Consider the following 57,671-nt stretch of genomic DNA (forward strand, 5'->3'; position numbering starts at 1 on the left):
AAAAAATAGAGAATATGAATCTAAAAAATTAACAAATTCAATAGCATGGAGATCCATTTCTATTATCATTATTGTTGCAATTACATCATTTTATGGGATGCAGATTTATAAAAGTGCAATAAATTACAATGGCAAATTGGCATGGTTTATAGAAAAGTTAAAACATGAAAGGTCAGTTAAACTTAAACATAATAATATATATAAATCTGGAGTAGAAGGTATTTTTGAAGATATCAATAAAAAATATCCTTTGCCAAAGAAATTGTATATGGCAACTGATTTTGATCTTACATTTCATTCAGATGGAACAATCACAGCGTTTGATACATTTGTTTATGGGAAAAATGTTGATGGGAAAGAAGAAACTTATTTAATCTCTTATAATAAGAAGAAATCAGAAGATATTACTATAATACGAGATGGATATGCAAAGCCTGATTATAATGATGATAAATTAGTAGAACCTTTAATTAAAACGGTTAAGGCGATCCCAGTTAAGCAAACGGTCAAAAAATGGAATGAAAGTAAGTATGGGTTGATTTATTATGGAAAAAGAAATTGGGGATCCAATACAGAGGGAATTATTAATATTACTGAGGATGGTAAGAGGCAGAGTGTTAAAGAAGCAGCTTCTGATATCATTGGATATACTGTATCTATATTTGTCCCTGGAAAAGAGAAAGAGCTAGTCCCTGCTAGATATAATTTAATAAGTGACGCAAGTTGGAGTAAATCAAAGACGCCTCCAAAAGAAGATAGGCTTAAAGAGAAGGAACAACAAGATTTAAAGAATGAAAAAGAACAGTTTTTCCTATCGAAAGAAGTTGGTTATAAACTAAATATGACAGATAAAGCATTAGGGAGCGCCTTTTATTCATTAAGCAAGACTAGTGATGAAGGGAAAACATGGGAGGTTATCAATCCAGACCCATTTAATGGGGGGATTGGTAGTGTATCAGGAATCATTTTTATAAATGATAAACTTGGGTTTTTAGGAGCAATTAGGCCTTCTGGTAATGAAGGAGAGTTATATCGCACAGATGATGGGGGAGTATCTTTCAAAAAGGTAGAATATCCGCCGCATGAAGTGAAATTAGATCATACACAGTCCACAATAAGTCCTTTTGATTCTCCTAGTATGCCATATGAGAAAGATGGGGTTTTTAATATGTTAGTTGGACAAGGGGCAGATGGAGACTACAATGGCGATAGTAGTGCACTTTATCAATCAAAAGATAACGGAGAGACATGGGAATTTGTAGAAGAAGTGAAAAAGAAATAATCAGAATGTTTTTTTAAAAATAAGGTAACTACTCAGCTATACATTTCATGACGGACAGGAAGAATTTAAGAGTGAAATAATTAAAGTTCTTTCTCATGCTGGAGGTTGGTTAATATGGTCTACTATTCTTGCATCTTCCATCATGTATACTGTTACTTTATATAAGAATCATCCAGATATCAGAAAAATTATACATGCTCGTTTTGAAGAAATAAAGCAACGAATAAAATATTAATGTAACTAATAAAAAACGTTATTCTTTCTAGTAATTTTGCTTATTTAGAAAGAATAACGTTTTTGTTTTTTAATACTCAAGTAATAGTTTACCTGCAGTTCCTATCATATAATTTATTGAATTTTAATATACGTTATGTATAACAGATATTTACCTTATAAAATAAGGGGGGAATATTATGACTGAGACAAACGAATCTTTAGGAGTTAATTTGAAAAAAGATGTGAAGTTTTCTATTATAATTCCTGCGCATAATGAAGAAAAGTACATTAGAAAATGTTTAGATTCAATTGCAAAGGCATCAGAGGCATATAAAGAGCAAACGGAAGTTATAGTTGTTTTAAATCGTTGTACAGATAAAACAGAGGAAATAGCAAAATCTTATAATTGTATTACATTGAAAAATAACGATAAAAACTTATCTAAAATTCGAAATGCAGGGGCTAAAATAGCCAGTGGAGAAATAATCGTTACTATAGACGCTGATACGATAATGACAGAGTCTATGTTGTTTAATGTAGATAAATATTTAGCTTCAGGTAAATACATTGGTGGTGGGGTGAATGGGAAGTTTGAAAGAATATCTTTAGGAATATTTCTCTCCGCAATGTTAATCATAATCCCTTTACTTTTTAAGTACGGAGCTATATCTGTAGGGATTTTTTGGTGCTATAGAAAAGACTTTATGGAAATCAATGGATTTAATGAAAACATGCTTATGGCAGAAGATGCAGATTTCGCAAAACGTTTAAAAGAGTGGGGAAAGAAAAATAATAAGAAATTCGGTACTATTAAAAATGGAATGATAACTTCATGCAGAAGATTTGATACATATGGAGACTGGACTTTATTTAAAAATCCAAAAGTAATTTTAGCTTATCTAAAAGGAAATGATAGAAAATACGCAGATAAGACATATTATGATAACCAAGAAAGATAAAAGTGGAGAAAAGCGGCAGAGGATAGCTAGTACTTTTTTTAGATATGATGAGAATCCAACTTAATTTAATAGATACTATAAGAAAACCATCAATTTGATTACCCTTTTTCAAATTGATGGTTTTTATTTTTGAAATAAATATGTATTTTTTTATGAAAATATTTTTTGACCCCCATAAAACTTTGTACTCCTCCGAATATGTATAGTGGAAAAAATAAATAGAAGAAAAATGACTATGAAAGAATATAGAAGTATTAATAAAATTACTAGATTAAGTGGGCATCCAAAGTAAAAGGATGAAATTACCAATTATATAGAGGAGAGTTATTCAAGGATTGCAGATAAAATAGAAAAAGAATAAGCAAAACGAACGGTAGAAAATAAGAAAGTAGATAAAAATACAAACTTAACTGTAGTGCCGAGAGAAAAGAAAAAATCATTAAGAAAACGTTAGACTCTAAAAATATAACTAACAGCAAGAAAACAAGACCGAAGAAAAGTACCAAGAAAATCTGGTTAAATGGTCACTTGTGTAGTGGCCATTTTGCTATTTGAAGGAGGCTGGGAGATTACAAGTGTTGAGTTTAGTAATGAAGATCTTAAGAAAACCGAAAATAGAAGATATCGTATGTAACATACAAAACAACGAAGAAGACAAAGAAGCGTTTATCGTACAGTATCAGCCTTTTATTAGAAAATCAATCTCATCTGTCTGCCGTCGATATATTACAGAACAGGATGATGAATATAGCATTGGATTGTTTGCTTTTAACGAAGCAATTGAACAGTATTCCTATACAAAAGGAAAATCCTTTTTAGCGTTTGCTGATCTTCTTATAAAAAGAGATGTAATTGACTATATACGTAAGGAGTCTAAACATAACTTTGTCTTTTTAAAAGAAGATGAGCAAGAGGAAATGTTAGAAATGCAAGTGTCGCTTACGGAGTATATGAAAGAGATGGAAAATAGTAACCGTAAGGAGGAAATTCTTCATTTTCAAAGTGTGCTAGCTGAGTTTAAAATCACATTCTCAGAGCTTGCTAAAGAATCTCCTAAGCATCGTGATACACGTGAGCACTTAATAGAAATTGTGAAAATTATTATAAAAGAAGAGGAAATGATGGAAGAGCTGTTCCGAAAGAAAAAGTTACCGCTTAAACAGATTGAACCGCGTGTTAGGGTAAGTCGTAAAACGTTGGAACGACATAGAAAATACATTATTGCAATGTGTATTATTTTTGCAAACAACTATACATATATTCTGGATTACATAAGAGGGGAAAAGCATGATGACTAAAGGAATTGTGATGGATATAAAAAAGCATAGCGTAGTTGTTTTAACACCAAATGGAGAGTTTATTACGTGTAAAAGAAAAGGGGATTCTTGCATAATCGGGGAGGAAATCTCGTTTGATGAGCAAGAACAAAAAGCATCGCATTTTTCGATTCCTTCCTTTTTAAAGCCTGCATCAATACTTGTTGCTTGTTTTCTATTTGCAGTGCTGTTTTTCTACAACCAACCAGAAGAAAAAGTATTTGCTTACGTCTCAGTTGATATAAATCCAAGTTTAGAGGTGAGCGTAACGAAGGATTTTCGTGTTATAGATTTGCAGGCTTGTAATGATGATGGAAGGCGTATTTTAAAAGAATTGAAGCAATGGGAAAATAAACAATTACAAGAAGTAATACGTACTATTATAAATCAAAGTCAAGAGGATAAGTATTTAACGAATGATAAGCAAGTTATGCTAACAGCTGTTGCAAAGGACAAGGCACTAGAACCACTTTTGGAAAAGGCAATGAAAGAATTAAAGAAAGAATATGAGCTAAAACATATTACAGTTGAATATCAAAGTAGCACAATGCAAATACGAGAGAATGCTAGAAAAGCTGGAATTGGCACAGGTGTCTATATAAAGCAAGAGAATGAGAAGAACAAATCACTTACGCCTCCTGTCACCCCGTCTAATCCGGTGGAAAACGAAGAAGAGGTGCAATCACAGCCGGAGTCATCTCCTGATGCAACACTCGATTTGTCTCCTGTAAAAGAGAAAAAATATGAAAAGCAAGAGCAGAAAGAACAAAAGAAAACAGAGGAACAGCCATCGAAGCAAATAAAAGAAAACAATGGAAGAGGATCTCAGCAAGAAAATAGAGGGAATCAACAGGAGAATAACAGTAGAGAAGCTCAACAAGGAAATAATGGGAATCAGCAAGGGAATAACGGAAGAGGATCTCAACAAGGGAATAATGGAAATGGGCAAGGGAACAACGGAAGAGGATCTCAACAAGGGAATAATGGAAATGGGCAAGGGAACAACGGAAGAGGATCTCAACAAGGGAATAATGGAAATGGGCAAGGGAACAACGGAAGAGAGCAAGGGAACAACGGAAGAGGATCTCAACAGGGAAATAACGAAAACGAGCAAGGGAACAATGGAAGAGGGTCTCAACAAGGGAATAATGGAAATGGGCAAGGGAACAATGGAAGAAATCCTCAACAAGGAAATAATGGGAATCAGCAAGGGAACAATGGAAGAGGATCCCAGAAAGAAAATGACGGAAACGAGCAAGGGAACAATGGTAGGGGGTCTCAACAAGAAAATAGAGGCCACCAGCAAGGGAATGAAAAGAAGAATCAATAGAATATGGAAGTGAGAGATTCATTTCAAAGCTAAAAGGATTTATTCCGCTATTTGCTGGGCAGCCCGATTGGTGAGGGCTGATGATTAGTGGGGGGTGAACAAAACCCCCACTGATTAAAGTTGCACTTTAATATTCTATAGTTCTATTAAGAAGGAGTATGTGAAAAATATAATGGAGAAAAACATTCAACAAGATAAAGAAAAACCTGTTTTTTATGATCCGAAAGGAAGGAGAAACATAGCCTTTATTTGGTTTCTATGTATCTCAATAGTTAGTGTAAGTGTTGTATTTTATTTTTTCTTTCAAAGTATTTTTTCAACACCAGAAATTCCAAATATGAATACCGCTGTACAACAAGATACTAAACTTGTACCAATTAATCAAAAACTTAGTGATCAGCAGTTAAAGAAGGAAGAATTTAACCCAAATACCGAAACGAAGGATAATAAAAATTTGGTGAATCCGCCGAAGGATAGTAAACATCCTAAAGAAGTGTATGGTTTTTATGTAAACTGGGATGAAAATAGTACCGCTTCTTTAAAAGAAAATATCGATTCATTAACTACGTTAGTACCAGAGTGGTATCATTTAAAAGCAGATTTAACGATTAGAAGTGAGATAAAACCTGAGATTGTAAAACTAGCAAAAAAAAATCATGTGAAGATTATGCCGTTACTTACTAACTATACAGAAAAAGCTTCTGGCCCTGATAGTGAGCTTATCCATAAGTTACTGAATTCGCCGAATGATGTGAAGACGAAATTTATTAATAATTTAGTAAGCGAAGTTAAAAAGAGTCAGTTTTCAGGTATTAATATTGACTTTGAGTCCGTACCTGAAAGTGATAAAGAAAACTTAACAAATTTTATGAAAGAACTTACTAAGGAATTTCATGAACATGATTTGCTCGTTACACAAGATGTTCCAGCTAATGATAAGGCTTTTGATTATAGTGCGTTAGCAAAAATAATAGATCGAATGATTGTAATGATGTACGATGAGCACTATGGAGCCGGGGAACCAGGACCAATTGCTTCAAATAAATGGTTCCAACATACATTGAAAGAACTGAATATTCCGTCTAATAAACTTATAGTTGCTTTCGGTAACTATGGATATGATTGGGAAGTAAATAGTAAAGAAGCTGCAAAGTCTATGACTTTCTCAGAAGTTATGGCAATGGCTCATGATTCAAATATAAAAATTCAATGGGATAAGATGAGTGGAAATCCGTATTTTAGATATAAAACAGGAGAGAAAGAACATACTGCTTGGTTCTTAGACGGTGTTACTCTTTATAATCAAGTGAAAATCGCAATGGACAATCATGCAAAGGGGTTTGCGCTATGGAGATTAGGAGCAGAAGATCCTACAATATGGAAAGTTTTAAAAAATCCTATTGAGGTACAAAAAAATCCTAATGTATTACATAAAATCAGTAGTTTAGATGAAGTGAATTATTCTGGACAAGGTGAAATTTTACAGATTGAGAATGAAAGAAAAAATGGATTGAGAGATTTTAAAGTAGGCAAAGATGAGTATATTACAGATGAAGTATATAGATCCTTACCATCTGCATATGAAGTGCAACGATATGGAAAACCAAATGGGAAACAAGTAGTATTAACATTTGATGATGGACCAGACCCGAAATATACGCCAGAAATATTAGATATATTAAAAGAGAATCAAATAAAAGCTGCTTTTTTTGTACTTGGTGAAAACGCGCAACTAAATACTAGTATTGTAAAAAGAATATACGATGAAGGGCATGAAATTGGCAATCATACTTTCAAGCATCCTAACATAGCAGATACGTCTTTACTACGAACGAAAGTAGAACTTAATACGACGCAACGTTTAATTCAGGAAGTAACTGGACATTCTACGGTTTTATTTAGACCGCCATATGAAGCGGATGCTAACCCAGATTCATCAAATGAAATATTGCCTATTTTACGTGCACAAAATATGAACTATACAATGGTAGCGGAAAAAGTTGATCCCGAAGACTGGGCAACACCATCAACAAATGAATTAGTAAAGCGTGCTCTTAATCCCATTTATAAGGGAGAGGGAAATATTATTCTTCTCCATGATGCGGGAGGGAACCGTACACATACAGTAGAGGCGCTCCCAATCATTATTAAAGACCTAAAAAAGCATGGATATAGTTTTGTAACAATTTCAGATTTAATGAATAAAGAACGAGATGAAATTATGCCTCCTGTTTCTTCTGAGGGGAAGCAATATTTACTTTACAATAAAGCTGTCTTTTCAGGGGCAGGATACCTTAAGCATATATTAACAACTATTTTTTATATTGCTATTGGATTAGGGATTTTTCGATTTTTATTCTTAATTTATTTTGCATGGAAGCAGAAAAGAAAAACGTTATCTCGCTATATTAATTCGTCCTATCAACCTTTTGTTAGTGTTGTCATAGCGGCATATAACGAAGAAAAGGTTATAGCTAAGACGATTCGCTCAATTTTGGATAGTCATTATAAAGAATTTGAAGTTATAGTTGTGGATGACGGATCGAAAGATGATACGTCAAAAGTAATGCAAGAAACATTTAATAAACACCCTAAAGTACGTTTAATCCAGAAAGAAAACGGCGGGAAATCATCGGCAATGAACCTAGGGTTTCAACAATCGCGAGGAGAAATCATTGTCACTTTAGATGCGGATACTATTATTGCGCAAGACGCCATTTCTCTAATGGTTAGACACCTTGAAGATCAGAATGTAGCTGCAGTTTCAGGTAATGTCAAAGTGGGGAATAGACGGAATTTGTTAACTACTTGGCAACATGTTGAGTACATTACAGGGTTTAATTTAGAACGTAGAGCTTTTGATGAGTTAAATTGTATTACAGTAGTTCCAGGAGCTATTGGGGCGTGGCGCAAAAAGAATGTAGTTGAATCTGGATATTTAAGCGAAGATACGTTAGCAGAAGATACGGATCTTACTATTACATTTTTACGTCAAGGGCATAGAATTGTATATGAAGAAAAAGCGCATGCTTTTACGGAATCACCTGAAGATGTGAAAAGTCTCATTAAACAGCGGTATCGTTGGTCATATGGTACACTTCAATGTCTTTGGAAACATCGAAAAGCGTTATGTAATCCAAAGCATAAAACATTAGGATTTATTGCACTGCCTAATATGTGGTTATTCCAATATGTGCTGCAATTCATTGCTCCTTTTGCAGATATATTAATGATTATAGGACTATTTAGTAGTAATCCGCTAAAAGTTTTAGGATTTTATCTTGTTTTCTTTTTAATGGATCTTCTTGCTTCTCTATTCGCATTTAAATTAGAGGAAGAGAACCCAAAACCACTAGCATGGTTAATTTTACAACGCTTTATTTATCGTCAATTTATGACTTATGTTGTCATTAAATCTATATTCTCATCAATTCGAGGAGTAGCGGTAGGGTGGAATAAATTAAAGAGACTGGGGAGTGTTAAACATTCCACGGAACATAAGGAGGCATCATAAAAGGGCAGACTATCTGCTCTTTTTTTCATTGGTTTTAGTTAGTTGAATGTAGAGGTGTAGTATAAAAACTGCTGCTTCTATAATGAGATTCCTATTCATCATTAATGGTGAGACATTATGTTAAGCTAATCCTTTAGTTTCGGATTAAAGTTTTTTTATATTTTTTTAAAATGACGGACACAAAAACGCATATACCTTCGAATTATATATATGGATAACATAAATATGTATATAAAAAGGGGAGAAATAAGATGAAAGAAAAAAAAGAAATGTTTCAAGAAATCGCTGAGGTGTTAAAGGTATTGGCGCATCCAGTTCGTCTATCTTTAGTAAAAATAATGCTTGCAAAAGGTCCTACTAATGTAACAACAATGTATGGGGATTTACAAATGCCTCAAAGTACAATTAGTCAACATTTATCTAAACTAAAAGCTGCTAAAATGGTTACAGGTACTCGGAAAGGATTAGAAATTTATTATGAGGTAACTGACAATCGCACAAAATCAATATTAGCATGTTTAGTTTAAATGATGATTTCTATTTCAAAATAAAAAGCGCTATTCTTTTCTATGATTTTACAGAGAGAATAGCGTTTTTTATTTTTAAGGAGTATCTTTTTATTAGCTTGATGGTGAAAGGGTATTATCTCTAAAATACAAAAATATTGATTTCGCTTTTATTCTTTCTCAGGGGTTTGAGCTCAAAAGGTCGACTATCACTTTGTTTCCAATGAACTGGACAGTGGAAGAACTTATATTTTTGAATAGAGGGCATTCTATGTTTTTGATATATTAATAGTTGGGGAACAGAAATAAGGGGGATATAGAAATGGAATTATTTGATTACTATAAGCGAAAAGGAAAGATGAAACTGTTAATTGGGACGGGTATTTTTATTCTTGCTTTATGCGCTGTATATGAAGATTGGGGACATATTAATTGGGGGCAGTTTATATTTTTTGTTATCGCTGCTTCTATCTTTTTGGGAATTGGATTTTGGCAGTTAAGAAAAGGAAAGTTGATACAAAAGAATATGATAAAAAGTAATGCAACATTTTGGGATGTTGATACTTTAGTTGTATTAGAATTACCAAAACGAAACAAGCAATTTGGTTTATATCATCCTGATGGTAAGTATATAGCAGGAACAAAGATGGTTTCATCAAATATTCTTTTTTCAGTAATACCTTTTTTACATAATAAAGATGTTTACGGATTAGAAACGAGTAGCGGGGAAATTCTAGCTTATTTTCATACTGAAGTGGACGGATATGATTGGGTAATTTATGACTCGAATTATAACCAAATTGGTATGTTTAAAGAAAAAATGATACAAGGATTTACTATGATACGAGGTACTTTGATGACAGATAAAGCCACAAAATTGTCAGATGTAGAAGTTGAGTTTGATTTTATTCAAAGTACTCTCCGTACAATAGACGGACGTACATTAGCAATTGGTAAGCAGGGATATATGCCTATAGAATGGAGTGAAAGGTTCATGGGTTTAAATGTACCTACTATTACCTTAGGTTCTAATGCGTCTAATAATGAAAAAATTCTCGGTTTAGGGGTGCTTCTTTATAGCTTACGTACAATTGAGATTAGAAAAAGTAGAGCGAGCGTTTAATGAGGCGGAAGTAGTGTTTATATGCGAAACTTTATAGAAATCTCATTTTTCTAATTGTATCTTTTTAGATTGATGGATGTGGGGTCACGTCCATCAATCTAAGAAAACAAGTTAGCTAAAAAATGATGAAAATAAACTTTATAGAAATAAAAAATATGAACGTAGAGGATGAAACAAAGTATATAGTGCTTTTTTAGTCATGTAATCTTTTAATCTGATGATCTTTTCCCCATTCAAACAGATTATCCATTATTTGCATTAAAGATTTTCCGTATTCACTTAGTGTGTACTCAACCTTTGGTGGAACTTCTTGATATACGGTACGATAGATAATCCCATCAGCTTCAAGTTGCCGAAGTTGTTGTGTAAGAACCTTTTGTGTAATGTTTGGGATTTCTCGTTTAATTTCATTTGTTCGCATTTTTCCATCTGACAAAATACATAAAATATGAACTTTCCATTTTCCACCGATTACATCGAGTGTTGTTGCAATTGGGCAATTATCATTTTGATTCATACAACACCTCCACAGGTACTTTAAGGTTCCTATAGCACTTTAAAGTACGTACTTTTCAATTATATGTGACTCATTCATACTAATACGTAAAGGGTTGAATAATTTATAAAGGGGATGAAAAAAGATGAAAACACTTGTAATTGTAGCACATCCTGATATTGAAAAATCAAAAATTAATAAAAGATGGATTGAAGAACTTGAGAAATATTCGGATGAAATTACGGTGCATGAATTGTATAAAGTGGCACCGAATTGGGAGTTTAATATTGAAGAAGAGCAAAAGTTATTAGTAGAACATGACAGATATATATTTCAATTTCCGCTTTACTGGTACAGCTCACCACCATTATTAAAAAAATGGTTCGATGATGTATTAACATATGGATTTGCGTACGGATCTAAAGGAGATAAAGTGAAGGGGAAAGAATTTGGTGTAGCTATTTCTATAGGTGGATTAGAAAAAGACTATGAAAATAGTGGAATTACAATGGATGAGTTGACGAAACCATTCCAAGCTACATGCTTATACACAGGTATGGAATTTATACCTTCCTTTTATTTATATGGTGCAGAATATAAACTAAGCGATGAAGAGATTGATAAAAGTGCACCTGAGTATGTGCAATATGTGATGAACAAGAAGTATTCTAATATATAATGGGAAATATCCATTTACTTGTAAAGTAAATGGATATTTTATATTCTTCTTATATTCACTAAGTGTAATCTTTAGTAAATTAATAGTTAATCTGGTAAAATAAAAAACCTAACATATATAAAGGGGAGTTTTACTTGAGAACGATGCGACAATTATTACAAAAGAGAGCAATGCAATCACCAAATTTGGAAGCGCTTGTAGGGGGGAAGAAAAGATATTCGTTTCAGCAATATAATGAACGAGTAAATCAGTTTGCACATTATTTGTTACATAATGGTGTGCAAAGAGGAGATCGTATAGGAATACTATGCAAAAATAATCACCCATTTCCAAGCGTTATGATGGCAAGTTTAAAAATTGGAGCGGTATTTATTCCGCTAAATCATCAGCTGACTGTTTATGAATTAGAAACGATTGTAAAAGAAGCGAAATTAAAAGTGTTAGTTATTGATGAAGAATTTAATGAAGTGTTATTAAAGGTTGATGCTGTTAAAGAAATTCCTTATGTAATTCAAACAACAAAAGAAGACTTTGGTTCATTTGAATTAGAGTTGCAAAAACAGCCAACGACAGAACCGAACGTAGAAGTTCATGAAGAAGACGATGCCATTTACTTGTTTACATCAGGAACGACTGGACAGGCAAAAGCATGTGTAATTGGACATAAAAACTTACATCATTATTTTGCTGAAATTGCGGGACAAAGAGAAATCCCAGCAGGTGAACGCTTTTTATCTGTGCATCCATTGTTTCATATGAGTGGCGTGCTTTCTATTTTAAATTGTATTTATCATGGCGTTACGATGATCTTCTTAGCTGATTCGAATCCTGCTCTTATTTGGGATAAGATTGAAGAAGAGAAAATTACTACGATGCTTGCTTTCCCAGCCGTTTATAGTTACATGCTTGATGAACTAAATAAAAAAGAACGTAACATTTCAACCTTTAAAGTAGCACAAAGCGGTGGTACAAAAGTGCCAGAAACACTCATTCAAAAATATATGGAAAAAGGCATATATATGGTGCAAGGCTATGGTAGTACAGAAGGTTGGGTTGTAACCTCATGGCATCCAATGATGGGAAAAGAAAAGATGTCTTCTGTAGGAAAGACCTTGAAAAATGTAGAGGTGAAAATTGTTCACCCAGAAACAGGACATGAACTAACAACAAATGAAGTTGGAGAGATTCATGTGAAAAGTCCATACATGTTTAAAGGATATTGGAATAATGAAAAGGCGACAAAGAAGGTAGTAAAAGATAGCTGGTTTAACATGGGCGATGCTGGCATGATAGATGATGATGGATTCCTGCATATTATGGGAAGATATAAAGACGTTATTATACGCGGTGGTGACAACGTATATCCAGATCAGGTAGAAGATGTTATTCATGAAATACATGGTGTTTTAGAAGTTGCAGTAGTTGGAGTTCCAGATGACTTTTGGGGAGAGGTTCCAAGAGCTTACATTGTGAAGGATGGCGAAACAACATTAACAGAAGAAAGTATTATTCAGTATTGTAAGGAGAAGTTAGCAAGTTATAAAATACCAGAAGTAGTATTCATAGATGAGTTACCGAAAAACGCTTTAGGAAAAGTGTTGAAGAGGGAATTACGAGATGCAGTTCTTGTGAAATAGAAAATTATGAAACGATGGAGAACCCAGTTATGTATAAAGCATGACTGGGTTTTTATGTATCAAAAACATAATGATTTACTAGATTTTGTATTTTGTGTAAGATAATAAAGAATATTCAATTAATATTTCGAGGGATGAAATTAAATGAAGCTATCGTTATTAGAAGTAGAGACGGATAGACTTATTATCCGTCCATTTCAAAAAGCTGATTATGAAAGTTGGTTAGATCGATTTTCTTATTGATTATAAAAATAAAGAAATGGACAAATAAGGGGAAAAGAAAATGAAGACTATAAACGTATTTCATTACGACGCATTTACGAATAAACCAAATAAGGGAAATCCAGCAGGTATTGTATTAGAAGCAGATGGATTAACGGAAGAGGAAATGCAAATTATTGCTGAAAAAGTTGGATATAACGAAACAACTTTTGTTCTTTCCTCAGAAGTAGGAGATATAAGAATGCGCTATTTTACACCTGGTTTTGAAATGGAGTTATGTGGTCATGGGACAGTAGGGACGATATATGCCTTGCGCGAAAAAGGTTTATTAGAAGAGAAAAGTAACCTTATGATTGAAACGAAGGCTGGGATTTTACCGATACAAATAGGTGTAAATGAAAATGGAGAAACCTTTATTAAAATGAGACAGGCAGCACCTCAGTTTAAAGAATTTACAGGTTCAGCAGAAGAATTAGCTCATAGTATCGGTTTAGAAGTAAATGATTTAGATGTAAGTTTACCGATTGTATATGGAAGTACTGGTAATTGGACTGTAATTGTACCGATTAAAAATCTTAATGCATGTGAGAGAATGAAACCTAATAATGCTGCATTTCCATCAGTATTAAAAGAAATACCTAATGCTTCTATTCACCCAATTTGTCTAGAAACTTATGATGAAATAGCACAAATGCACGGCCGTCATTTTTCATCAGCTTACGCTGGGACGATTGAAGATCCAGTGACAGGAACAGCTTCAGGTGTAATGGGAGCGTATTATGCGGAGTATTTAGAGAAAGGTTTTGAACATGAATTGAGTTTAATCGTTGAGCAAGGACAGGAAATAAATAAAGATGGTCGTGTAACTGTTTATGTAACGAAAGGGATAGAAAACGAAAAGTTACAAATAGATATTGCTGGAACAGCGGTGTATGTGAAAGAGTTTGAAGTTTCAATATAAAGTGAAACTTTAATCAGTGGGGTCTTACTGCCCGGTGAATAGCGGGATAAAAAGAAAGCCCGGAATACATCCGGACTTTCATTATCTGTTCAATACTTCAATGTACGAAGCATTTCCAGTTGTTCTTAAAGCGGAGCGGAAATTATTATTTTCTAACGCCTTAGCAACTTGTTGTAACTGCTGTGCATCATCATGATGAATAAGTAAGCTGTCAGCACCGCTTTCCTCTATATGAATGTGTTCGACATTTCCGATTGCATCATGTACAGCTTTTAAAAATTCAGGTTTCATATTGTCCTCCTATATGTATGTAACGTTGTAATTTAGTATTTCCTTATTTATGAAATATAAAAGTAAATGAAAGGAGAAATAAAAATGAATATAAAGCAGTTTAATGAACATATAACATCACTATTTGGAGAGCATCTTCATAAATATGGCGATGATGAATATGGTTTTACTTATATAAGTAAAGATGAATTTCACAAAATCGGTTACACAACAAATTTAACGTTAGAAACTATTGAAGAAGCGTATCGAAATGGAGTCGATATGATAGTTACACATCATGCGCCGTGGAGTTTTTTATTTGGTATGGAAGAGGCTTGTATTGAGAAATTGAAGCAATATGAAATGAATCATTTTTGGATTCATTTGCCGTTAGATTTTGTAAAGTTTGGCACGTGTACATCGTTATTTAACGCAATTGGGATAGATACAATACTGGAATATTCAACCTATGAGGAAGAAGAACTACCGGGAATAGGAGAATATAAAGAAGCGATTCCTTTTTCAAACTTAGTTGGAAAACTTGAAGAAAAAATGGAAGAGAAAGTGAAGAGCTGGAGAAATCACGATAAACCAGTAAAACGGATTGCGATCTTAACCGGTGCAGGAAACAATACAAATTTGATTGAACGTGCATTAGAAAAAGGATGTGACACGTACATAACAGGTGAAAAAACATTATATACAGTGCAACATGCGAAATTTAAAGGAATTAATTTAATTGTAGGCAGTCATACGTTTACAGAAGTGTTTGGTGTAGAAAGTTTGGCTCATAAATTACAAGACAGAGACCCTGCAATAGAAATTATTAGAGTATATGAAGAGCATTTAGAGTGATAAAATCACGTTATCATAAATGGAATATTGAAGAAAGTCATTGTAATAAAATAAAATTGTTGTTTGTTATATCAGGGCGATTGAAAGGATTTTACTTTTGTTTGTCAAATGATAGTAAAGTTGTCTTTTGAATTAAGGAAATATTCGGAGTTGAAGGGTGAGAGAATGGACATTTCAATAATCACTGCACAACTAGTTAAGGAAAAAGTTATTTCACATTATCCAAATAGCGTAAAAGCATTAAACGGGGGAACGACAAGTACTATATATTTGTTAGATGAACAATACGTTATAAAGTTGAATGAATCGGATGTCATACGTGAAGAAGCTTATTTTCTTCAGTTTTATAAAAAGGACGAATTATTTCCAAAGCTTTTATATAAGGAACCTTTAAATCGCTATATTGTTTACTCATTCCTTGAGGGCACAACTTCTTGCAAACTAGGCCATAAACGGAGTGTTCTTAGTAAACTTGTAAAGGAAGTTATCAATAAGTATGAAGTAGCTACAGAGGTTGATGGCTGGGGATGGAAAGAAAGCCCAGTTCAATCTTGGAATGAATTTTTAACGACAAATGTGATGGAAGCTCATGAAAATGTAAGACGTTACATAAGTGAGGAAGAGTATAGAACGGTTTTTAAGTTAGCAAATAGTCCAAGTAGGGGGACTGGAATAAATCAGCCATTTTTATTGCATGGTGATCTTGGATTTCATAATTTTATATTTCAAGGGAATAAACTGCACGGTGTAATTGATCCTTTACCAGTGTTAGGAGATCCTATATATGATTTGATTTATGCGTTCTGTTCAACCCCGGAAGATTTAACAAAAGAAACAATCGATTATGCGATGAAACAATGTGTATTTTATAAAAAAGACCGTGATTTATATGAAGAAATAGTCATAGGATTATATTTGCGTATAGATACATGTTTACGGCACCACCCGAAAGATTTAGAAGATTATTTAGCAGGTTGGCGTTATTGGATGGACGAGGTTGAGGTGACTTTATAGTACAAATATTTTGGGGGAGATAGTGAGATGAATGTTGCAGAAGCCAAAAAGGATTTACTGTAATTCCATTGTCAGTTACAGTTGTTTATTTACTTACTTTTATAAGTTTATTAATTGAAAATAAAAAAGTAGATTATTATCAACAAAAATCAGTTTAATAAAAATATAGGGATAGGGGGAATTATTATGAAAAATTTCGTTTGTACAACGTGTGGTGTGCAGTATGCAGCGAGTGTAGAGGAACCGGTGAGTTGTCATATTTGTGATGAAGAGAGGCAATATGTGAATCCAAAAGGGCAGTCTTGGACGACTTTAGAAAATTTGCAAACAGATGATACATATAAAAATGTAATAATCGAAGAGGAAAATGGACTTTATAGTATTACGACAAAACCAGGATTTGCGATCGGTCAAACGGCATTTATAGTGAAAACAGAGTCATATCGTTTACTATGGGACTGCATTACGTATTTAGATGAAACGACAATTGCGAAAATAAAAGAGCTTGGTGGATTAGATGCGATTGCATTGTCTCATCCTCATTATTATTCAACGCAAGTAGAATGGGCAGAGACATTTGATGTACCAATTTATATACATGAAGATGATAAAGAATGGGTGATGCGCCCAAGTAGTCGTATTATTTATTGGTCTGGTGAGTCTTTACAATTAGCGGATGGGATTACTGTACATCGTCTTGGAGGACATTTTAGTGGTGGTTCTGTATTGCATTGGGAAGAAGGTAATGATGGAAAAGGGATTTTGTTAACAGGTGATATTATTCAAGTTGTAGCGGATGAGCGGTGGGTAAGTTTTATGTATAGCTATCCAAACTTAATTCCATTACCAGCGAGAAAAGTGGAAGAAATGGTGAACCGAGTGAAGCCGTTACAGTTTAATCGTTTATACAATGCTTTTCATCGAGTAGTAAAAGAAAATGCAGATGAGGCAGTTGAACGTTCTGCTGAAAGATATATAAAAGCAATAGAAGGAAAGTTGTTTCATACGTAAAAGGAGAGTAGCTTAATGAAAACGTTAGTATGCTTTGGAGATAGTATTACAGCTGATGAAACATTTTTTGATGGAATGCCGAGATTAACACCACGTTTGCAAGAGATGTTTCCGAAGTGGAAAGTAGTGAATGCAGGTGTTCCAGGGGATAATACATTCGATGCGTTACATAGGATTGAAGAAGATGTAATATCATATAAACCAGATTTCGTAACAGTTTTTCTTGGTACGAATGATGCAGTTTCTTTTTCTCAAGTGTCATTACAAGCATATAAAGAAAACTTAGAGAAGATTGTGAACCATATTTCATCACATAAAGTACTACTGATTAGTCCTGCACCAGTTGATGAAGAAAGACAGCGTAATAGAACAAATAGAGTGCTTGGTCAGTATGCAGACGTGGTGGAGAAAGTGGCGAGGGAAACAGGAAGTTATTTTCTAAACGTATTCGCTGAAATGATTCAAGAACGGGATTATAAAAGATTTGTAGAAAATGGTGAAAAAGATGGATTACACTTTGGACCAGAAGGCTATGAGTATGTAGCGAGGTTAATTGGTGAAAAGTTAAAAGGAATTTTATAAGGAGCAAAGCACTTAGTGTTTTGCTTTTTCTTGTTTTTTTGCAGTCTATAAACTTATTCACCGCTGTAATTTGCACAGATATTTTGTTTTTTTTATATGCGTAAAAGGTTAGCTCTGTTTTAAAGTAATATAAATTTATTTTTAAAAATTTATATTTCATAGTTGAAAATCAATAAAGGTGTAACTATAATAGTTACAATGAGTTTGTTATTTTGAAATATACACATTGAATTACAAGAATGAAAGGAGTTTTTATGTAAATCAAAAAGTTATAAAAATCTATTAATTTTTATAATAAGATAAAAAGCTTTTCGGTTCATACACATTATTAAATATGTTAATTCTAATAGAAAACTAGAGGTGGAAAGATGAAAAATTTTAAAGGTATGTTGATATCATCACTTGCAATTACAACTTTTGCTGGGGTAGGTACGACATTTGTAACAAATACAGTACATGCTGTTAATAACGATTCTAGTAAAATACAAGTTCGTTCTAATAAGAGTATAAACACAACGCCTAGCTCGAGATTGCCTGTATTATCAATCAATCCTTATGATGACCCTAGATTTTCGAGACAGGGATATCTTGAAGAGGCACCTTTAGGAATTAATGCTCCTTATGCTTGGGGAATTAAAGGAGGAGATGGTCAAGGAGCAACTTTTGTAGATTTGGAAGAAGGCTGGTTATTAAATCATGAAGATTTAGTCGGTCAAAATATTGAATTTATGTCTGGAAAAATGAGTAATGATCTTTCTCATGGTACTTCAGTTCTAGGTGTTGTTTCTGCAGCTGACAATCGGATTGGGAACATTGGGATTGCACCAAAAGCAAAGGCAAAAGTAATTTCAGTGATCCGAGATAATGGGAGAATCGATGTAAGAGATGCTATTTTAAGTGCCGTAGATTCTTTACAGGCTGGAGATGTTTTATTAATAGAGGAATCCTTTAAATATGATGGATATGGAGATGACCCTTTACCAGTAGAAGTATACCCGAGTATATTTAACGCAATTCGCAAAGGTACAGATAAAGGCATTATTATTGTAGAAGCAGCTGGTAATGGTGGGATTGATTTAGATGAATTTAAAGACCGTAATGGTAAACAGATTTTAAATCGAAATAGTCCAGACTTTAAAGATTCAGGAGCTATTATAGTTGGAGCATCTACTGCAAGAGTTCCTCATAAACGTTTAGGTTTCTCTAACTATGGTAGTAGAATTGATGTATATGGTTGGGGAGAGTATGTTGACACATTAGATACATATCAAAATCAAAATAGTAAAGGACAAAAAGTTACAGATCAGAGTATAATGAATCGTTATACTTCTAATTTCCGTGGTACTTCTAGCGCTTCGCCTATAATCGCTGGGGCTGCTGTATCAATTCAAGGGATTGCTAAAGAACATTTAGGTAAGGCATATACACCAAAAGAATTGAGAGCAATTTTAAGTAATCCTAATACAGGCACAAAGTCTAATAATCCATCATCTGATAAAATAGGGGTTTTACCAGATTTAAAAGCGATTTTGTCTAACCTTGGTTTTCATAGTGATTTGACTACCAATGATTCTATGGTATTTCCAGATAACGTAGAAAAAAATGAAGGAAAAGAAAATTCAACTTTCGTATTTCCAGGTGAAGAAACAAAAAAAACAGGGGATAAAAATTCAACTGTAACCTTCCCAGAAGAAGATTTAAAACAGGAGGAAAAAGAAGAGGGATTAATTGTTTTTCCTGATTAATAAAAAAATACTACCTTCCATTTGGAGGTAGTATTTTTTATTTCTTGTCATTAACAAGCAGGCATGAAATTTGTATTTGTTTATCTTTCATAATGAACTTAACCACAAAGTCGAATGTTTGACTGTTAATTAACTTTTTCGTCTCAATCAATTACATGAATCAATCTAGAAATGCTTGCTGCAATGCTTTCAGTCCATCGCTGTATATACCATGAAACAGATTTATTGCCTCTTCATCACTAACCGCAACAGGAGTGAACGTACCAGACCACTCTACTAACGATGTGTTACTTTCAGTACCTTCTTTAACTTGGATTGTAGATAAATAATTAGTGACCGGGAACGGTGCATTCATGATTGAATACGTGTAGTAGCGTTCCTTATCATTGAATACTTCTAAGCGTTCTATAATTGTTTCACCATCTGGATTAGCTAGATGACGTACACGACCGCCTTCAGTTAATTTACTGCTAGGTATATAAGGTAACCAGTCTGGAAGGGAGTTGAAACCTCCGATTAATTGCCATACTTGTTCAGTTGATCCGAAAATTTCCATAGATATAGTAGTATATGCCATGTTCATTACGCTCCTTTTCATCCCGGTATTTACGGGTAAATAATCAGTAGAGAATAAATCGCCCCACTGATTAAAGTTTCACTTTATAGGTCCATAACTTATAGTGAGAACGAATTTTATCGTGGATTTTTTATTTAATATATAATTATAAAGTTAAAACTATATACTTTTAATAATTAAATTATATAATAAATATAGAAACGAAAATTTATGAGCAAGGAAGTTGAAAAATATGACATTAACAATGGGCTTTATTGGATTTGGAAAGTCAGCTAACCGCTATCACTTACCTTATGTAAACACGCGTAATAATATAAAAATAAAAACGATTTTTGTACGTCAAATAAATGAAAAATTAGCGGCTCCATATAAGGAAAAAGGTGTTTACTTCACTACTGATTTGGACGAATTGTTGAATGACAAGGAAATTCAAGTGGTGACGATCTGTACGCCAGCACATACGCATTATGAATTAGCAAAAAAAGTTATACTTGCTGGAAAGTCAGTTATCGTTGAAAAACCATTTTGCGATACAGTGGAACATGCGAAAGAATTATTAGCTTTAGGACGAGAAAAAGGTGTAGTAGTTATGCCTTATCAAAACCGCCGTTTTGATGGTGATTTTTTAGCTGTGAAGCAAGTAATTGAACAAGGATTCCTTGGTGATATTATTGAGATTGAATCACATATTGATTATTTCCGTCCTGGTTCAATCACTCATGAAGCTCCAAAAGAAGAAGGTTCATTTTACAGTTTAGGTATTCATACGATGGACCGTATGATTTCACTATTCGGCCGTCCAGATACGGTGACATACGATATTCGTAATAATGAAATGGAAGGTGCGGTTGATAACTATTTCGATGTTGGTTTACATTACGGAAATCAGTTGAAGATTAAGCTGAAAACGAACCATGTCGTAGCAAAAGATTATCCACGCTTTATCGTCCATGGAACAAATGGATCATTTATTAAATATGGTGAAGATCAGCAGGAAAATGATTTGAAAGCGGGTGTTATGCCTGAGAGTGCAGGATTTGGTGAAGATTCACCGATGTACTATGGAGTTGCTAAGTATCGTAATGCAAATGGTGACTGGATTGAAAAACAAATTAAAACGCCACTTGGTGATTACGGTCGTTTCTATGATGCCGCGTATGAAACAATTATAAATGGTGCACCAAAACTTGTGAAAGACGAAGAAGCGGTAACGAATATTGAAATCTTAGAAAATGGATTTGCTGCCCCATCACCTTCAGTTTACAAACTTGAGGCTTTACATTTGAATGAATAGAAGAGAGTTTGCAGTATAAAGGAGGTATGGAAATGGCAAGCGGATCAACACAAGTAAAATACCTCGGCATTTATCAAAAGATTAAACAGCAAATTTTAGATGGTGAATATAAAATCAACGAAAAAATTCCGAGTAGCCCCGTCCTTGCTGAAGAATTTGGTGTTTCAGCCCTTACTATTAAGAAAGCGCTGGATCTATTAGTTAGAGATGGCTACATCATCCGCCGGCGCGGAAGTGGAACAGTGGTGCAAGATTGGCGTCAACAGGAAAAGGCACGAATCATTCAAACTTTAACGGGTACGAAAGCTGTATACGGCAGTGAGGTAGAAAGTAAAATTATCGAGTTTGCGATTGTTGGGGCTGATGAAGTAGTTGCTGAGAAATTGGGAGTTTCAATCGGTGATTTCGTCTATAAAATCATTCGCCTCCGCATCATTCACAGCATTCCGACGATTATGGAGCATACATGGATGCCAATTTCGGTTATCCCAGGTGTTGAGGCTTCTGTTTTAGAGGAGTCGATATACTCACATATTCAAAATAAACTTGGTCTTGAAGTAGGGACATCTGTTGTCAGGGTTAAAGGAATTCGCCCAGATGATAGGGAAAAGCAGTTTATGAACTTAACAAATCAGGATTTCCTAATGCGAGTTGAACAAGTAGCTTATTTAACGGATGGACGAACTTTTGAATATTCTTATGCAGATCATCTACCCGAAACCTTTGAGTTTGAAACAGTCATTACTGCAAAAAATTATAAAGAGATATAAAAATCGGTTGAGGCAAGTATTGTCTCAACTGCTCCTATTATACGTTAATAGAATGAATCCAAGACTTAACATTTGATTTATAGAACTGTAAAGTTTAAAATTACAGTATAGTTTTTAGAAGTGAGTTGTTATCGTCTGTAAAATGTAGATAAATTAAATATTCTCGAATAAATAATATTGCTTGTATTTGATTCTAAACTGTAATTTTTTTTAATACATTTCAATAACCGATGTTTAAAATGTACGTTTCATAACATTAAAGGAGTGAGTTAAATATGGTAATTCTATATACAACAGCAAGCTGTGCCTCATGCCGAAAAGCGAAAGCATGGCTTGAAGAGCATCAAATTGATTATATTGAAAAAAACATCGTATCAAATTCTATGACAGTTGATGAGCTGAAATCGATTCTTCGTTTAACTGAAGAGGGGGCTACTGAAATTATTTCAACTAGATCCAAAACTTTTCAGGACTTAAATATAAATATTGAGGAGCTCTCGCTCAATGAATTTTATACATTAATAATTGAGCATCCACTAATGTTACGTCGCCCAATTATGCTGGACGAGAAAAGATTGCAGATTGGTTTTAATGAGGAAGAAATTCGTAAATTTTTACCACGTAGCGTTCGAACGTTTTTGAACATTGAATTGCAAAAATTGGCCAATTAATAAGTAGTATTTTTAGAAAAAGTTTTTTGAAAGGAGGAAGCAGAAGATGATTGAAGTATGTGTTACAGTTAATTATAATGATAGAAATTATCAAACAAATGTTATTGTGAGTAAAGATACGATTTGGACAAAAATTAAACAGTTGGCAGAAGAACAAGTGAAGAAACAGTGGAGTGTTTAATTTTATTTTCAACTTAAAAAGCTAAATGAAGTTATCAGATATAGGTGGGACCGGATAGAATATAAGAGAATTAATTTTTTATGGCAAGAAGTATTCTATATGTTTTAACGTTCTAACCTATCTGTAATATTTATGGCTACAGTTAATATATGAGAAACAATATTTTTGATCGTAGGAGGAAAATCATGAACAGCGACTTTACCTTGGCCATACACAGTTTAACTTATTTAGCTTTACAGCCAGATCGGATGTCAACAAGTAATGCTATTTCAGAAAGTGCAGGTGTACATCCAGTACGCATTCGGAAAGTACTAAGTTTGTTAAAAAAACATAAGTTTATACAATCGAAAGAGGGGACTGGTGGCGGTTTTATTTTCGCTCGCGATTTAGATGAAATTAATCTTTGGCATATTTATCAGATAACCTCTGAAGGTGCTTTGCAGCCGAAGTGTCCAGAATCAAACAATCAGTGTGTTGTAGGTTCGAACATGCGAAAAGTTCTTTTCGCTATTTTCTTAGGTGCTGAAGAGCATCTAGGTGAATACTTAAAGAATTATACAATGAAAGAAGTTGTTGACCTTATCAATCAAGAGCGTTAAGCGGCTTAATTATTATATAGCCGTGAGTTCTTAACACTTAAATGTAATGAAAAATATTACAGTATAATTGTTTTTATATCTTTTTTATCGTCACAAAAAATATTTATAGGAAGGTGAAACGGTATGATGTCAAATAATAATCATGTTTTAAAAGTAGGAGATTGGGTTCGTGGAATATCAAATGAAGGTGAATTAATAGTTGGTTATATTGTATCACTTGATGATGTAGAGGATATAGTTACAGTTAGTATTGTGAAACGTGACGGCCAGTACACAATAAACGAAGCGATTTTACTCTTTAGTAAACACGTTAACAAACTCCCTGAATCAAAGGTAATAAATACGGAACAAATCCTTTATCTTATAGATCTTGCATTATTAACAGGGGATGAAGAATGGTTTATCGAGCTTTCTTCAAAATTAAACTCGATAAAAGAGCTAGTTAATGAGGGATTTTAAAATTTAAACTTTTGAGGGTGCACACAATCCGCCTTATGAAGAGGACACAATTACTTTTCGCATAAAAGGAAATGATGTAAAAACAATGCATTACAAACATAGAGCTATCCCTGAAGAAGAGCCGAACAAACTACAATTAAGATGATATTGAAGTGATTTGTTTGTGTGTGTATTCCTGATAACGATAATTATGTAAATGAGCTGTCCATATGGGGCAGCTTTTTTGCTTTTTGCTCAGTGTAGCTTTTTAAATTGTATATGAATTCAATATTAATAATATATATCCTAAAATTTGGTTTTTGTATTTTGGGATTTTTTTCTTTTTACCTACATTAATTATTTATTAGAATATCTTTTATGTTTAAAATAAGATTTTTTGATAAAAGGGGATATAAGTATCTTTATAATAAGTCACCTAGAAAAACAATGTATTATTATATTTTTTTACTAACTAATTCAGCTTTAAGCGATAAAAACAATGGCTACATGCTAACTGTAAAATATTATCCATATAAAATTATTCCTCTTTAATATTTCTGAAAATATAAAAATATTAATTTTATAAATATACACGTTATAATGAGGGCGTCGAGAGAAATTTTATTATCTCTGGAGAAAATATAAAAAATGCGATTATTAGTAAGAAAGGTGTGTGATTAGAGGCGAAATGTATGTAATGTGCTTCAGTGGCTTGTGTAAGCAATATCATCAGTGCTACCGAAGTTATGAAGGTAATGTATAGAATTGAGAAAGAAATGCCTCGCAAATGAAGAGAGGCCGGTTTAGCTAAAATTACTGTTAAAAGTAAAAAAGAGAAACCATTAAAGTAATACACTGTTATTAGAAATGTTGCAACGTATTTATGAAGTCTATTCTATATTGTTCTCTTAAGGGGTCTTTATATAAAGAGCGGATATTACGAGTAAACTTTTTTGTGAACGCTAACAATTATATTAGGACGCTAATTAGTGAATGTTTCAATTTGGATTTATTATGATGAAGGACATACAATGTGGGGCAACTTGTAAGGAATTCATTTTCCAGAAAGGGAATATTTGTTAAATGTAAAGAGAGATGCAGGAATAGATACAAGGGGGAGTTATTATATGAACGGGAATACTGCAAAGAAAATAGAAGTTCAAGCTGAAAATACCGCACCAAAAAATGAGCAATATGCAGATCCGAAAAAGTGGCATAAGCAGGATACTACATGGGCACTGAGTCTATTTGGAACTGCAATTGGAGCAGGGGTGCTCTTTTTACCGATTAATGCAGGTTCAGGTGGTTTATTATCTTTACTACTAATTACATTACTTGCATATCCAGTTATGTACTACTCACATAGGGCGCTTGCTAAAATGATATACGCTTCTAATTCTGCTGATGAGGGGATCACAGGTACAATTAGAGAGTATTTCGGAAATAAAGCGAGTATCATTTTTAACATCGTATATTTCGGTTCAATTTATACAATCGTACTAATGTATTCGGTTGCGCTTACAAACACTGCAAGTAGTTTTATCGTGCATCAATTGCACATGCCAGAACCTCCAAGAGCTATTTTATCACTTGTATTAGTTCTTGGTCTTATCGCTATACTAAATTTTGGTCAAGATATTACTGTAAAGGTAATGAGTATGTTAGTGTATCCTTTCATAGTTTCTCTACTTTTTATTGCAATATCTTTAATTCCACAGTGGAATACGTCAATGCTTAGTTTTTCAGCTGTTTCAACTGCTTCAACAGGAACAGGCTATTTTGGGGCGATATTGATGATTCTACCAATCATCGTATTCTCATTTAATCATTCACCTATGATTTCATCATTTGTTGTGAAACAGAGAGCTACGTATGGAATCGAAGCCACTGATGCTAAATGTGCGCAAATACAAAAGGTTTGTTATATCATGACATTCGCTGTTGTTATGTTCTTCGTTTGGAGTAGCGCATTGAGCTTGACTCCAGATGATATAAAAATGGCAAAAGAACAAAACTTATCAATTCTTTCATATCTTGCTAATGAGCTTAATTCGCCTGTAATCACTATTGCAGCTCCAATTATTGCTTTTGTGGCTATTACAAAGTCTTTCCTTGGCCATTATATCGGAGCATTTGAAGTAATGCGTGACATGATTATTAAGTTCGGTAAATCACGTGGAAAAGATATTGAAGAAAAAACAATTAAGACAATAATCCTTACTTTTGTTGTATTATCATGCTGGTTTGTTGCTTATACAAATCCAAGTATTCTTGGACTTATTGATTCTCTAAGCGGTCCTTTAGTTGCTGCTATCTTATGTCTATTACCGATGTACGCGATTCAAAAAGTTCCAGTACTAGCTAAATACAAAGGGAAAATGAGTAACGTATTTGTTATTATTGTAGGTGTACTTACTGTCTTAGCAAGTATTAAATCATTATTCTAATTCACTACTGTTGGTTTTAGTATCAAAATAGTTGGATCTGAGAAAAGAAGGAGCAAGTTTTGAATAGTTTTTTTCAAAACTTGCTCTTAAAATATTCTAATGAATTAATTTTACAAATAAGTTTATTCATATTAGTCATCTAGCATTTTGGTTATATACTCATCCAATATTATCAAGACCTAAATCGAGAAATTTTAAATATCAAGCGCCTAACGTATTATATATCCCTAATATGTTAGGCGCTTTTATTTTGGATAATAAATTTTGAACCTGAATTTGAATAGTATCTCTATTTGATGCTTATTTAATATTGTAAAATTTGTATTGAAAATTCGAGGTTTTAAAAGTACTATATACATATTCAAACATTTGAAGATGTATATGGTACTTTTGAAAATTGAGGAAAAGTAACGGAGGGATTTCAATGGGAAACGAAATGCAACAATTTAAAGCAGATTTCTTTAAAGCCTTAGCACACCCTTTGCGAATAGGTATCTTAGAATTATTGTCAGAAGGTGAAAAAAGCGTAAACGAAATTCAAGATATTCTAAATAAGGAAGGTTCAGCTGTTTCTCAGCAATTAAGTGTACTACGTTCAAAAAACATTGTTGTTGGTAGAAAAGATGGAAAAAGAGTTTTATATTCTTTACGAGACCCTATTATTGTGGATTTATTGGTGGTTGCACGGAAGATTTTTAACAACCATTTAATCGATACGATTTCAATGTTAGAAGAGCTAGATGGAGCAGAAAGTGAAATGATGGCTAAGGAGGGATAGGTTGAGTATTGAGGTTAAGAAAGAAGATATCATCCAACATGGGATTGAAACATTTCGCTCATTAGGAGCTCATTACGTTTGTGAAGTTTGTATAAAAAGTGGAAATTCTTGTTGTTTTTCATGCCAACATTTACAAGATGGAGTTGGATGTCGAAAAAGAAATACTGCTTGTACAGCTTGGTTATGTGGAATTCAAGGTTTTTTATTTGATCAAATAGGATTACTGGATGAATGGAATCGTTTTTGGAGTGAAATTCCAGGACAAATGTTTCGTAGAGATATTACTCCAGATAAGGTAAGGATTAGATCGTTTATTGATACGAAGAAGCTAGATAGTCGAGCCGGAGAACGTCTAGCAGAAAGATTGAAATCCTATGTACAACAAGGTGGAGATATAGGTGAATTGGAGTGTCATTTAAGTAAAACATATAGTAAATATTAGGATGGTTTTTCTTTTTGTGAAAAGGACAATTTTCTGTATAAGGGACCGAGAAATACATTTGTAATCCAGATCTATTAAAAATAGAAAAGAAGGGTTTGTAATGAGAAAGTTATTTACAGGAAGGTTTGAAGGATATTCATTAGCACATTTTCAAAAGGATCTTCTTTCAGGAATGATTGTTGGAGTTGTTGCGATTCCACTTGCTATGTCTTTTGCTATTGCCTCTGGTGTTAAGCCAGAGTATGGGATTTATACAACCTGTATTGCTGGAATACTCATTTCACTGTTTGGTGGTTCGAAGTATCAAATTGGAGGACCTACAGGTGCTTTTGTTCCGATTCTTTTAGGAGTTGTAATTACCTATGGATACGAAAATTTACTACTCGCGGGTTTGTTAGCTGGAATTATTTTATGTCTTATGGGAATCTTCAAGCTAGGCTCTTTAATTAAGTTTATTCCACGTCCTGTAACAATTGGTTTTACTTCAGGTATTGCTGTTATTATTTTTACGGGACAAATTGCTAGTTTTTTAGGTTTAACAGGTATAAAAAAGCATGAGGAATTTCTAGCGAATTTGAAGGAACTCTTCACTCATATCAGTACTACCAATTTTTATAGTGTTATAACTGCTTTGATTTGCTTTTTTGTTATACTCATAACACCAAAGATTTTACCAAAAGTGCCTGGTTCATTAGTAGGTGTTGTTATTTCAACTGTAATTGCAACTGTATTTTTCTCAGGTTATGTACCTACTATTGGTACAGCATATGGTACGATTCCAAATACACTTCCTCATTTTGATATACCAGAAATCACATTAGAACGTATAAAGCAGTTAATTGGTCCTGCATTTGTTATTGCGATGCTCGGTGGAATTGAATCACTTTTATCCGCTGTCGTGGCAGATGGTATGACAAATAGTAAACACAACAGTAACAAAGAGCTTATCGGTCAGGGGATTGCCAATATTGTTACCCCGTTATTTGGCGGAATTCCGGCAACTGGAGCGATTGCACGTACAGCAACTAATATTAAGAGTGGAGCTGTATCTCCGATGGCGGGTGTTATTCACGGAGGATTTGTGTTATTTACACTTCTACTGTTAGCGCCATATGCTTCACATATTCCACTTGCTAGTATGGCCCCGATTTTAATGGTGGTAGCTTGGAATATGAGCGAGCAGAAACATTTTTATCACATACTTAAAATGAAGACGGGAGATTCTCTTGTATTATTGGTAACATTTTTACTTACTGTATTTACTAGTTTAACAACAGCTGTAGAGATTGGTCTTATATTAGCTATTATTTTGTTTACAAAACGTATGAGTAATATGCTTGTCATATCAAAAGTGCTTCCTGATCATACAAAAAGAAATGAAAAATTGCTACCACATGTGGTAAATAAAGCTCATGATTGCCCACAAATTAGCATTTATACAATAGAAGGGCCATTATTTTTTGGGGCTGCTCAAACATTTGAACAAAATATTTTAGCGACTATTCATTATAAACCTAATGTTTTAATTTTACGTATGGGAAAAGTTCCTTTTATTGATACCACAGGAGAGTCTTACTTTAGGAATATTGTTCAGCACTTCAAAAAACAAGGTGGCGTACTTCTTATTTCTGGAATTCAATCAGAGCTAAAAGCCAATCTAGATAAGAATGGATTGTACGCTGAGATTGGGGAAGAAAACTTTTTTAATCATACCGGAGAAGCAATTAATTGTGCTTTAGGACATCTGAATACAAAAAAATGTATAGGGTGTAAGCATTTTGCTTTTCATGAATGTACAGGGCTTTCTCAGCAATCTCAGGAAATCAATACAATAAAGAATAAAGAAAATGCATTAGATTTTTAAAAATTTCACTTCACATACAAAGTTTGTTTGAGTTAATCTACTTTTTTAATCATTTTATTAAAAAAGTAGAGAAGAAGAAAGTTTGCTTTGGAGAATGTGGAGAAGATTTTTTACAAGGTGTGAACAAGTAGTTTTTTTATACATTCAATAAATAAGTATCAAACAGCAAGAAGAGAATATTTTCCGTACATTTAAACGAAAAACGGAAATTAAAAATAATATTTATTTAATAGAATAAATGAAAACGAGTGGAGGAAATAAAAATATGCCTAATTTACCAAATTGTCCAAAATGTAATTCAGAATACACTTACGAAGATGGGAATCTTTTTGTTTGTCCAGAATGTGCTCATGAGTGGACTTTAGAATTAGAAGCTGAAAATAGTGAAGATACAAAGGTAATTAAAGATGCAAATGGAAATATTTTAAACGATGGTGATTCTGTAACAGTAATTAAAGATCTTAAAGTAAAAGGAACTTCATCAGTTGTAAAAATTGGTACAAAAGTAAAGAGTATCCGATTAGTTGATGGAGATCATGATATTGATTGTAAAATTGATGGTTTTGGAGCTATGAAATTAAAATCTGAATTCGTTAAAAAGGTATAAATACAAATTTTGTTACATCAAAATTAGTTTGAAGTTAATGAATATACACTGTTTTTCAGCTGTACCCCGTGCCCGACAACTTAAGAATTTCGAATTACCCCGAAATGATAAAATGAACTTTTTGGTTATGATTCAGCAGATTTTTTTTGAGTACCATGAAATTTTAGCTTGCTAGCGATATAGTACTGCCGAAATATTTGAAATAGCTATAAGACTATTCTTTCGATGGTATGATGAAAGATGTGGAAAAGGAATAGGTCTCAATCAGACCTCAATATTAATCTTCACCATTAGCAACAAAAAACCACCTCTCATAAAGGTGGTTTTTCAGTATTAATATATTTTAATTAATCACGTCTAAATGGACCTTTTGGAGCAATTAGCTCTAAATTAGTACTATCTGAATCGGGGGAAGTAGGCAATTCCTGTACCAAATCCAGTTTTCTAGCCGTCTTCTTGAAAGATAATTGGTTCGTCATCTGGGTGCTATCCTATGCCCATCAAGCTAACAAAATGGATTGCCTCTGAAACAAAAATGATTTTTATTACTATAAAAAACGTAAAGTATCTGTTTTTAGAAAAAATTAATTTTTATAAATTGATGGAGATATAACTCAATTCTTTTATATATGTAGTTAAATATGATTGTCAGAATGAACTTAAAGTAATTATGATTTCTAGAAATACGAACTGATGTTTTGAATTGGTTTAAAGTTGCTGGAACAAAATAAAACCAATTGAGCAAAAAACTTGCAAAAATAAAAAGAGAGATGTATATTAATTGATGTATCAATAATTGATACATCAATTAATATTTTAACAAGAAAGAAAAGGAACATTTTATGAAGGAAATGTTCGTAAATATCAGTGGAGAAGAACGCAAAATACTTATTCATGTTCTATTACAGATGCAAAAAAATGTAGAGAATATTAAAGAATAGAGAGTGTAGGGGGCAGAATAGTGTGGAAATAATCGCAGCTATTTTAGTCGGGATCGTAGCATTAGAACATTTGTTTATCATGATCCTTGAAATGTTTTTTATTGATTCAAAAGTAGCGAAACGTGCTTTCAAATTACCGAAGCATTTAGAAGGAGATCGAAACGTAGCCATTATGTTTGCAAACCAAGGTTTATATAATGGATTTTTAGCGGCTGGTCTCATTTGGGGACTTGTACTTGGGCTCAATCCAATTGGTTATATGGTCCAATTATTTTTCGTGATTTGTGTGGTGATAGCAGCTATTTTCGGAGGTTTCACATCTAATAAATCAATTATTGTGAAACAAGGACTTCCAGCTGTTTTAGCATTGGTTGCCCTTTTATGTATAATATAGAATCAAAGTTTTTCAATAAAAGAACTCATTTTTGAAAAGAATACGCTATTCTTTCTTTAGAATTATAGGAAAGGATGGCGTTTTTGTATGTCTATTTCTATATGTAGTGAATTATAACTATTCTCTCAAGGGACTCAACTGCTTTTCAGCTTTTGGATATATTTTCATCCATCTTTGTTTCCTCCTATTGTTGGATAGTGTAATAATTGATAAAAATTTTGATGAAATTGGATTATAACGATTGATCAAAAAAGTTAGTGATTAAAAATATTATTCTTTAGTACATACATTTTTAAGATGTTAAATATATTTCATAATAGTCTCTGTAAGATAGGGATAAGTAGAATAGTACTTTTTATAACTTTGAATGTCATTCATAATAGCACCAGTAAGAAGAAAACAGGCTTTACGGTACTACTAGTTACCAAAGATGTTACAGTAGTTTATTTAGAATCAGATTGATTGAAAGGTTGTACTATATGGCCTAATAATTTCGGAAAAATGTCGGTGTGGCATAAAACAATTATGGAGGTTAAAGATATGAGTACTTCAAATTTGAATGAAATAAGTAAACAAATTTTAAAAGAGGAGGAAACACTTCAATTTTCCTCTTTTACAAATGAAGATGCCTTGCAACTAGGTTTATTTATCGTTGAAACAGCAAAGCAAGAGGGGAAATTGATTGCTGTTGATATAACGAAAAATGGTGTGCAATTATTTCATTTCAAGATGACAGGGACAAATGAGGAAAATACGAAATGGATTGAGCGTAAAAAACGAGTCGTTTCCCTGCATGATCGTAGCTCGTATTATATGCAGATACAAAGTGAAATAACTGGGGTCTCCTATAATGAAAAATATCTTTTAGATACTTCAGAATACGCTGCGTTTGGTGGATGTTTTCCTATCAGAATAAAAAACGTAGGGGTTATTGGAATGATAACAGTTTCAGGATTACCACCAGAAGAAGATCACGAATTGGTAATAAGGGCAGTTAAAAATCATTTGAAGCAATAGTAAAAATAAATGTGATGGTTAAGTAAAAGCCAAGAATGAACATATTATTGTTCGTTTTTGGCTTTTTATTATTTTTTCTTATAGTCGGCTAAGAGGGTTCTTTTACAGGTAGTATTTAATTTTACAATGTTCTTTAAATTGCATCGTTTTGTTCGAGTGAGCGAAATTGCTGTAATTGAAGATGCTCTAAATTAATGTGAAATTTGGTGATTAAAGTAGCTACATTTCATATTTGTGTAAATATGAAACAAGCAGGATACATGAATAGAGAATGGGTAAAATAGTACCGAATGATGATTAGATTTTATGAATGATGTTATAAGGCTTTTTTTAGGAAAACTGAAGGAAGCAGTGTGTTTAGATTTAGAATGACTGGCAATGGGTGCTAGGAAGTTCAATGATTCAAAAATGAACTCATTTAAACGCATACTATCTTCGAGATGTATCATTTTGAAGAATATTAAAACTTAGGAGGGACGGAATTATGACAAAAGATTTCTATACTGCACTGAAAGAAAGACGTACTTACTATGGGATTAATAAAGAGGTACAAGTATCGGATGAAAAAATTAAAGAAATCGTGGAGTTTGCTGTGAAATATACTCCATCCGCTTTCAATTCTCAAACTGCACGATTAGTTGTATTATTTGGTGAAGCTCATGATAAATTATGGGATATTACCACTGAAACATTAAGAAAAGTAGTTGGAGATGGAGACTTTTCAGGAACGCAACAAAAAATGGATTCTTTTAAAGCTGGTTATGGAACAGTATTATTCTTTGAAGATGAGGCTATCGTTAAATCGCTTCAAGAAAAGTTTGCTGCATATGCTGAAAACTTCCCAATTTGGTCACACCAAGCATCAGGCATGCACCAATTAGTCGTGTGGACAGGTTTAGAAGCAGAGGGATTAGGGGCATCATTACAACATTATAATCCATTAATTGACGATGAGGTAAAACAAGAATGGAATGTCCCTGCTAATTGGAAACTAATTGCACAAATGCCATTTGGTAATCCAACAGCTGCACCAGGTGAAAAAGAATTCCAACCACTTGAAGAGCGTGTGAAATTTCATAAGTAATATTCGAATGTAATAAAATGGAAATTTAATCAGTGGTGGTCTTACTGTCCGCAAATAGCAGGGGAAGCTAACTGTATTGTAAAAATAAAACTGTTTATTAATAAAAAAGCTTATTCGTTTTTTTTATTAATCGAGTATGTATGAATAAAAGATTTTAAAACACTATTTTAATCTGTAAGGGAACAAGGTGATCATTTTGATCACCTTGCTTTATTTCTTACATTTTATTTATTAAAAAACGCTAGCTTTTCATAAATGCTTGAAAAATTAGCGTTTTAATAATAGGTATCTGTAATTTGATTACTTAAAACTATATACGAAAAAGCTTTTATGTTATTCCTCAAGTTCTATCCATTCCTGTGACCATTCTTCTATTCCGCGAATAATAGCTTCTAAAGCAAATCCTTTTTGAGTTAAAGAATATTCTATACGAACTGGTGTCTCAGGAAAGACTTTACGTTCGACAATTCCTTCTAGTTCTAATTCTTTCAATCTTTCTGAAAGTAATCTTCCGCTAACAGGAAGAGAAGATTCAAGTGTACAAAAGCGCTGAGATCCAGAAAAAAGTTGGTAAATAATTAGTGCTGTCCATCGTTGACTAAAAAATTTCATTCCTTTTTCAAAGCGAGGGCATAATGTAGAATCATTCATTTTCCTTCACCTCCTAAAATAAATTATATAACATCTTACTATTAGTAACAAATGTTTTTATAATTAATTACTTGACGTAAATTGATTACGAATGTATACTCACTTACATAAAGTAACTAAGTTGTTTTATGTAACTAAAACTCTTTTCTTTAAATGGCCAAAGTTGTAATGATACATATTGCATATAAGCTGAGAGAAAAAAGAATAGCATCTGTAAAAACACTTACGTTGTGTAAGTTAAACAATAAAAAATATAACAATGGAAGAGAATTTTAGAGATTCTCTATACTAGGAGGTACCAAATGGTTACAACAGATACAATTCATATGTTAGAAGATAAAATTCAATTTATACATCAAGATGGAAAGGATATTTATTTAGTAGGCCCTATCAAATTGCCAATTAATTTATATGGGGAGACTAAAGTTTTTCAATGGTATTCTTGGTTACAATGTAGTGAGGTTACAAATAGTGTAGAAGGAATTATCGAAAAACTCTCATCTATTAATTTAGCTGATATGCAGCAATCTAGTGTACTTGTATATGGTGATTTTGAGAATTCTGAAGATGCCCTAATTCGTATGCATAGTATTTGTCACACCGGTGATATCTTTGGTAGTAAACGTTGTGACTGTGGATTCCAATTAAAGCAGTCTTTACAAATGATTACAGAACATGGTTCAGGTGCTTTATTTTACTTAGCGAATCATGAAGGAAGAGGAATTGGCTTGTTTAGTAAAGCGATGACGTACCTCTTGCAAGAAAATGGGTTAGATACAGTAGAAGCTAATCTGAACCTAGGTTTTGAAGATGATGTTCGAAACTATGATGATACAATTGAAGTATTAAAAGCGCTACGCTCAAAACCTGTAAAACTTATTACAAATAATCCGAAAAAATTAGAAGCGTTACAAAAAGCTGGATTAAATGTTACGAGTCGTGAACCGTTATGGGGTGATGTCTCAGAGTTTAATGAGAAATATTTGCAAACGAAGATTCAGCGTTCTGGACATTTTGAAGGGGGACACTTACATGCTTGAGCATGAATTGTATATGAAGCTAGCACTAGAAAATGCCAAGGCTATGAAGGGACAAACGACTCCAAATCCATTGGTTGGATCTGTAATTGTAAATGATAATCGAATTGTAGGGGTCGGAGCACATATGAAGGCCGGAGAACCACATGCCGAAATACATGCGATACGTATGGCTGGAGAACAGGCACGTGGTGGTACAATTTATGTAACTCTTGAACCTTGTTCTCATCATGGTAGAACAGGGCCTTGTGCTGAAGCAATTGTACAAGCAGGAATTAAGAAGGTAGTAGTTGCTACACTTGATCCAAACCCGCTTGTTTCTGGACGTGGAATTAAAATTCTACAAGATGCAGGTATTGAAGTACTTGTAGGAGTGTGTGAAGAAGAATCTAAAAAAATGAATGAAGTCTTTAATAAATATATTTTGACAAAGCGCCCATTTGTAACGATTAAATCAGGAGTTACATTAGATGGGAAAATCGCTACGTCTTTATCGGGTAGTAAGTGGATTACATCTACAGAAGCAAGACAAGAAGTACACCAAATACGAAACGAAAATGCGGCTATTTTAGTAGGAGCGAATACTGTTCAAAAGGATAATCCATCATTGACAACGCGTATTCCAAATGGCCGAAATCCAATTCGAGTAATATTGGACTCGACATTACGCATACCGATGGAAGCTAACGTTGTTACAGATAGAGAAGCTCCTACCTGGATATTTACAACAAGTAATCATGCAGAGGAAAAAAAGAAAGCATTAGAAAATGCAGGAGTTAAAGTATTTGTTACTAGCGGAGAAAAGCATATAAACTTACATGAAATGCTTGATGTTTTAGGACAAAAAGGAGTTTCCTCCCTGCTTATTGAAGGTGGTGGAGAAGTAAATGCTTCGTTTATTGAAAATAAACTAATGGATAAAATTATTTTATATTTCGCACCTAAAATTATTGGAGGTAGATTGGCGCCTAGTTTTGTAGAGGGGACTGGTATTACTAAAATGAAAGATGCAATTGAATTTAAGGATATATCATTTACCCAGATTGGAAAAGATTATAGATTTATTGGCTATCCAGCATATCGGAAAGATGAGCAATAAGGGGAATAAAAACTACTTATATGTTCCGATAAATGGATTGCAGAAAGGAGCGATGAAGAGTGAAGTTTGGATTTGATATCGATGATACACTAATTGATTTAAGGCAGCATGCTTTTCATTTATATAATAAGAAATTAAACAAAAAAGTAGGGTTGGATGTATTCCATTCTTTAAAAACAATTGAAATTCATGAAGCATTTGGCATGACTTCCGAGGAAGGCGGTCATATGTGGAATAGTTTGCTGGATGAGATTTATTATACTTCTTGTTCACCGTTTCCGTATGCTGTAGAGACATTGCAAGAATTAGAAAGACAGGGACATGAAATTTACTATATAACGGCGCGACCTAAAGAGCATGGAGAGCAAACAAAAAAATGGTTAATAGAAAAAGGATTTCCGGTACATGAAGATCGCTTTTTCTATGGAATGAAGGATGAAGAAAAAATACACTTTATACAAGAAATAAAATTAAACTATTTCTTTGATGATAAGCCGGCTGTTTTAGAAACGTTAATAGGAAAACCGATAAATGTATATGCAAAAACTACTTCTTACAATCAATATCTCAATATCCCGCGTATTACAAATTGGATGGAGTTAGGAGATATTATAAAGAAAGATATGTGAGGATTTAAATGGAAAATCAAATAGAGCCAAGAGCATATTGAGTATTACAATTTTAGAGGAAAGACATACGTATTATGTCTTTCCTTATTTTTTAATATTATCGTTTTTATTAGTGTGATGTGCTAGGAGTACTTCTAATAGAGGGGGAATAGAAAAATGAGCAATAAGAAAAATATTTTTAAGCTAGTCTTGTATGGAAGCGTAATTTATATATCATACCAGTGATGGTTTTCCCTGGTGCCACAGTATATGCGGATATTTTGGGTAAGAAGTTCAAGAATTAATGAGATGTGTTCATGATCATGAATTTTTGGAAAACGAAAATTACAATGTTAGGTTATTTTGAATCAGTAGTGGACGATATGCAAATTTACATATTACAAAATAAACATCGTAATTTTTGGATTCTTGGTATAAAATACATTAATTAAACTATATATTAGAATGGATAAAGTGAATTGGAATTATTAAGAAACAGTAAGATTGGTACAAAACTAAACATATTAATAACTATATCAAGTATTGCATGTATAGTATTATCCCTAATAGGGTTTTGGGGGTTAGAAAGAGGGAAAAGTACTTCCTCTAATATGTATGAGGATAATTTACTGCCAATTGAGTGGATTGGAATTGTAGAATCTAATTTTTATCACGTTAATATGAACTTTATGGAAATAATGTTATCAAAAGATGAAAAAAGAATGAACGAATTAATAAGAGAAATGGATGGGATTCGTAAGGAAAATGATCATCTTTTAAAGCAGTTTGAGGCTAAACTTATTTCTACTAAAGAAAAAGAATTATATAACACGTTTCATGAAACATTTAATGAATTAAGGACTCAAATGAAGAAAGCACAAGAATTAGGGAAGTCTAATAATGAGGAAGCATATGCATATTATCTAAAAGAGATTGAACCTAATATGCAAAAATCAATAAAATCAATTCGTGAATTGATTTTATATAATAGTAATAATGCAGAGCTTTTACAGAAGGAAAATAATAATAGTGCTCAAAATACAATGATAATGTTTGTTAGTATTTCGATTTTAGCAATTTTAATAATTATATTAATTGGATATGTTATTAAATTAACTATCCGAAAACCACTTGCATTACTACAAAATGATATGGAAAAAGTAGCAGCTGGAGATTTAACAACACGTACTCCTTATAAAGCAAATAATGAATTAGGGCATATTGTTCAGTCTTTTAATAGTATGTTAGATAACCTTCAACAATTAATTGCGAATGTTAAGATGACAACACAAGAGGTTATTTTTACTACGGAGGGTGTATTACAAGATACAAATCGAGCGTCTAGTATTTCAAATGAGGTTGTACAGACTGTTTTAGAAGTAAAAACAAAAATAGAAGGACAGGTAACTAGTATTCAGGAGAGCTCATCCTCAATGGAAGAAATTACAACCGGGGTGCAAACTGTAGCTGAATCTTCAGCAGTAGTCGCTGAGGTAGCAGTAACGACTACAGAACGAATAAATATCGGTAGTGAAGTGATAAATCACTCTATTCTTCAAATGAATAGTGTGCATGATGTTGTCGAGGAAACATCAAAAGTAATAAATAAACTTGTTACACGTACACAACAGATTGATACAGCTCTCGCTGCAATTACTAATATTGCCGAACAAACGAATCTTCTTGCCTTAAATGCCGCTATTGAAGCGGCACGTGCTGGAGAGAATGGGAAAGGATTTGCAGTGGTTGCCGCAGAAGTTCGAGACTTGGCTGAGCAATCTAAAGAATCTGCCAAAGAAGTTAATCATTTAATAAAATCCATTCAAAAAGATACCCAAGATACAGTTAATGTCATGCAAAAAGGACAACAAAAGGCAGTAGAAGGAAAAGAAGCTGCTTACAAAGCGAATCAAACCTTCTTGTCTATTATGAGAGATATTGATAAGATTACAGGTCAAATTCAAGAAGTATCCGCAGCGACAGAAGAGATGTCTGCTGGTACAGAAGAAGTAAATGCTTCTCTTTCGCTAGTTTCTGAAACTGCAACGGATGTGAAAAAGGAGACTCTTCAAACTGTAAATTCAATTCAATCACAGGCCGTATCAATTGAACAAATATCAATCCAATCCAACAAAATGAAAGAAAAGGTGGAAGAATTAACGGAATTGGTTTCAAAATTTAATATTACAGAACAAAAAGAATAAGTAAATTGTAAAAGATTAGGTACGGCTATCAGCCTAAAAATAATTGATTTTTTACGATTAAAAAGATTTTAGTAATTAATTCAATCACAAGTGTAATAACATGTATAAAAAACATGAAGACTTAAGAGTCTTCGTGTTTTTTTTATTGAATAATGTCTGAAAAAATATTGATAATTATACGATATTTTGGAATTTATCACAAAATATTCATATATGCAAAATTACATACATTTAATGATTGATAATCACGAGTTAATGTAACTATAATAATTACACTGATAAGTAACTTATTGACGACAATTATAAGTGAAGAAGGAGGGCTTTATTGTATTTTGTATATAAAAAAATAGAGAAGGAGATATGCAAATGAAAAGGTTACTTGTTATAGGCCTAATGTATACAATGTTTTTCCTCATAGGAAATATACACTTACATGCTGATGAACGAATAAATGCAAAAAAAATTACTAGTTTAGAAGAGCCTACTTGGATATTTCAGGCGGGCATAAGTAAGGGGAAATATCATGATCGACAAGATTTAGGATTTATTTTGAAGAGAAATACACCATTAAAGGTAAGACAAACAAATCCTAATTTTAAAGACAAATTAACATTACGTTTATTGTCTAATGACTCAAAAAATGAAAAATTCATACAAGTAGGAAATGAATGGGTTACTATCCAAGGTGATACGTCTTTAGTTCCTTTCATAGATACTCCGTATGGTGAAGAGCACGCTGTACTTGAGTACCAAGTAGGGAATGAAAGTGCTACTAAACCCCTTCCCATTTATAAACAACAAGGAAGTGTATCTCAATTTTTTAGTACATGGGATCAATTTGATGGAGAGTATGCGTTACTTCAAGGGGAGAGTTTTCAATTATTTGTACCTAAAAAAGATAAAGAGTTAGTAAGATCTTTAAAAGATTTTCAATCATTGGATGAGTTAATTGCGTATTATGAAGATATTTTTGTGATGTATGATTCAATTATTGGTTTAGATGGCTCAACGTTTGAAAATAAAAAAAGTCAAAATCGTTATTTCTTAAAAGCAGATATATCTGGTGCTGGCGGTGCCTATTATGGCACAAATTGGACAGCGAATAGTACAGATAGTACAAAGATGTGGCTAGATAAACTAAGTTGGGGAACTTTACATGAAATCGCTCATGGATACCAAGCTGGTTTTGATAATCAAGGAATATTTACAGGAGAAGTTTCTAATAATCTATTTGGTGTTCAATATCAATATAGTAAATACGGCAAAAAAGCAGATCAACTTGGTTGGTTGTTTAATTTCGGGAAAAAGGAACAGGTAGAACGGAATTTATATAATGCTTTAATGAAAGAAAATAAAAATTATGATGATTTAGATTTACGACAAAAACTTATTCTTTTAACGATGGCGAAACAAAAAGCTGGCGATGAAGCATTTGCAAAAATGTATCAAGGTTATCGAAAACTAGCTAGCAATGCTGCTTTCAAAAAAGGTGACCATTCTTTACCAGATTTAATGAATCAGTATTATAGTGAGAATGGACAAGTTGATTTTACACCTGTTTTTGAAAGGTGGGGCTTTAAGCTTAATCATAAACAAATAGAGATGAATAGGGCGAAAGGTTTTCCGGCTGTTACTTCTTTAGCTTATATAGTGCCTGAATCACAATTAGCGAAAGCAAGAGCTATAGTTGATCCTGATATTCCGATAAACTCCAACTTCGAAATAGTTACGAATCAGCAAATTGCTCCACTTGGGCTAAAAGGGAATTTGCATATCCATTTAAATACAAATGAAATAGATACATTAAAAGGAGGAAAAATTAAATTAAAAGAAGGGAATACAGTTATTCAAGAGAAAACAATTGAAACAACAGATATCAATTTACAAGACATACCAAATGGAGTGTATACGGTTGAAATTTCAGGTGGGAAAACGAATAGTATGTACCATTTCAGTTCGTATTATGCCTATGTAAAAGAAAAAGATAATAGTCTAAAGATTGATATTAACGAAATGAAAGTGAGTAAGTTGGTAAATGAAACGATTCAATTCCTAGGATTAGGAGATGATCAGTTTGCCGTATTAAATACAGACTTAGAGCAAAATCGAGCTATTTTTACGATTACTACTAAAACGCCTCATAGCTATTATGCAGGTGAAAAATATGCATCGATAGAGGTCTTTAATGAAAAAGGTGAAAAAATTTATACGAAGGAAATGGAAGGAACAAATGTAACAATTGTAAAAGATATCATTCCACTAAAAGAGGGATATAGAATTAAAATCTATCATGATGAAATAAAAAAACGATTAACTAGTAAAGCTACTATTATTAATCCTATGAATAAAACGAATGAATTTATAATAACAAAATTGGGATTGAAAAATACTTCTTTGCAAAATAATCCAGAAGAAAATCTTATACAAAGAATTGATGAAGAAATGGAAGCGATTATAGGTAATCAGTTTTTAAAAGAGATACCAATGCAAAAATTAGAAATGAAAAAGAATGTGTGGATGGCAATAAATATGTTATCAGAACCACAAAAAATAACGTATATGAATAAATATAAAGATAGCTTATATAATGAGTAATTTTTGAGAAATGAATTGAATTGAATCTAAAAAAGTAGCAAACCAATCTATTAACCTATGTATGTAGAGGTATGTAAAAACGATTGGCTATAGTTAAAATTTTTTATCTATGCTTAAAATTCTAAAATACATTTATTTAATTTAATAATACGATTATAAAGGAGTAAAAATATGAATAATTTCGTAAAGGTAGGTCTAACTACAGGAGTGGTGTTATCGGCGATTATGCCTTATGGAGGAGTACATGCGGAAACAGAAGATTTAAAAGTGGAAACAAAGGAAGATACGTTCCGAACAGGTAATTTAACAGCACCTTCTCAAAATTCGGCAGAAAATGTAGCAAAGGATGCACTAAAAGGAAAAACAGAACAAGCATTATCATCAAAGCAAGTTAATACGGAATCCAAAGTTAATTATAATGTTACGCAAAGTCGTAAATCCTATGATGGTACTACATTGGTACGTCTTCAACAAACGTATGAAGGACGTGATGTATACGGATATCAACTAACAGCACATATTAATGATGATGGTGTACTTACGAGCGTTTCGGGAGATAGTGCCCAAGATTTACAACAACAGGAAGATTTGAAACAACCTATTACTCTATCAGAAGAGGATGCAAAGAAACAGCTTTTCAACATCTATGGAAATGATCTCACATTTATTGAAGAACCAGAAATTAAACAAGTGGTATATGTAGATGAAAATACAAATAAAGCTACAAACGCATATCAAATTACTTTTAGTGCATCTACACCTGAATATGTATCCGGTACAGTATTAATTGATGCTTTTGGTGGTAATCTATTAAAAGAACTCGTTCAAAAATTGGGTATACAAGTAGAGAGTAGTATTGTCCAATCTGCGACATCAAATAAATCAACAGATCCTTCAAAATTAACAGGTACAGGAAAAGATGACTTAGGTATTAATCGTACGTTTGGAATTACACAAAGAAGTGATGGAACGTACATGCTTGCAGATTATTCTCGTGGTAAGGGAATTGAAACATATACTGCTAATTATAAAGATTATAATAATTATAGAAGAAATGTATGGGGTTATCTCGATGATTTAGTAACAAGTAATTCTACAAATTTTACAGATCCTAAAGCAGTTAGTGCCCATTATTTAGCAACGAAAGTATATGATTTTTATCAAGAAAAATATGGCCGTAACAGCTTTGATAATAACGGACAAAAAGTAATTTCTGTCGTTCATGGTTGGAACACAAATGGTACGAATAAAGGAAATCCTAAGCAGTGGTTTAATGCATTTAGTAATGGCGCTATGCTAGTATACGGAGATCCAATTGTTAGAGCATTTGATGTGGCAGGACATGAATTTACACACGCGGTTACAAGAAATGAGTCTGGACTTGAGTACGCGGGAGAAGCTGGTGCAATTAATGAAGCGTTATCTGATATTTTAGGAGTAGCCGTTGAAAAGTATGCCAATAACGGAAAGTTCAATTGGACAATGGGAGAACAATCAGGTCGTATTTTTAGAGATATGAAAAACCCATCATCTATCTCTTCTAGATATCCAGAGGATTATAGGCATTATAATAACTTACCTATTGATGCTGACCACGATCATGGTGGTGTACACACGAACTCTAGCATTATTAATAAAGTAGCTTACTTGATTGCTAGTGGTGGAAGCCATAATGGAGTAAACGTACATGGCATTGGAGAAGATAAAATGTTTGATATTTTCTATTATGCAAATACGGATGAATTAAATATGACTTCTGATTTTAAAGAATTAAAAGAAGCTTGTATTCGTGTAGCAACGAACTTATATGGTAAAGACTCATTAGAAGTACAAGCTGTCCAACAAGCCTTTAAAGCAGCGTATATTTAATATTATTGTGATGAATTGCAAACTCTTTCATTTTAATATAGTGATTAATTTGTATTTATAGACAAAAACCTTGTAGAATTTTTCTGCAAGGTTTTTGAATGTTATCCCGCTATTTGCCGGGCGGTAAGACCCCGCCTCAAAATTCAGCTGTTATTTTTTTACTTGTTGTAAAGGATGGAAAGCTTTTAAGGTTGTGGCACGCCTCTTAAGAAAAAGATAAGGCGAAGCGATCTCGCTGTTATTTTCAAACAACAAACATTTGTTATTTGTATTATTTAGTGAAAGTTACCAAACGTTTTTCAAAACTATTTTACCTATTGCTTTATTTGACTCCAAATATTCATGTGCTTGTGCAACTTCATCAAACGTAAAAGATTTAGAATCTAGCAATGGACGAAGTTTTCCTTCTTCTACAATTTGCGTTATTTTCGTTAAGATTTCTCCGCAATCATTACGCTTATCTGTATGTAATATTTTTAATGCCATAAAAGTAACGTGCAGAGAGAGTCCTTTTGCGTGTAAAGGAGAGAGGTCATGGGTTGAACGAGCTGCAATAGTTATGACAGTTCCATTGACCGCAGCAGCTTCAAAAGAATGATCAAGATTCTTGCCGCCTACTGTATCAAATATAACTTCAAATCCGTTTCCGTTCGTATGTTTTTGTACATATTCTTGAACAGATTCTTCTTTATAATTAATAGCTATATCGGCTCCTAAACGATGGGCTATTTCCATTTTGTTTTGCTGAGAAGCTGTTGTAAAAACTTTAGCGCCTGCCCATTTAGCTAGTTGAATGGCTACGTGTCCTACGCCACCAGTAGCTCCATGAATGAGAACATTTTGACCAGGTTTAATATTTGCACGATCAAATAAAGATTCCCAAGCTGTAATTGCAACTAATGGTAGAGCAGCAGCTTCTTCCATTGTTAAATTGTTAGGTTTGTGAGCAATTAATCGTGCATCAGCAAGCATAAATTCTGCAAGTGCACCTCCAGTTTCTTTAAAACCTCCGGCACATCCGTATACTTTATCCCCTGATTTGAATTTCGAAACACCTTCTCCTACTTCAATAACAATACCAGCTACATCGCCGTGTAATATAGCTGGAAACTCAGGAGCGACGGCTGAAACGGCCCCACTACGCATTTTTGTATCGATTGGATTTACACTTGTTGCTTTTACATCGATTAGAACATGACCTGGTAAAAGTCTTGGTTTTGAAACTTTTTCTAATTGAAATACAGATGAATCCCCAAAAGAATGGATAATTTGTGCTTTCATAGTTTATACCTCCTGTTTGTGGTTATAGCATAGCAAAGTACGAAAAATAAGTATAATATTTTGAATTTTGTTAGTGAGAATTTTATATAAAGAAGAGGAAAGTGCATGAAATGAAATAATGTAACGTACTTCTAAAAACTACTGTAAAGCTTTTTGAAGAAAGGGTAGATGTTATTTTTGCAGCATGATTTATTCATTATGTTTATTATTACTCACTTAGTATAGGTATTTTAAAGTGCTACATCACTTTAAAGTACGTACTGCTATTCATGTTATGGCCGATTTATAATAACACTCGTAGCACAAAGAAAGTTATAACGATTACAATAGGCAACAATGTGGTGTTACAGTATTGCCTATCAATTTTGAGTAGAAATATGAAAAGTATAGATTTATATGAATGAAGGAAAGAAAGTGGATTGTGAGCTACAAAAGGATTAAATCGTCTTATTATAGAGAAGCCTTTTGGTTATAATGTAACGTCTGCTCGTGAGTTTAGCGCTAAATTAATTGAATGTTTTGATAAAAATGATATTTATTATAACGATCATTATCTTTGAAAATGAATGGTAACTAGGAATACACTTAGAAAAGTATTACGAAATAAATCGTATGTAATTCAAGACATTTTTATTGACGATAATAATTTATGTGGTTAATATATTAGACATAAGATTATTTAATTACTAAAAGTAATCTGATATAAAATGTTTCGTTAAATTCTATAAATAAGTAAGTTGTGGTAGAAATGCTTTGAATTGCCACTATTAATATTGGGGACAATTAAAAAGCGAAAGGTATAAAAAGAATTGGGATTTGATAACTCTTTGTTTTTATAAAACATGAGCTTCTGTACAATTCATTTTTAAAATATTGACAAGGATTATACAACAAGAGGGGGACTGAAATTGGAATCAATGACCTTTGTTTTATTTGGAGCGACAGGGGACTTAGCGAAACGCAAAATTTACCCAGCACTATATAATTTATATAGAGATCAAAAGCTTCCAAAGCAAATATCCGTTATCGGGCTTGGGAGACGTCAAGTATCTCATGTAGATTTTCAAGAAAGAATAAAAGAATCAATAGAGACGTTTTCCCGTCATAGAGAAGAAGGTACTCCGGAACTGGAAGGTTTTCTAGATAATTTTCGCTATTGTCCATTAGATGTGAGTAAGCCGGAAGACTATGAGAGGTTATTACAAGTCGTTCGTGAAAGGGAAGAAGAATTACATATAAAAGGAAATAGAATGTTTTATCTTTCCGTTGCTCCTGAATTTTTCGAGACCATTGCTTTAAATATTAAGGAAAGCGGACTTGATAAAACGGATGGATGGAAACGTCTGATGATTGAGAAACCATTCGGGCACGACCTTACATCTGCTCGTGAGCTGAATGATAAGCTTAGTCGCACGTTTGAAGAAGACGAGATATACCGTATTGATCATTATTTAGGTAAACCGATGATTCAAAACCTTGAAGCATTAGAATTTGCAAATCCTGTTCTCCAATCAATTTGGAATAAAGAACATATAGCGAATGTGCAAATCACAGCGAGTGAAACAGTTGGGGTTGAAGAAAGGGCAGGATATTATGACCAGGCAGGGGCCATTCGAGATATGGTTCAAAATCATATGTTACAAATATTAATGATGACTGCTATGAATCTGCCGGAAAAGGTTAATGCATGTGAAATTCGAGAGGAAAAGCGAAAGGTAATGGAAACGCTTCGTAAAGTGAAAAAAGAAGACGTTCAAAGCCATATCATTCGCGGACAATACGCTGCAGGTGAGATAAAAGGCGGACAAGTTGTAGCATACAAAGAGGAGCCAGGAGTAAATCCTTCTTCTAACATAGACACATTTGTTGCTGCTCGCCTGTGGATCGATAATCCATTTTGGACTGGCGTTCCCTTCTATATACGAACAGGCAAACGAATGAAAGAAAAGTCTACTCGTATTGTAATTGAATTTAAAAATACGTTAAAACAGCAATATCAAGATAGTAATCCAAATGCAGCACCTAACTTATTAATAATTGAAATTAGTCCAGGTGAGAACGTTTCATTACAGTTAAACAGTAAAAATCCATTGAAAAATGGAGAAATTGAACCGATGCGTATTAACTTTACTTGTGAGCAAGCGGATGTGGGAGTACCTGAAGCGTATGAAAGACTCATTCATGATGCTGTGAGTGGAGACGCTACATTCTTTGCACATTGGAGAGAAGTTGAATTGTCATGGGAATGGGTACAACCAATTCTTGAAGCGTTCGAGGAAAACTTATTGCCGCTTTATGAATATGAGTCTGGTTCATATGGTCCAGAAGCGTCTAATGAACTGTTGCAAGAAAGTGGATTTAAATGGTGGTTAGATCAAGAGACGGAAAAATAAGTACTTTCTTTAATAAAAGCATTTAGGGGGACGATTACTATGACACAAAACATAAATCAATTAGCAGTGAATACACTTCGTACGTTATCGATTGATGCTATTAATGCGGCAAACTCAGGTCATCCAGGTCTTCCGATGGGAGCAGCACCAATGGCTTATGCATTATGGGCGAATCATTTAAATTACAATCCTAATCACCCAGAATGGTTTAACCGTGATCGTTTCGTTTTATCGGCGGGACATGGATCTAGTCTGTTATATAGCTTACTTCATTTAGCTGGATATGATGTTTCAATTGATGACTTGAAAAATTTCAGAAAGTTAAATAGTAAAACACCAGGACATCCTGAGTTTGGTCATACTCCTGGAGTTGAAGCGACTACAGGCCCGTTAGGACAAGGGATTGCTAATGCTGTCGGAATGGCAATGGCAGAAGCTCATTTAGCAGCGAAGTTTAATAAGGATGGTCACTCTATTATAGATCACAATACGTATGCTTTAGTCGGAGATGGTGACTTAATGGAGGGTGTCGCTTATGAAGCGATGTCAATGGCAGGACATATGAAACTTGGCAAGTTAATTGTACTGTATGATTCAAATGAAATTTCACTTGATGGTGAATTAGGCATTGCTTTCTCTGAAGATATTCAGAAAAGGGCAGAATCTGTACATTGGCAATATGTAAGAGTTGAAGATGGAAACGATGTTGATGCGATTACAAAAGCTATTCAATCAGCGAAAGAAAATACGGATCAACCTACTCTTATAGAAATTAGAACCATTATAGGTTATGGAAGTCCAAAAGTTGCTGGAACGAACAAAGCACATGGTAATCCGCTTGGAGTAGAAGAAGCGACAGCGACAAAACAAGTGTATGGTTGGGATTATGAGGAAGATTTCTTTGTACCTGAAGAAGTAAAAGCTCATTTTAATGAACTGAAACAAAAAGGTATTGAAAAAGAAAATGACTGGAATGAGCAGTTCAACTCATACAGAGAGTCGAATCCTACACTAGCAGATGAATTAGAAAAAGCGATTACAGGTGAGGTTTTAATTGAAGCGAAAGACATTCTATCTTTTGATACTGAAAAAACGATTTCCACTCGTGTTGCAAGTGGGGAAGCTATTAATTATTATGTGAAATCGATTCCTTCTATTTTCGGTGGAAGTGCAGATCTTTCTCATTCCACTATGACAGATATAAAAGGTGAAGCTGTGTACGCGGTAGAATCGTATGCTGGACGAAATATATATTTCGGTGTACGTGAACATGCAATGGGCGCTGCAGCGAATGGATTGGCGCTTCATGGAGGAGTAAAACCTTTCGTAAGTACATTCTTTGTATTTAATGATTATCTTCGTCCGTCCATTCGACTGGCTGCACTGCAAAAGTTACCTGTTACTTACGTATTTACACATGATTCGATTGCTGTAGGAGAAGATGGTCCAACGCATGAACCAATTGAACAATTGGCAGCTCTTCGAGCAATTCCTGGTCTAACAGTTATCCGTCCGTCAGATGCAAATGAAACAGCAAGTGCTTGGGCGTATGCTTTACAGCAAACGGATGGTCCAGTCGTTTTAGTACTGAGCCGTCAAAATTTACCGGTGTTTAATGAAACGAAAGCGAACATAGAGAATCTCTCTAAAGGAGCTTACGTATTAACACAAACGAATGAAAATCCGGATGTGATTTTAATTGCGACAGGTTCTGAAGTATCCTTAGCTGCTAGTGCGAAAGCAAAATTAGAAGAAGATCAAGTTTCTGTTCGCATCGTTGCAATGCCGAGCTGGGAGTTATTCGATCACCAATCGAACGAATATAAAGAATCCGTTCTTCCGTCTTCTATAACGAAACGAGTATCTCTTGAAATGGGTGTATCTCTTGGTTGGGAACGTTATGTAGGACAAGAAGGAAAAGTACTATCAATTGAAACATTTGGAGCTTCAGGTACTGGAGCTGAAGTCATGAATCTATTTGGATTTAAGACAGAAAATGTTGTTCAAATTACAAAAAATGTGTTGAATTCTTAAGCTATGACTGTGAATACCTTTCTGTACATATTAAAATTTCAGTGCTGAAAGGTATTCCAGATTGTAGTGATATGGATTTTTAATAAAAGATGATTTGAGGAGGAATTATATTATGCAAGTAGGATTAATTGGGTTAGGTAAAATGGGATTAAATTTAGGGAAAAATTTAATGGATCATAAACATGAAGTAGTAGCATTTGATTTAAATACGAGCGCAGTAGAAGAAATGAAAGAGTACGGGGCAACAGGTACATCTAGTTTAAGTGAACTTGTTCAGTCATTACAATCACCAAGAATTCTTTGGGTAATGGTACCACACGCTGTTGTTGATTCTGTTATTGATGAGGTTACACCACTTTTATCAAAAGGAGATATTTTAATTGAAGCTGGTAATTCACATTATAAAGAGTCTATCCGCCGATATGAGCAATTAAAGAAAGATGGCATTCACTTTATGGATGCAGGAACTTCTGGCGGAATGGAAGGCGCTCGTAATGGTGCTTGTTACATGATCGGAGGAGATCAAGAAGCTTGGGACATCGTTGAACCTATCTTCCGCGATACTGCTGTAGAAAATGGATTCTTATATGCTGGAAAAGCTGGTAGTGGTCACTTCTTAAAAATGGTTCATAACGGAATTGAATACGGTATGATGGCTGCTATTGGTGAAGGATTTGAGATTCTAGAGAAGAGTGAATTTGACTACGATTATGAAAAAGTATCAAGAGTATGGAACAACGGTTCAGTGATTCGTTCTTGGTTAATGGAATTAACAGAAAATGCATTTTCTAAAGATGCAAAACTGGATGAGATTAAGGGTGTTATGCATTCTTCTGGTGAAGGAAAATGGACAGTAGAAACAGCATTAGACCTTCAAACAGCAACTCCTGTTATCGCAATGTCTCTATTAATGCGCTACCGCTCATTAGACAATGATACATTTACAGGAAAAGTTGTAGCAGCTCTGCGCAATGAATTTGGCGGACATGCAGTAGAAAAGAAATAAAGTGAAACTTTAATAAGTAGGGGCTTCATTCCACACCAATCGGGCTTTTACGGGATAAGCATATTAAACATGTAACTCATCAACGTTTAAAAACTGGAGGGAATTAATCATGAAATTTTTTATTGATACTGCAAATCTTGAGGATATAAAAAAAGCATATAAACTTGGAGTTTTAGCTGGTGTTACAACGAATCCTTCTTTAGTAGCAAAAGAGGGCATTAAATTTGAAGACCGTATTGCAGAAATTTGTCAGGCAGTTCCTAAAGTTGAATCTGTTTCGGCAGAAGTAACGCCAGATGCTGTTACAGCTGAAGAGATGATCGCCCAAGCAGAAGAACTGATTAAAATTAACGGTGGCGATGAAAAAGTTACAATTAAACTTCCGATGACGTTAGCAGGATTAGAAGCTTGTCGCTACCTTACTGAAAAAGGTGTGAAAACGAATGTTACACTTATTTTCACGGTGAACCAAGCACTTTTAGCTGCTCGAGCAGGTGCAACGTACGTTTCGCCATTTTTAGGACGCTTAGATGATATTTCTGAAGATGGTGTACTATTAGTTGCTAAAATTGCTGAATTATTCGATGTTCATCAACTAGATACACAAATTATTGCGGCTTCTGTTAGACATCCAGATCATGTAACTCGTGTAGCGATGGCAGGTGCTCACATTGCAACAATCCCTTATAAAGTAATTGAACAACTTGCTATGCACCCATTAACAGACCAAGGTATTGAGAAATTTGCTGCTGATTGGGCGAAAGCGCCTAAATTATAATGTTATGAAAGTGAAGGTGCTTTCCGAAAATTGTTTTTCATGAGAAGACAAATCCTAAGTAACTTCATCGTTTAAACTGGAACCTGAGTTTGTAGTCTTACTACGTGAAAACAGCAAGAGAAGAAAGTGTCATTCACTTTTAAAAAAGGGAAAATTGATCGCACGAAGCGTTTATCACAATAACATTATAATTATGGAAGAGAAATCCCCTTATCAGAGAGGTGAGTTAACATGTATCTCTGATAAGGGAGATTCTTTTTGTATAAATTATTATTTTGTGAAGATGATTTGTATATCGATATATAAATTCTTACTCATGAAAGAACTATATAGGTTCTCTTAATTGTATAGCAATTTTGAAAGGGTTTACATAAAGGGGGGGAACTGCGTATGAATATGTACCTTTTAATGATTACATTATTATCAATCGTAATTGTTATTTTAGGGGTATCGTGGTGGAGATGGCATGCATTTATTAGTTTAACGATTGCAAGTTTGTTTTTAGCAATTATGTCTGGGATGCCAATGGATAAAATAGTGAGTGCTTATGAAACGGGAGTCGGCAGTGTTCTCGGGCATTTAGTAGGTATTTTAGTATTAGGTACAATTTTAGGGAAAATGATGGCAGAGTCAGGTGCTGGAATGCAGGTGGCAGAGTTCTTTATAAAATCCTTTGGGATAAAAAACTTACCATGGGCTATGTTAATTGCAGGTTTTATTATTGGAATCCCGGTGTTTTTTGAAGTAGGCATTTTAATATTACTGCCGTTAGTAATTTCAATTCATAAAACAACGAAACAAAATATTTTATTGATAGCATTACCAGCAATTGCTGGGCTATCTGTCGTACACGGCCTTGTTCCTCCGCATCCAGGGGCCATAGTTGCAATTGGTATTTATAAAGCGAATCTTGGGAAGGTACTAATGTATTCACTCATTATTACATTTTTTGCAGCGATTATTGCAGGTCCTATATTTGCGAAATGGATTCACAAACGTGTAATTCCTGAAAATGAGCCAGAATTGATTCGTGTAAATACAAAATCAACGAAATTACCAGGAATAGGAGTTTCATTTTTAGTTATATTGTTACCTGTTATGTTAATGGTTTTAGCTGCAGCAGCTCCTTATGTGCCTCTTTCTAATACTTTGATGAAGATTGTCACATTAATCGGTAGTCCTATAATTGCACTATTGATTGCATGTTTTACGGCGTTCTATTTTCTTGGATTTCGTCAAGGTATCGATAAAAAAGCTATTAAGAAGATAACAGAAGATAGCTTATTACCAATCGGTTCAATTGTTGCGATTATTGGTGCCGGCGGGGGATTTAAGCAAATTCTCATCGATAGTGGGGTAGGGAATGCTATTGCTCAAATGTCTGAGCATTTAGCTCTATCTCCAATTGTATTAGCATTTATAGTAGCTGGGTTAATTCGAATTGCGACAGGGTCAGCGACAGTCGCTTTAACAACAGCAGCCGGTATCGTTTCGCCAATCGTTGAAAATACGACAGGTGTGAATTTAGAATTACTCGTCATTGCAACAGGTGCAGGAGCGTTAATGTTTTCTCACGTAAACGATGCTGGGTTCTGGATGGTAAAAGAATACCTAGGTTTAACAGTGAAAGAAACATTTAAAACATGGACAGTATTAGAAACATTACTTTCATTTATCGCTTTTGGAGGAGTTTTACTACTCGATATGTTTGTTTAAGATAAAGATGTTTCTATTTAGATAATTATGGCTTACAACGTTTTCAATAGATAAAAGGAATGTATTTTTATGGTGGGATACTGTAGCAATTTTTTGTTAGGAGGAAGAGATGGTGAGCTCAAAATATATGATTGGTGTAGACATTGGGACAACTAGTACAAAATCAGTTCTATTTTCTACTGATGGATCTGTTATTGCTAGTCATGGAATTGAATATCCTTTATATTCCCCTACACCTGAAACAGCAGAACAAGACCCAGAAGAAATCTTTCATGCAGTAATAAATACGATTAAAGAAACTGTACGAATAAGTAGTGTACAGCCGAATGATATTCTTTGTGTCTCTTTTAGTTCGGCAATGCATAGTCTCATTGCTGTAGATGAAAAAGGAGAGCTATTAACGAGATGTATCACTTGGGCAGATAATAGAAGTGCAAGCTGGGCGGAGAAAATAAAGAATGATATGAATGGTCATGAAATTTACCTTCGTACTGGGACACCAATTCATCCGATGTCACCACTTTCGAAATTAGTTTGGCTACAGAATGAGCAGGCAGAGTTATTCGCAAAAAGTTATAAATTCATTTCTATTAAAGAATATGTTTTTTACAAGTTATATAAAGAATATGTAATTGATTATTCTATAGCATCAGCGACAGGAATGTTCAATTTAAAATCTTTAAAATGGGATGAAGAGGCTTTACATGTAGCGGGAATTACAGATAAAAAGCTTTCAAAGCTTGTTCCAACAACGCACAGTTTAACAGGATTAGATGAAGAGCTTGCCAAAGAGATGAATGTACTTGTTTCTACGCCTTTTGTAGTAGGAGCGAGTGATGGAGTACTATCTAATTTAGGTGTAAATGCAATAGATCCTGGCGTTGTGGCTGTTACAATTGGTACAAGCGGTGCGATACGTGCTGTAACAAATCGTCCTGTAACAGATCCAAAAGGTAGAATTTTTTGTTATGCGTTAACTGAAGACCATTGGGTAATCGGTGGTCCAGTTAATAACGGTGGTATGATTTTCAGATGGGCTCGTGACCAATTGGGCACTTCAGAGATTGAACTTGCAAAGCGCTTAGGAAAAGATCCATATGAGGTGCTTACTGAAATAGCAGCAAAAGTGAATCCTGGATCTGATGGTTTATTATTTCACCCGTATTTAGCAGGGGAAAGAGCTCCTTTATGGAATGCAAATGCACGAGGATCTTTCTTTGGACTCGGATTGCATCATAAAAAAGAACATCTTATCCGTGCTGTTTTAGAGGGGGTAATTTATAACTTATATACAGTTCTTCTCGCTTTAAAAGAACTAATTGGCGAACCGAAAAAAATTCAAGCGACAGGCGGTTTTGCAAGGTCGGAACTTTGGAGACAGATGATGGCGGATATTTTCCATCAAGACGTATATGTTCCGGAAAGTTTCGAAAGCTCTTGCTTAGGAGCTGCAATCCTCGGTTTATATAGTTTAGGTGAAATAGATACATTATCCGTAGTTTCTGAAATGGTAGGTGCAGATTTTCATCATGAGCCAAACATGGAAAGTGTGGAAAAATATAAAGATTTAACGCCAATCTATATCCGTTTGTCCCGTCAATTGGAAGAAGAATATGAAAGTATAGCAGCGTATCAAAAAAAGTGGGTTTAAAAGCTATTTACCAAGAAAATATGGTAACGTATAAAGAGGTACTCCGATTTTTTAGGATACTCTTTCAACATAAAATATTTTAAGAAGTATGATGAATGAAAAATATAGGGAGAGAGGGTTATGAAAATGAAGGATAACAAAGAGTTTATCGGATATATTGGAACATACACGAAAGAAAATAGTGAAGGAATATATAAGTTTATTTTAGACACGGAAGCAAAAAAAATTGGTAATGTAACACTTGCCGCTAAGTTGGATAACCCTACATATGTAACGATTAACCGAAATAATGAATATCTCTATTCCGTTGTTAAGGAAGGCGAATCTGGCGGTGTAGCTGCTTATTCCATTGACAGTCATACTGGAGAACTAAAAGCGAAAAATAGACAAGTAGTAGAAGGGGCTTCTCCTTGTCATATTAGTGTTGATAGTGGAAATCATACAGTAGTTACAGCAAATTACCATAAAGGAACGATTGAGTCTTTTGAAGTAAATGAAGAAAATGGAACTGTAAATCCTGCTTCATCTATTATGGCGCATGAAGGTTCAGGTCCGAATAAAGAAAGACAAGAAAAACCACATGCACATTACGCGGGATATACTCCTGATGAAAAATATGTAGTGGGCGTTGATTTAGGGATAGATAAAATAATTACGTATGAAGTAAAAGATAGTACATTAATAGAAGTGAATAGCCTGTCTGTGAATCCGGGAAGTGGACCAAGACACATTGCTTTTCATCCAAATGGAAAATACGCTTATGTAATGACGGAGCTTAGTTCAGAGGTTATTGCGCTAACATATAACTCGGAAGAAGGATCCTTTACAGAATTACAGTATATTTCTACTCTTCCAGAACAATTTGATGAAAATAGTCAAGGCAGTGCTATCCATATTTCTTCTGACGGCCGCTTTGTATATGCAGGTAATCGTGGTCATAATAGTATCGCTGTTTATAGCGTAGATCAAAACTCAGGCCAGCTTACATTTGTGGAACATACATCTACAGAAGGAAATTGGCCAAGAGACTTTGTATTAGATCCTACTGAAAAGTTTCTTGTTGCTACAAATGAAAAGTCACATAATCTTGTGTTATTTTCAAGAGATGAATCTACAGGTAAGTTAACACTTTTACAATCTGATGTTGTTGTGCCAGAGCCTGTTTGTGTGAAGTTTTTAAATATATAATTTCAGATGCCTAAACAAAAGCAAAGCGATATCGCTTTGCTTTTTATTATTTCTTTTTCGGTCTACGTACTAATTCGCCGCCGCAGTTTGGACAAACGTTATGTCTTTCTTCTGTACATGGTGCGCAAAATGTACATTCATATACACAAATGTATGCTTCAGAATCTTGTTCGAGTGATTGATCGCAAATTTGACAGTTTGTTTTCATTTCTAGTGTCATAATAAGTCCCCTTTTTAGTTAGAAAATTTATAATTTAATTATAATTCATTAAATAGAAATAGTCCTTTTCAATTGAAAGGAAATCGAATGATAAAGTTATGAATTGAAACGAAAGATGCTGGTTTATTTTAAAATTGATTATTTATTACAGTTGGAATATTATGAAATAGTCAAAAGACAACAGGGGGTATAGATTTTGACTAATCATAACGATCATTTAAAAGCAAACTGCGAAAAATGCTTCGGTCTATGTTGCGTTGCATTACCGTTCGCAGCATCGGTAGATTTTGCAGTGAATAAAGATGGTGGTAAACCATGTTCTAACTTACAATCAGATTTTAAATGTAGTATACATAAAAATCTTAGAGGAAAAGGTTATAAAGGTTGTACAGTATTTGAGTGTTTCGGTGCTGGGCAGAAGATTTCTCAGGGTACGTTTAAAGGGATTGATTGGCGGAAAGATGCAAAGCATGCAAGAAAAATGTACGATGCTTTTCCGGTTATGCATCAACTTCATGAAATGCTTTGGTATTTGAATGAAGCGATTCTTTTAAAGGCAACACAGCCAATTCATAAAGAGCTGGAGACCGCAATTGAGGAGACAGAGCGACTTTCGAATTTAAATCCAGATGAGTTAATGAAAATAAATGTTCCAATGCATAGGGCAGAGGTGAACATTCTTCTTTTAGAAACGAGCGAATTAGTATGGAAGGAAATGAATACTGCACGTAAGAAACGAATCATTCACCGCGGAGCAGATCTTATGGGAGCAAATTTGAAAAAGAAAAATTTACAAGGTGCAAATTTAAGGGGTGCTTACTTAATTGCGGCTAACTTAAATGGAGCAAATTTAAGAGGAGCAGATCTTATCGGAGCAGATTTAAGAGATGCAGATATTCGCGGGGCTGATTTTACAAATAGTATTTTTCTGACGCAAGTTCAAATTAACGCAGCGAAAGGGGATAAGCATACGAAATTACCGAAAATGTTATCCCGTCCATCGCATTGGAGTGCGTAAAGAGTGAGGAGTGTTTAGTGTGGATATATTTCAGTATTTAGAAGAGATGCAAGAGGATGTCTTTTCGTTAGCAGTAGAGCAAATAGAAGCGAAGTATTTTGAAATTTGTAGCATGTTAGCGTCTGCAGAATATGCAGAACGAATTAAAGCAATTGATATAGAGTCATATAAGGAAAGTATTCGAGTAGGTTTGGATGCAGCTGTAGAAATGGCTACTAATGAAGAATCAAAAGCGATTTATTTTGAGTATGACCTTGATAACGAATGGGATAGTCAGTTTTATATTTGTGAGGAATATATTCCACTTGAAGAAGAGGACGATGATTGGGCATCTGAATGGACATATAATATTGAGGGGCCGGGGTCTGTAGAATTAGCAGATATGTATAATGGAAATGGCTTTGACACAAGTGAAAAAGCAGTCGGTGTAACTTTATATTTAATTGCTAAAACGCTGTGTAGTTTTATAAGTGTACGTAGTGAAGTGCAAAGTAATATACC

General features: G+C 33.8%; 51 protein-coding genes and 5 pseudogenes (2 of these 56 cut by a window edge). 50 read left to right on the top strand and 6 right to left on the bottom strand.

What is annotated here, in order from left to right; translation table 11 throughout:
- The 8 genes and pseudogenes from ACTFR8_RS15590 to ACTFR8_RS15625 form a co-directional block, all read left to right on the top strand.
- On the top strand, positions 1 to 1,282 hold the 3' portion of the coding sequence (locus ACTFR8_RS15590; RefSeq protein WP_074595564.1) for a WD40/YVTN/BNR-like repeat-containing protein. The gene continues 203 nt to the left of window position 1, outside the view; only the last 1,282 of its 1,485 coding nucleotides appear in the window; its start codon lies off the left edge, out of view; it ends in the stop codon at positions 1,280 to 1,282.
- Positions 1,283 to 1,322: 40 nt separating this feature from the next.
- Positions 1,323 to 1,517, top strand: a pseudogene (locus tag ACTFR8_RS15595) (hypothetical protein); the annotation flags it as partial.
- A gap of 178 nt (positions 1,518 to 1,695) precedes the next feature.
- Positions 1,696 to 2,457, top strand: coding sequence for a glycosyltransferase (locus ACTFR8_RS15600; RefSeq protein WP_070183988.1), 762 nt, complete (start codon positions 1,696 to 1,698; stop codon positions 2,455 to 2,457).
- 575 nt (positions 2,458 to 3,032) lie between these two features.
- Positions 3,033 to 3,755, top strand: coding sequence for an RNA polymerase sigma factor SigI (gene sigI, locus ACTFR8_RS15605; protein WP_009326663.1), 723 nt, complete (start codon positions 3,033 to 3,035; stop codon positions 3,753 to 3,755).
- Positions 3,745 to 5,103, top strand: a complete 1,359-nt coding sequence (locus tag ACTFR8_RS15610; protein WP_252209645.1) for an anti-sigma factor domain-containing protein — start codon at positions 3,745 to 3,747, stop codon at positions 5,101 to 5,103. The genes sigI and ACTFR8_RS15610 overlap by 11 nt, the downstream gene beginning before the upstream one ends.
- A 172-nt stretch (positions 5,104 to 5,275) precedes the next feature.
- Entirely contained in the window at positions 5,276 to 8,617 is a 3,342-nt protein-coding gene (locus ACTFR8_RS15615) for a glycosyltransferase (RefSeq protein ID WP_000414275.1), read from the top strand.
- A 251-nt stretch (positions 8,618 to 8,868) separates the two neighbouring features.
- Positions 8,869 to 9,144: an ArsR/SmtB family transcription factor gene (locus tag ACTFR8_RS15620; protein WP_000660066.1), complete on the top strand. Its 276-nt coding sequence runs from the start codon at positions 8,869 to 8,871 to the stop codon at positions 9,142 to 9,144.
- 301 nt (positions 9,145 to 9,445) lie between these two features.
- A complete protein-coding gene (locus tag ACTFR8_RS15625) occupies positions 9,446 to 10,246 on the top strand; it encodes a hypothetical protein (protein ID WP_044584716.1) in 801 nt (266 codons plus the stop codon).
- 193 nt (positions 10,247 to 10,439) lie between these two features.
- Here ACTFR8_RS15625 and ACTFR8_RS15630 read toward each other — a convergent pair whose 3' ends face one another.
- Positions 10,440 to 10,763 carry a winged helix-turn-helix transcriptional regulator gene (locus ACTFR8_RS15630; RefSeq protein WP_001072981.1) on the bottom strand — a complete coding sequence of 108 codons (324 nt, stop codon included), beginning with the start codon at positions 10,761 to 10,763 and terminating at the stop codon, positions 10,440 to 10,442.
- A gap of 124 nt (positions 10,764 to 10,887) precedes the next feature.
- On the opposite strand from ACTFR8_RS15630, the gene ACTFR8_RS15635 reads away from it, so the two are divergent.
- From ACTFR8_RS15635 to ACTFR8_RS15650, 4 genes and pseudogenes are all read left to right on the top strand, one after another.
- Positions 10,888 to 11,421 (top strand): NAD(P)H-dependent oxidoreductase, encoded by a 534-nt coding sequence (locus ACTFR8_RS15635; RefSeq protein WP_000855231.1) that lies wholly within the window; start codon positions 10,888 to 10,890, stop codon positions 11,419 to 11,421.
- Positions 11,422 to 11,564: 143 nt separating this feature from the next.
- The gene (locus ACTFR8_RS15640) at positions 11,565 to 13,058 is read left to right on the top strand and encodes a class I adenylate-forming enzyme family protein (protein WP_074626312.1); all 1,494 of its coding nucleotides are present in this window, start codon (positions 11,565 to 11,567) and stop codon (positions 13,056 to 13,058) included.
- 144 nt (positions 13,059 to 13,202) lie between these two features.
- Positions 13,203 to 13,295, top strand: a pseudogene (locus tag ACTFR8_RS15645) (GNAT family N-acetyltransferase); the annotation flags it as partial.
- Positions 13,296 to 13,341: 46 nt separating this feature from the next.
- Positions 13,342 to 14,241: a PhzF family phenazine biosynthesis isomerase gene (locus tag ACTFR8_RS15650; RefSeq protein ID WP_000849329.1), complete on the top strand. Its 900-nt coding sequence runs from the start codon at positions 13,342 to 13,344 to the stop codon at positions 14,239 to 14,241.
- Positions 14,242 to 14,322: 81 nt separating this feature from the next.
- On the opposite strand, the gene ACTFR8_RS15655 is transcribed toward ACTFR8_RS15650, so the two are convergent.
- The gene (locus ACTFR8_RS15655; protein ID WP_000801651.1) at positions 14,323 to 14,532 is read right to left on the bottom strand and encodes a hypothetical protein; all 210 of its coding nucleotides are present in this window, start codon (positions 14,530 to 14,532) and stop codon (positions 14,323 to 14,325) included.
- An 84-nt stretch (positions 14,533 to 14,616) separates the two neighbouring features.
- Between ACTFR8_RS15655 and ACTFR8_RS15660 the strand changes: the two genes are divergently transcribed.
- The 6 genes and pseudogenes from ACTFR8_RS15660 to ACTFR8_RS15685 all read left to right on the top strand — a co-directional run bounded on the left by ACTFR8_RS15660 (position 14,617) and on the right by ACTFR8_RS15685 (position 19,718).
- A complete protein-coding gene (locus tag ACTFR8_RS15660) occupies positions 14,617 to 15,366 on the top strand; it encodes a Nif3-like dinuclear metal center hexameric protein (protein WP_001022445.1) in 750 nt (249 codons plus the stop codon).
- Between the two features lie 165 nt (positions 15,367 to 15,531).
- Positions 15,532 to 16,380: a phosphotransferase gene (locus ACTFR8_RS15665; protein WP_000355253.1), complete on the top strand. Its 849-nt coding sequence runs from the start codon at positions 15,532 to 15,534 to the stop codon at positions 16,378 to 16,380.
- A 41-nt stretch (positions 16,381 to 16,421) separates the two neighbouring features.
- Positions 16,422 to 16,538: pseudogene (locus ACTFR8_RS15670) on the top strand (DUF7010 family protein); the annotation flags it as partial.
- Between the two features lie 28 nt (positions 16,539 to 16,566).
- On the top strand, positions 16,567 to 17,391 hold the full coding sequence (locus ACTFR8_RS15675; protein ID WP_000788170.1) for an MBL fold metallo-hydrolase: 825 nt from the start codon (positions 16,567 to 16,569) through the stop codon (positions 17,389 to 17,391).
- 15 nt (positions 17,392 to 17,406) lie between these two features.
- The gene (locus ACTFR8_RS15680; protein ID WP_000855199.1) at positions 17,407 to 17,973 is read left to right on the top strand and encodes an SGNH/GDSL hydrolase family protein; all 567 of its coding nucleotides are present in this window, start codon (positions 17,407 to 17,409) and stop codon (positions 17,971 to 17,973) included.
- Positions 17,974 to 18,341: 368 nt separating this feature from the next.
- Positions 18,342 to 19,718, top strand: a complete 1,377-nt coding sequence (locus ACTFR8_RS15685) for a S8 family peptidase (RefSeq protein ID WP_002005468.1) — start codon at positions 18,342 to 18,344, stop codon at positions 19,716 to 19,718.
- Positions 19,719 to 19,878: 160 nt separating this feature from the next.
- Here the strand turns inward: ACTFR8_RS15685 and ACTFR8_RS15690 are convergent, their stop codons facing one another.
- The gene (locus tag ACTFR8_RS15690; protein ID WP_000332044.1) at positions 19,879 to 20,295 is read right to left on the bottom strand and encodes an SRPBCC family protein; all 417 of its coding nucleotides are present in this window, start codon (positions 20,293 to 20,295) and stop codon (positions 19,879 to 19,881) included.
- Between the two features lie 232 nt (positions 20,296 to 20,527).
- Here ACTFR8_RS15690 and ACTFR8_RS15695 point away from each other — a divergent pair, with 232 nt between their 5' ends.
- The 15 genes and pseudogenes from ACTFR8_RS15695 (at position 20,528) to ACTFR8_RS15765 (ending at position 33,822) form a co-directional block, all read left to right on the top strand.
- A complete protein-coding gene (locus ACTFR8_RS15695) occupies positions 20,528 to 21,589 on the top strand; it encodes an oxidoreductase (RefSeq protein ID WP_000176637.1) in 1,062 nt (353 codons plus the stop codon).
- A 32-nt stretch (positions 21,590 to 21,621) separates the two neighbouring features.
- A complete protein-coding gene (locus ACTFR8_RS15700; RefSeq protein WP_074595553.1) occupies positions 21,622 to 22,359 on the top strand; it encodes a GntR family transcriptional regulator in 738 nt (245 codons plus the stop codon).
- 275 nt (positions 22,360 to 22,634) lie between these two features.
- Positions 22,635 to 23,030, top strand: coding sequence for a transcriptional regulator SpxA (spxA, locus tag ACTFR8_RS15705; RefSeq protein WP_000236190.1), 396 nt, complete (start codon positions 22,635 to 22,637; stop codon positions 23,028 to 23,030).
- Between the two features lie 46 nt (positions 23,031 to 23,076).
- On the top strand, positions 23,077 to 23,211 hold the full coding sequence (locus ACTFR8_RS15710) for a BA3454 family stress response protein (protein ID WP_000573532.1): 135 nt from the start codon (positions 23,077 to 23,079) through the stop codon (positions 23,209 to 23,211).
- A 185-nt stretch (positions 23,212 to 23,396) separates the two neighbouring features.
- Entirely contained in the window at positions 23,397 to 23,810 is a 414-nt protein-coding gene (gene saiR, locus ACTFR8_RS15715; protein ID WP_001083465.1) for an Rrf2-family transcriptional regulator SaiR, read from the top strand.
- A gap of 123 nt (positions 23,811 to 23,933) precedes the next feature.
- On the top strand, positions 23,934 to 24,269 hold the full coding sequence (locus tag ACTFR8_RS15720; protein WP_153600156.1) for an IDEAL domain-containing protein: 336 nt from the start codon (positions 23,934 to 23,936) through the stop codon (positions 24,267 to 24,269).
- 7 nt (positions 24,270 to 24,276) lie between these two features.
- Positions 24,277 to 24,414 (top strand): annotated as a pseudogene (locus tag ACTFR8_RS15725) (DUF3888 domain-containing protein); the annotation flags it as partial.
- A 961-nt stretch (positions 24,415 to 25,375) separates the two neighbouring features.
- Positions 25,376 to 26,695, top strand: coding sequence for an aromatic amino acid transport family protein (locus ACTFR8_RS15730; RefSeq protein WP_001014183.1), 1,320 nt, complete (start codon positions 25,376 to 25,378; stop codon positions 26,693 to 26,695).
- Between the two features lie 424 nt (positions 26,696 to 27,119).
- Positions 27,120 to 27,473, top strand: coding sequence for an ArsR/SmtB family transcription factor (locus ACTFR8_RS15735; protein WP_000526189.1), 354 nt, complete (start codon positions 27,120 to 27,122; stop codon positions 27,471 to 27,473).
- A gap of 1 nt (position 27,474) precedes the next feature.
- Positions 27,475 to 27,915, top strand: coding sequence for a hypothetical protein (locus tag ACTFR8_RS15740; RefSeq protein WP_000021461.1), 441 nt, complete (start codon positions 27,475 to 27,477; stop codon positions 27,913 to 27,915).
- Between the two features lie 100 nt (positions 27,916 to 28,015).
- On the top strand, positions 28,016 to 29,779 hold the full coding sequence (locus ACTFR8_RS15745; RefSeq protein WP_001228488.1) for a SulP family inorganic anion transporter: 1,764 nt from the start codon (positions 28,016 to 28,018) through the stop codon (positions 29,777 to 29,779).
- A 265-nt stretch (positions 29,780 to 30,044) separates the two neighbouring features.
- The gene (locus ACTFR8_RS15750; protein ID WP_001133198.1) at positions 30,045 to 30,386 is read left to right on the top strand and encodes a zinc ribbon domain-containing protein YjdM; all 342 of its coding nucleotides are present in this window, start codon (positions 30,045 to 30,047) and stop codon (positions 30,384 to 30,386) included.
- Between the two features lie 963 nt (positions 30,387 to 31,349).
- Positions 31,350 to 31,721, top strand: a complete 372-nt coding sequence (locus ACTFR8_RS15755; protein ID WP_000402471.1) for a DUF1304 domain-containing protein — start codon at positions 31,350 to 31,352, stop codon at positions 31,719 to 31,721.
- 501 nt (positions 31,722 to 32,222) lie between these two features.
- Positions 32,223 to 32,738, top strand: a complete 516-nt coding sequence (locus tag ACTFR8_RS15760) for a heme-degrading domain-containing protein (RefSeq protein ID WP_002061924.1) — start codon at positions 32,223 to 32,225, stop codon at positions 32,736 to 32,738.
- Between the two features lie 484 nt (positions 32,739 to 33,222).
- Positions 33,223 to 33,822, top strand: a complete 600-nt coding sequence (locus ACTFR8_RS15765) for a nitroreductase family protein (RefSeq protein WP_000158938.1) — start codon at positions 33,223 to 33,225, stop codon at positions 33,820 to 33,822.
- Between the two features lie 333 nt (positions 33,823 to 34,155).
- Here the strand turns inward: ACTFR8_RS15765 and ACTFR8_RS15770 are convergent, their stop codons facing one another.
- A complete protein-coding gene (locus ACTFR8_RS15770; RefSeq protein ID WP_001000104.1) occupies positions 34,156 to 34,473 on the bottom strand; it encodes a winged helix-turn-helix transcriptional regulator in 318 nt (105 codons plus the stop codon).
- A gap of 302 nt (positions 34,474 to 34,775) precedes the next feature.
- On the opposite strand from ACTFR8_RS15770, the gene ACTFR8_RS15775 reads away from it, so the two are divergent.
- From ACTFR8_RS15775 to ACTFR8_RS15805, 7 genes are all read left to right on the top strand, one after another.
- Positions 34,776 to 35,513, top strand: a complete 738-nt coding sequence (locus ACTFR8_RS15775) for a GTP cyclohydrolase II (protein ID WP_000258865.1) — start codon at positions 34,776 to 34,778, stop codon at positions 35,511 to 35,513.
- Positions 35,506 to 36,609, top strand: coding sequence for a bifunctional diaminohydroxyphosphoribosylaminopyrimidine deaminase/5-amino-6-(5-phosphoribosylamino)uracil reductase RibD (gene ribD, locus ACTFR8_RS15780; RefSeq protein WP_000889430.1), 1,104 nt, complete (start codon positions 35,506 to 35,508; stop codon positions 36,607 to 36,609). The genes ACTFR8_RS15775 and ribD overlap by 8 nt, the downstream gene beginning before the upstream one ends.
- A 59-nt stretch (positions 36,610 to 36,668) precedes the next feature.
- Positions 36,669 to 37,238: a 5' nucleotidase, NT5C type gene (locus ACTFR8_RS15785; RefSeq protein ID WP_000668223.1), complete on the top strand. Its 570-nt coding sequence runs from the start codon at positions 36,669 to 36,671 to the stop codon at positions 37,236 to 37,238.
- A 296-nt stretch (positions 37,239 to 37,534) separates the two neighbouring features.
- Positions 37,535 to 37,669 carry a hypothetical protein gene (locus tag ACTFR8_RS15790; RefSeq protein WP_000605684.1) on the top strand — a complete coding sequence of 45 codons (135 nt, stop codon included), beginning with the start codon at positions 37,535 to 37,537 and terminating at the stop codon, positions 37,667 to 37,669.
- A 27-nt stretch (positions 37,670 to 37,696) separates the two neighbouring features.
- Entirely contained in the window at positions 37,697 to 39,421 is a 1,725-nt protein-coding gene (locus ACTFR8_RS15795; RefSeq protein WP_000421999.1) for a methyl-accepting chemotaxis protein, read from the top strand.
- A 366-nt stretch (positions 39,422 to 39,787) separates the two neighbouring features.
- The gene (locus ACTFR8_RS15800) at positions 39,788 to 42,016 is read left to right on the top strand and encodes a putative mucin/carbohydrate-binding domain-containing protein (RefSeq protein WP_000826244.1); all 2,229 of its coding nucleotides are present in this window, start codon (positions 39,788 to 39,790) and stop codon (positions 42,014 to 42,016) included.
- A gap of 171 nt (positions 42,017 to 42,187) precedes the next feature.
- Positions 42,188 to 43,885, top strand: coding sequence for a M4 family metallopeptidase (locus tag ACTFR8_RS15805; protein WP_001058948.1), 1,698 nt, complete (start codon positions 42,188 to 42,190; stop codon positions 43,883 to 43,885).
- A 285-nt stretch (positions 43,886 to 44,170) separates the two neighbouring features.
- Here ACTFR8_RS15805 and ACTFR8_RS15810 read toward each other — a convergent pair whose 3' ends face one another.
- Entirely contained in the window at positions 44,171 to 45,166 is a 996-nt protein-coding gene (locus ACTFR8_RS15810) for a zinc-dependent alcohol dehydrogenase family protein (protein ID WP_000647265.1), read from the bottom strand.
- Between the two features lie 407 nt (positions 45,167 to 45,573).
- Between ACTFR8_RS15810 and ACTFR8_RS15815 the strand changes: the two are divergent.
- The 8 genes and pseudogenes from ACTFR8_RS15815 to ACTFR8_RS15850 all read left to right on the top strand — a co-directional run.
- A pseudogene (locus ACTFR8_RS15815) lies at positions 45,574 to 45,726 on the top strand (glucose-6-phosphate dehydrogenase); the annotation flags it as partial.
- 348 nt (positions 45,727 to 46,074) lie between these two features.
- Positions 46,075 to 47,559 (top strand): glucose-6-phosphate dehydrogenase, encoded by a 1,485-nt coding sequence (gene zwf, locus ACTFR8_RS15820; RefSeq protein WP_000445364.1) that lies wholly within the window; start codon positions 46,075 to 46,077, stop codon positions 47,557 to 47,559.
- A 39-nt stretch (positions 47,560 to 47,598) separates the two neighbouring features.
- The gene (gene tkt / locus ACTFR8_RS15825; RefSeq protein WP_000193047.1) at positions 47,599 to 49,593 is read left to right on the top strand and encodes a transketolase; all 1,995 of its coding nucleotides are present in this window, start codon (positions 47,599 to 47,601) and stop codon (positions 49,591 to 49,593) included.
- A 112-nt stretch (positions 49,594 to 49,705) separates the two neighbouring features.
- Complete coding sequence (gene gnd, locus ACTFR8_RS15830) at positions 49,706 to 50,599, top strand: phosphogluconate dehydrogenase (NAD(+)-dependent, decarboxylating) (RefSeq protein WP_001195925.1); 894 nt, start codon at positions 49,706 to 49,708, stop codon at positions 50,597 to 50,599.
- A gap of 109 nt (positions 50,600 to 50,708) precedes the next feature.
- Positions 50,709 to 51,377 (top strand): fructose-6-phosphate aldolase, encoded by a 669-nt coding sequence (fsa, locus tag ACTFR8_RS15835; protein ID WP_000667676.1) that lies wholly within the window; start codon positions 50,709 to 50,711, stop codon positions 51,375 to 51,377.
- Positions 51,378 to 51,767: 390 nt separating this feature from the next.
- Positions 51,768 to 53,093: a gluconate permease GntP gene (gene gntP, locus ACTFR8_RS15840; protein ID WP_050822006.1), complete on the top strand. Its 1,326-nt coding sequence runs from the start codon at positions 51,768 to 51,770 to the stop codon at positions 53,091 to 53,093.
- A 109-nt stretch (positions 53,094 to 53,202) separates the two neighbouring features.
- The gene (gene gntK / locus ACTFR8_RS15845; RefSeq protein ID WP_004419966.1) at positions 53,203 to 54,744 is read left to right on the top strand and encodes a gluconokinase; all 1,542 of its coding nucleotides are present in this window, start codon (positions 53,203 to 53,205) and stop codon (positions 54,742 to 54,744) included.
- Positions 54,745 to 54,864: 120 nt separating this feature from the next.
- Positions 54,865 to 55,932, top strand: coding sequence for a lactonase family protein (locus ACTFR8_RS15850; protein WP_000782205.1), 1,068 nt, complete (start codon positions 54,865 to 54,867; stop codon positions 55,930 to 55,932).
- Positions 55,933 to 55,978: 46 nt separating this feature from the next.
- On the opposite strand, the gene ACTFR8_RS15855 is transcribed toward ACTFR8_RS15850, so the two are convergent.
- Positions 55,979 to 56,152 carry a DUF1272 domain-containing protein gene (locus ACTFR8_RS15855; RefSeq protein WP_000171492.1) on the bottom strand — a complete coding sequence of 58 codons (174 nt, stop codon included), beginning with the start codon at positions 56,150 to 56,152 and terminating at the stop codon, positions 55,979 to 55,981.
- Between the two features lie 196 nt (positions 56,153 to 56,348).
- Between ACTFR8_RS15855 and ACTFR8_RS15860 the strand changes: the two genes are divergently transcribed.
- Complete coding sequence (locus tag ACTFR8_RS15860; RefSeq protein ID WP_000181431.1) at positions 56,349 to 57,170, top strand: pentapeptide repeat-containing protein; 822 nt, start codon at positions 56,349 to 56,351, stop codon at positions 57,168 to 57,170.
- 19 nt (positions 57,171 to 57,189) lie between these two features.
- On the top strand, positions 57,190 to 57,671 hold the 5' portion of the coding sequence (locus tag ACTFR8_RS15865; RefSeq protein ID WP_000350928.1) for a hypothetical protein. 55 nt of this gene lie beyond the right edge of the window; 482 of the gene's 537 nt are visible here — the first part of the coding sequence; its start codon is at positions 57,190 to 57,192; its stop codon lies beyond the right edge, outside the window.

It is taken from the genome of Bacillus cereus group sp. MYBK15-3, assembly GCF_051916765.1.
GTDB lineage: Bacteria > Bacillota > Bacilli > Bacillales > Bacillaceae_G > Bacillus_A > Bacillus_A cereus.

Bases quoted from the DNA above. Each gene is read 5' to 3' on its own strand.
- ACTFR8_RS15600 (WP_070183988.1), top strand. From the start codon at position 1,696: ATGACTGAGACAAACGAATCTTTAGGAGTTAATTTGAAAAAAGATGTG.
- ACTFR8_RS15610 (WP_252209645.1), top strand. From the start codon at position 3,745: ATGATGACTAAAGGAATTGTGATGGATATAAAAAAGCATAGCGTAGTT.
- ACTFR8_RS15615 (WP_000414275.1), top strand. From the start codon at position 5,276: ATGGAGAAAAACATTCAACAAGATAAAGAAAAACCTGTTTTTTATGAT.
- ACTFR8_RS15620 (WP_000660066.1), top strand. From the start codon at position 8,869: ATGAAAGAAAAAAAAGAAATGTTTCAAGAAATCGCTGAGGTGTTAAAG.
- ACTFR8_RS15625 (WP_044584716.1), top strand. From the start codon at position 9,446: ATGGAATTATTTGATTACTATAAGCGAAAAGGAAAGATGAAACTGTTA.
- ACTFR8_RS15630 (WP_001072981.1), bottom strand. From the start codon at position 10,763: ATGAATCAAAATGATAATTGCCCAATTGCAACAACACTCGATGTAATC.
- ACTFR8_RS15635 (WP_000855231.1), top strand. From the start codon at position 10,888: ATGAAAACACTTGTAATTGTAGCACATCCTGATATTGAAAAATCAAAA.
- ACTFR8_RS15640 (WP_074626312.1), top strand. From the start codon at position 11,565: ATGCGACAATTATTACAAAAGAGAGCAATGCAATCACCAAATTTGGAA.
- ACTFR8_RS15650 (WP_000849329.1), top strand. From the start codon at position 13,342: ATGAAGACTATAAACGTATTTCATTACGACGCATTTACGAATAAACCA.
- ACTFR8_RS15655 (WP_000801651.1), bottom strand. From the start codon at position 14,532: ATGAAACCTGAATTTTTAAAAGCTGTACATGATGCAATCGGAAATGTC.
- ACTFR8_RS15660 (WP_001022445.1), top strand. From the start codon at position 14,617: ATGAATATAAAGCAGTTTAATGAACATATAACATCACTATTTGGAGAG.
- ACTFR8_RS15665 (WP_000355253.1), top strand. From the start codon at position 15,532: ATGGACATTTCAATAATCACTGCACAACTAGTTAAGGAAAAAGTTATT.
- ACTFR8_RS15675 (WP_000788170.1), top strand. From the start codon at position 16,567: ATGAAAAATTTCGTTTGTACAACGTGTGGTGTGCAGTATGCAGCGAGT.
- ACTFR8_RS15680 (WP_000855199.1), top strand. From the start codon at position 17,407: ATGAAAACGTTAGTATGCTTTGGAGATAGTATTACAGCTGATGAAACA.
- ACTFR8_RS15685 (WP_002005468.1), top strand. From the start codon at position 18,342: ATGAAAAATTTTAAAGGTATGTTGATATCATCACTTGCAATTACAACT.
- ACTFR8_RS15690 (WP_000332044.1), bottom strand. From the start codon at position 20,295: ATGGCATATACTACTATATCTATGGAAATTTTCGGATCAACTGAACAA.
- ACTFR8_RS15695 (WP_000176637.1), top strand. From the start codon at position 20,528: ATGACATTAACAATGGGCTTTATTGGATTTGGAAAGTCAGCTAACCGC.
- ACTFR8_RS15700 (WP_074595553.1), top strand. From the start codon at position 21,622: ATGGCAAGCGGATCAACACAAGTAAAATACCTCGGCATTTATCAAAAG.
- spxA (WP_000236190.1), top strand. From the start codon at position 22,635: ATGGTAATTCTATATACAACAGCAAGCTGTGCCTCATGCCGAAAAGCG.
- ACTFR8_RS15710 (WP_000573532.1), top strand. From the start codon at position 23,077: ATGATTGAAGTATGTGTTACAGTTAATTATAATGATAGAAATTATCAA.
- saiR (WP_001083465.1), top strand. From the start codon at position 23,397: ATGAACAGCGACTTTACCTTGGCCATACACAGTTTAACTTATTTAGCT.
- ACTFR8_RS15720 (WP_153600156.1), top strand. From the start codon at position 23,934: ATGATGTCAAATAATAATCATGTTTTAAAAGTAGGAGATTGGGTTCGT.
- ACTFR8_RS15730 (WP_001014183.1), top strand. From the start codon at position 25,376: ATGAACGGGAATACTGCAAAGAAAATAGAAGTTCAAGCTGAAAATACC.
- ACTFR8_RS15735 (WP_000526189.1), top strand. From the start codon at position 27,120: ATGGGAAACGAAATGCAACAATTTAAAGCAGATTTCTTTAAAGCCTTA.
- ACTFR8_RS15745 (WP_001228488.1), top strand. From the start codon at position 28,016: ATGAGAAAGTTATTTACAGGAAGGTTTGAAGGATATTCATTAGCACAT.
- ACTFR8_RS15750 (WP_001133198.1), top strand. From the start codon at position 30,045: ATGCCTAATTTACCAAATTGTCCAAAATGTAATTCAGAATACACTTAC.
- ACTFR8_RS15760 (WP_002061924.1), top strand. From the start codon at position 32,223: ATGTCGGTGTGGCATAAAACAATTATGGAGGTTAAAGATATGAGTACT.
- ACTFR8_RS15765 (WP_000158938.1), top strand. From the start codon at position 33,223: ATGACAAAAGATTTCTATACTGCACTGAAAGAAAGACGTACTTACTAT.
- ACTFR8_RS15770 (WP_001000104.1), bottom strand. From the start codon at position 34,473: ATGAATGATTCTACATTATGCCCTCGCTTTGAAAAAGGAATGAAATTT.
- ACTFR8_RS15775 (WP_000258865.1), top strand. From the start codon at position 34,776: ATGGTTACAACAGATACAATTCATATGTTAGAAGATAAAATTCAATTT.
- ribD (WP_000889430.1), top strand. From the start codon at position 35,506: ATGCTTGAGCATGAATTGTATATGAAGCTAGCACTAGAAAATGCCAAG.
- ACTFR8_RS15790 (WP_000605684.1), top strand. From the start codon at position 37,535: ATGATCATGAATTTTTGGAAAACGAAAATTACAATGTTAGGTTATTTT.
- ACTFR8_RS15800 (WP_000826244.1), top strand. From the start codon at position 39,788: ATGAAAAGGTTACTTGTTATAGGCCTAATGTATACAATGTTTTTCCTC.
- ACTFR8_RS15805 (WP_001058948.1), top strand. From the start codon at position 42,188: ATGAATAATTTCGTAAAGGTAGGTCTAACTACAGGAGTGGTGTTATCG.
- ACTFR8_RS15810 (WP_000647265.1), bottom strand. From the start codon at position 45,166: ATGAAAGCACAAATTATCCATTCTTTTGGGGATTCATCTGTATTTCAA.
- tkt (WP_000193047.1), top strand. From the start codon at position 47,599: ATGACACAAAACATAAATCAATTAGCAGTGAATACACTTCGTACGTTA.
- gnd (WP_001195925.1), top strand. From the start codon at position 49,706: ATGCAAGTAGGATTAATTGGGTTAGGTAAAATGGGATTAAATTTAGGG.
- fsa (WP_000667676.1), top strand. From the start codon at position 50,709: ATGAAATTTTTTATTGATACTGCAAATCTTGAGGATATAAAAAAAGCA.
- gntP (WP_050822006.1), top strand. From the start codon at position 51,768: ATGAATATGTACCTTTTAATGATTACATTATTATCAATCGTAATTGTT.
- gntK (WP_004419966.1), top strand. From the start codon at position 53,203: ATGGTGAGCTCAAAATATATGATTGGTGTAGACATTGGGACAACTAGT.
- ACTFR8_RS15850 (WP_000782205.1), top strand. From the start codon at position 54,865: ATGAAAATGAAGGATAACAAAGAGTTTATCGGATATATTGGAACATAC.
- ACTFR8_RS15855 (WP_000171492.1), bottom strand. From the start codon at position 56,152: ATGACACTAGAAATGAAAACAAACTGTCAAATTTGCGATCAATCACTC.